Here is a 57,671-nt window from a genome sequence, read left to right as displayed (position 1 = left end):
CGGTGTTAATTTCAATCCCTATCGCGATCAATACGAAAGACTGCTCCCGAGGGATTCTTTTAAATATTATGAGATATACAACGCTTCGGAGGGTTTTTTCGCCATTCAGGACCGCAATAATTCGGATGAATTATTGCTGATGCTCGATTACGGCATCTTCTATGAATTCATCCTCATGGATACTTTTGGTACCGACCACCAGAAAGTTATTCCGCTATGGGAAGTGGAGACAGGAAAGAACTACGCTATTGTTATAACTACCAATGCCGGGCTGTGGCGATATCTCATAGGAGATACCGTGCGTTTTACCAGTACGGCTCCTTACCGTATTAAAGTAACCGGGCGTACCAAACATTTTATTAACGTATTCGGGGAAGAACTGATCATAGAAAATACGGAAGAAGCTTTGAAAAAAGCCTGTAAAGAAGCAAATTGTGAGATTGTGGATTATACCGTAGCTCCTATATTTATGCAGGGAAAAGAAAAAGGAGGGCATGAGTGGCTTATTGAATTCCGGAAGTACCCGGCCAGTATGGAGCAATTTACAGTGTTGCTGGACGAAGGCCTGAAATCCCTGAATTCGGATTACGAAGCAAAACGCTACAATAACATAACACTCAATATACCCAGGATAAATATTGCCCGTCAGGGATTGTTTTACGATTGGTTGAAAACGTATAACAAGCTGGGGGGACAGCATAAAGTACCGAGACTGTCCAACAAAAGAAATTACCTGGAAGAAATGCTGGGAATGAATGGTTCCTTTACCGGCCCGGTGTCGGGAGATAACGGAATGGATATTTAAAAATAAAGGAGCCGTCTGAAGATGTTGCTTTCTGTCATCCGGAGAAGTAACATTTTGGTAACTGCATAAATTGAAATGACGCCCCTTCTGCCATCCCGATGATCCCGATAAGAATATCGGGATATCGAAGTAAACGCATTATACGATGGGCTTACTTATGCGACCAACGTATCTGGTTAAGCGATTAAAGGGAATGGTTAAGCCGCTAAACCAACTACTTCTGCGGTCAACTTAAACGGTTACGCCGTCAAAGCAATCGGTTAAGCGGCTAAAGGGAATGGTTAAGCCGCTAAACCAACTACTTCTGCGGTCAACTCAAATGGTTAAGCCGTCAAAGCAACCGGTTAAGCGGTTAAAGGGAATGGTTGAGCCGCTAAACCAACTACTTCTGCGGTCAACTTAAATGGTTAAGCCGTCAAAGCAATCGGTTAAGCGGTTAAAGGGAATGGTTGAGCCGCTTAACCAACTACTTAAGCGGTCGACTTAAATGATTACGCCGTCAAAGCAATTGGTTAAGCGGTTAAAGGGAATGGTTAAGCTGCTAAACCAACTACTTAAGCGGTCAACTTAAATGGTTACGCCGTCAAAGCAATCGGTTAAGCGGCTAAAGGGAATGGTTGAGCCGCTTAACCAACTACTTCCGGTGTCAAAGGGATTGCTTTAATGACCGTTTTTTTGAGCTTGTAATGAGAAATACCTATGCGAAAACCAGGGGCGCCTCCCGGCAGGTATGCGTATACCATTGAGGGTATGCTGCCAGCCTCCGGGAGATTGCCACTCTTCAACTCCTCAGGGCAGGCTTTACCTCCCTTCGGTCAGTTCCTCGCTCCCGATGGTTATCGGGAGACGCTTCTCTGCGATTTGCAGGGAACTTCCCTAACACGTCATGGGTAGCGGAGCCGAGGGGTATTTCGGAGCGATTGGTTTCCCGACTCGCTCGAAATAACAGTGTAAATCTCAGGCAGCCCTTTTCTATTTTGGACCGAAGCATGTTCGGCATTTTTAAGAAGCAGCTTTTAATTTATTTATTTTGGCCCTGGAAATTTTTTCGTTAGCGTACTGCCGGTTTATTTCCAGTGATTTTTCCTCAGAACTTGGCAAATCGAACATGGCATCCGTGAGTATGGTTTCGCAAAGCGAACGCAGTCCTCTTGCTCCAAGTTTATATTCCATTGCTTTTTCCACAATAAAATCGAGAGCATCATCGGTAATGCTAAGTGCTATATCGTCCATGTCAAAGAGCTTGCTGTATTGTTTTATAATAGCGTTCTTCGGTTCGGTAAGTATAGCTCTCAGTACCTCGGCATCCAGCGGGTCCATGTAGGCGAGTACGGGAAGCCTTCCGATGATCTCGGGGATAAGCCCGAATTCTTTCAGATCTTTCGGGATGACATATTGTAACAGGTTCTCTTCATCGATAACTTCTTCTTCCCTGGATGCCTTATATCCTATGGCTTGCATGTTAAGGCGTTTCGTGATAATTCTTTCTATGCCGTCAAAAGCACCTCCGGCAATAAACAGGATATTCTCCGTATTTACTTCGATGAACTTCTGGTCCGGGTGTTTTCTTCCGCCTTTCGGTGGTACGTTTACCACTGTCCCTTCCAGCAATTTCAGTAAAGCCTGTTGTACGCCTTCGCCGGATACATCGCGGGTGATGGAAGGGTTGTCGCTCTTTCGGGCGATCTTATCGATCTCATCGATAAAGACAATACCTCTTTCGGCTTTTTCCAGGTTGTAATCTGCAGCCTGTAAGAGCCGGGTAAGGATACTTTCCACATCTTCTCCCACATATCCCGCTTCGGTGAGTACCGTTGCATCCACGATAGCCAGGGGCACATTGAGCATTTTGGCAATAGTCCGCGCCATAAGGGTCTTTCCCGTACCGGTCTGCCCTACCATAATGATGTTGCTCTTTTGTATTTCTATATCATCTTTGGAAGTGGGCTGCAACAATCTTTTATAGTGGTTGTAAACCGCAACCGACATTACCTTCTTGGTGAAATCCTGTCCTATGATATATTGATCGAGGAAGGATTTTATTTCCAGTGGTTTTTTCAGTATGAGTTCGGTCGAGAGTTCTTCCGACTGCGATTGTTTGATTTCTTCCAGAACAATGCTATGGGCCTGTTCAATACAGCGGTCACATATATGCGCATCCAAGCCGGCAATAAGCAGGTTGGTTTCCGGTTTTTTCCTTCCGCAAAACGAGCATTCTAATTCTTCTTTCGCCATAACAATTTTTTTAGTGTGCAAGCCCTGCTCGTAAAAGAACAGGGTGGTAATTTATTGTTGGAAAACCGGGATATTAGTCTTCGCTTATTCCGGTTCCCTTATATTTTTGGCATTTTACTTTTTCTTAAGGGACCGGAAAGAGGTGTTCCTCTTTTATTTTCGGGCCAGTATCTCGTCGATCATACCGTATTCCTTGGCCTCATCAGCTTTCATCCAGTAATCCCGGTCACTGTCTGTGTTGACTTTGTCATAAGATTGGCCGGAATGGTTGGCAATGATCTTATAAAGTTCATCTTTAAGTTTCAGGATTTCCCTTGCGGTGATCTCTATATCACTGGCCTGGCCTTGTGCGCCTCCAAGGGGCTGATGTATCATTACCCTGGAGTGTGTAAGACCGCTCCTTTTTCCTTTTTCGCCCGCACAAAGCAGTACGGCTGCCATAGAAGCCGCTATTCCGGTACAGATAGTAGCAACATCTGGTTTTATGAACTGCATGGTGTCATAAATACCTAAACCTGCGTACACACCTCCTCCGGGAGAATTGATATATATTTCTATGTCTTTGGAAGAGTCTACACTGGAAAGGAACAATAACTGTGCCTGTATGATATTTGCTATCTGGTCGTCTATAGCGGTTCCCAAAAATATGATCCTGTCCATCATAAGGCGTGAAAACACATCCATTGCCACGGCGTTCATCTGACGTTCTTCTATGATGTTCGGAGTCATACCCACCGGGGCCATTCTGCTTACGATTTTATCGTAATACATACTGTTTACCCCGTGATGCTGTATAGCGTATTTTTTAAATTCCTTTTTATAATCCATAGTTTTTCATTTTATATAATAAGGCGTTAAATCAACTGAATTTAACGCCTTAAATATAGTTATTTTTTTGTCTCTGCGGACTATTGGTATACCTCTTTAACGAAGTCTTCGTAACTAACTTCCTTAGTTTTGAGGTTAGCCTTTTCTTTGTAAAGGGTGAGCAGTTTTTTGCTCATCAGCTGCTCGGACAGGCGTTTTATTTCATCCTGGTTAGAAAGTATCCTGGCAGCAATGCTGTCCAGTTCTTCTTCGGAAGGATCTGTTTGCCCGAACTGTGCCATCTGTATTTTGATGAATTCCTTGGCAAAGTCTTTTAGCTCATCGAATGTTACCTGCAATTCATTATCACGGATTATTTTGCCTTCGATAAGCTGATACCTCAATCCTTTTTCCGATTTTTCGTATTCTTCACTTGCCTGATCTTCCGTAAGGGGATCTTCACCGGTTTGTTGTATCCATTTTTTCAGGAATTCCGCAGGAAGATCGAATTTAGTACTTTCCACCAGGTATTCGGTTACATCGTTCAGCAATTTCTGATCTGCCTGTTGTTCGAATTGTTTTTCGGCATCTTCTTTGATCCTGGCACGCAGTTCTTCTTCGGAAGTTACCGTTCCTCCGGGGAAAAGCTTGTCAAAGAGTTCCTGGTTGAGCTCTGCGAGCTCTCTTTTGTTTATTTCTTCGATGGTAAAGTTTACGGTAATATCCAGGTCGTGAACTTCATCGTGGCCGACTTTCAGGGAGTGCATCAGGTCGTGATCGTCCTGAAAGAGGCTTTTTGTTTTCAGTTCCAGGACATCCCCTGCTTTAGCTCCGGTAAATTTGCCGAGGTTCCTCTTTCCCTTTATTTTGTCGAGGGAAAAAGTGGCCTTGTTTTCAATTTCCTTTTCTTCGCTGGTAAAGGTTCCGGTAATTTCGTCACCTTCTTCAACCGCATCCTTGGATATGAGTTTTCCATATTGTTTTTGAATTCGTTCTATCTGCTCGTCAAGCATTTTGTCATCTGCAACGATCCGGTAGCTGGTGATAGATTTCTTTCCTTTAAGGGTTACCTCAAAGTCCGGAACAAGTCCCAGTTCGAATTCAAAAGAAAGATCTTCCGCATCCCAGTCAAAACTTTCCTGTGCTTTAGGTAGCGGGTTTCCGAGTACATCCAGTTTTTCTTCGGTCAGATACTTATCAAGGGCATCCTGTAAAAGTTTGTTTACCTCATCTACCAAAACCGCTTTTCCGTATTGTTTCTTCACTAATCCCAGTGGCACATGTCCTTTTCTGAAACCGGGAATGTTCGCTTTCTTGCGGTAATCATTAAGGACTGTAGCTACTTTGTCACTGTAATCGTCCTTGCTAATAGCAACTTTTACTATTGCATTCAATTCATCTATGTGCTCTCTTGTAATATCCATTTATTCGCTTTAATAAATTAACATGGCATATAAAACAGGGTGCAAAATTAGAACATTTTGTAATGTTAACCAACTTTTTGAGCGTCTGAATTTTAGAGTGGGTTTTTCTGATGAGTACGGCCTTTTATGAAGGTGGCTTCTGTGTATCAGAAGAGAAGGAGCAGAGGCGTACGGGATGTGTGATCTGAGATAAGTTTGGAACACAGATGCAAATGTGTAAGGGAAGCGAGTGGTAATTCTGTTATTCCGGACTGTGAAATCAAGGGATATTTTCCGAATCAGTCCAGAATAACATTAGAAGTACTTTGCCTGCAATTCCTTATTTGGTTCCGTCTGTATTTTCTTTTAGGAAGGAATGCAGAATGGATTGTAGGAAGGAAAGCAAAAGACTGAACAGTAACGCCCACCAGATATTGGCTACATGAAATCCGCCTATGAGACTGTCTGTGATCAAAATAACAACCGCATTGATTATAAGGAGAAACAGTCCGAGCGTAATTATGGTGATTGGCAGGGTGAGGATAATGAGTACGGGTTTTACAAGAAGGTTTAAAAGGGCCAGTACCACGGCAACGAGAACAGCTGTGAGATAACTGTCCACACTTACACCGGGGAGTATTTTTGCCAGGATCACCACGGCCAGGGCGGTCAGCAATACTCTTAAGATAGTGTTCATATTTTTCTCTTTTTTTCGGGCGACAGAAAAAATAGTCTTTCCGGACCGTCTCCCTGTCGGTTATTTTTTGTTTAGTATATATCGGATACTAAACAAAAATAGGTAATTTCTCTCGTTTTGTAACTATTGGGTATAAGGCAAATCAGGGCAAACGCATTGAAAAAATATAATTGCAACCTGGAATCCCGGTGGCTTCAATACATCCCGGCGGAGCCGGGACACTCAGCCACCTCGCTTTGTGCCTAAAACTGCTCTTCGGCATCAAACCTGTAACCTGTAATTTATAACATATAGCGCAACTGAACTCCGCCGTAGAAATTTTGCGGAAGGCCGGGATAGTAAAAGCGAGGCTCGGAATTTCCGAATCCTATGGCGTTGATCAGCACGGACTGCGCATAGTTTTTATCGGTAATGTTGTTGATGCCGCCGGAGACTTCCAGGATAAGTTTTTCCAATATCTCTTTTTTATATCCTGCTTTTGCATTGGCCACCCCATAAGAATCCGTGTACAGGGAATTGGCGTCGGTAAGGGGGATCTCCCCGACGTATTGGTAGTTGATATAAAAATACAGCCCGCTTTGATGTACTACCCGTATTCCGGCATTTGTCTTGTTATCCGGTACCCCGGTAAGATTATTACCGGAATAATTATTGTCTCCATCGATAAAACGGATAAAACGATGATCGTTCACGGATGTGTTGATAAATGGAATAATTGCCAGGTTTCGGGTAAGGGGGAGATGGTATTCTGCGGTGATCTCTATACCCTTATGCTCGGTTTTTCCCGCATTTTTCCCGATATATTGATCTTCTCCCACACGCTGCGCCACCAAAAGGTCTTTGATGGTCATGGTATATGCGGCGGCGGACAGGCGAAGACGGTTTTTCAGTAACTTAAGATTTATGCCAGCTTCGTAATGCATTCCTTTTTCCGGTCCCAGTTCGGGATTTATAACGCCTTCCGGGGTTAGAGTTTCTTCGGTGCCGGGGAAGGAAAACCCGCGACTGATATTTGCGTAAAACCTGGCATGTGTATTATATTGGTAATCGAGGTTGAGTGAAGGGGCGAGTATGGGGTCGAAGCGACGGGATGCACTCGTGTTATCATCTCCACTGTTGTAATAATCCAGGAAATTGTAGGAGGTGAAATTGGTATTCAGCCCCAATTGTACTTTTAATCCCCTGGTGAGAGGTAACGTAAGAGAAGAAAAGAGGTGGAGTTGATTCCTGTATTCTTTATTATCACTTAACTGCGCTCCTTCCAGGGTTCCGTTTCCGTCATTTTCCAGGTACAGGTTCTCTATGGTTTCCCAATTGTACATATCCTTATACATTTCGGTGCCGAGATGTATAGTAGCCTTTTCATTACGGAAAGCAAAGTCCTGCCGGAATACGCTTCTTATACCATAGCCGTTGGTAAAGCCGGCCAAAATATTAAAAGGACGCGGTTCGTAGTGATCCGTATAGGTGTAAAAGATACTGGTAGTGTTTTGCAGGTTGGGATTGAAGCGATGTGTATAGCTCAATCCTGCCAGGGTGGTTTTACTGTTTTTGTAACCTTTGGCCTCAAGCCAGTTGGAAGCGGCCTGCTGCGGATTTTCCTCCAGGACGGTCTTGCTTATGGAACTGGGGATGTAGGCGTTGTAATCTATTTGGTTAAAGAGAATGGTGAGTGAATTGTTGTCGTTAAACCGATAAGAGCTATTCAATAACACTGCGTTGCGGCGATAAGCGCTGTTTTCCCGGTATCCGTCGGTTTCCAGGTGCTCGTAATTCAGGTTGACGGACAGTTTTTCTCCGGCATAGACGGCATTGGTGGTGTTTTTCAACAGTTGATATGAGCCGAAGGTAAAACTGTTCCGAACGTATGATTTTGAGGGGGTCACGGATCGGAGCAGAAGTGCCCCGCCAAGGTTAGTACCGTAAGTAACGGCTTTCGGTCCCTGTATAATTTCAACCTGGCTTATGCTTTCGGGGTCGAATACTTCTATGGAAGTTTCTCCTATACCGTTGGTAATGGGAATATCATCCAGATATGTCCTTACTTTATTGCTTCCATACGGTGTTCGGGCGCCTACGCCCCTTATGGTTATACGGTTTACATTCATCCCTCCGGAGAGCATGTAAACGCCCGGTATCTGATTTATGGCCCAGGTTATGTCCACAGGACTGTACTGTTCCAGTTGCTGACGGGTAGTAACAGAGACCGGTACGATAAGGGAACTGTCCCGTTGTATGGCAGAAAGAGAATCCGAACTGACAATGACCTCTTCAAGAAGAGTTGTTTGTTTGTCCTGTGCCATAGAAATAAAGGGGAGGAGCCATACTACAACCGGGAGGAGAGCTGCTTTGATTTTCTTTTTCATTCCGGGGTTTTGCTATAAAAATAGTAAAATAAAACAGGAAAACCGGAAAACAAAAAAGAGACTGCCGAACGGACAATCTCTTTTTTAATTCAAAATAAATCAGTAGAAAACGGTATTTCCTGAAATTAATATCCGGGGTTTTGAGCCAGGTTCGGATTGGATACCAGCGCGGTGGCGGGAATGGGGTAGAGAACCCGGAATTCTTCGGTATTTTCTTTAAATTCCCAAGTGTCGGTAAATACGCCAAAGCGGATCATGTCATTTCTCCTCCAGCCTTCTATATATAGTTCCCGTGCTCTTTCGTCAAGCAATTCAGGAAGATCTACGGAACTGAATGCGGATGCACCTCTTATAGCCCTGAGTTCATTGACCAGTGCTGTGGCGTCTTCCCCTGAAGATCCACCCCTGAGTATAGCTTCGGCTTTCATCAGATGGGCATCGGCATACCGGAAGATGATCATGCCGGTGGCTTCTCCACCGTTGTCAGGATGGTATTTAAGGATTCTTATCCCTGTCCTTTCGTTATTACCTACCAGGCCCGGGAACTCCCTGGTAAAAACCAACGGGTTACCTGCCCGGTCGTTCAGGGGAGTTCCGTCGGCTGCATATTGCTGCCCTACAAGGAAACCGTATCCTATGCCCTGAGAGGGTACATATCCTCTTCGTTCTTCCTGTCCGGAACCTTCTGCGTTGGTATCGGACGGACCTTCAAAAAGATCAAAAAGCCCGGAAAGTGTAGAAAAACCATTCCATCCGCCCGAAGTATAGTCGGATACTACCTGGTGGTAATGCAGTCCGGGCCACATTCTGGTGGCTACCGAAGCATCCGTATACCATATGGTTTCATTATCAGGGTCATTTTTAAAGATATCGAAAAAACCTTCCTGTAATTCAAAACCATCTGCGGCAATGGCATCCACCTCTTCTATTACCCTGGTCATATCTGCCGGATCCGGACTTTCAGTTCCTTTATATAGGTGCTTGTTAAGATATAATTTGGCCAGAAGAAAATGAACAGATGCTTTGGAAGCTTTTATGGTTCCCACGCCGGGAGCGAGGGCAGGAAGGTCGGAAAGTGCTTCGTTGAGGTCGTTTATAATAAAGTCAAAAGCTTCGCTTGCGGTAAATACCCTCGGATTCACATCCACGCCTTCATCTGCTTCACGAAAAGGTACCTGGCCATAGAGATCCATAACATGGAACATGCTGAAAGCCCGGAGGAATTTACCTTCCGCTGCCTGCTGTGCATTTGCTTCGGATTGCGTAGCGAGTAACTGGTTAATTCGGAATATATTGGAATTTAACCGGTTCCACGTGTTTAATACATCGCGGTGAGTGGGGTCCCAGGTATGTTCGTGGAGAAGTCTCCATACCCCGTTATCGCCCCAGTCGGTACCTCTTGTCGGGACGAGAACCTCGTCTGTGGAAACTTCGGACAGGCCGTATAAGGCTTCCTGTGTGTTAAAGGTATTACGGATGTCAACATATGCGGAATTTAATGTTTGTTCGGGGTTCACTCCGCCAAAGCCTTCATCGGTATCCGGAATCACGATGGAGTCTTTTTCATCTACCTCCAGGTCGGTACAGGAAAAAGCGAGGATTATGCAACTTATAGTGAGAATGTTTCTGGTTATACTTTTCATGATTACTTTTTTAGAATGTTACATTTAACCCTAAAGTGAATATTCTCGGCCTCGGGTAAGAGGTATAGTCTATTCCCAGTGAAGGGACACCATCCAGTTCCTTGTTTACATTTACTTCAGGGTCCAGTCCGGAATAATTAGTGATAACAAACAGGTTCTGGGCATTGGCATAAACCCGGAAAGATTTGAATACATTGGAATCTTCGGCAAAACTGAAATTATGCCCAATGGTAATATTCTGTAATCGCAGAAAATCTCCTTTTTCCAGGAACCGGGTAGATACATCGGGAGCATTGAGATTGGACTCTTCACTGCTGAGTACATCACGGGTAACATTTCTCCCGTTTCCGATAGCTCCGGCAGTAAAGAAGGCATTCTGAGTATTATTATAGATGTAGTGACCGAACTGACCGGCAAAGAAAGCGGACAGGTCCCAGTTTTTATAGTTAAAGCTGGTAGATATACCGAGGTTATATTCAGGCAGTGCGCTTTTGCCGACAAACTTTTGAAGGTCTCCGCCTTCATATTCGGCCAAACCGTTTTCGTTATATCCGGTAAATTCCCTGAGGAAATAGGAAAACAGGGGCTGGCCGTCCTGTATACGCTGGGCAAATGCCCCGGTAAGTCCCTGTCCGTTTATGCCTCCCGTATCTACGGTTCCGTCAAAGTTTTTCACCATATTATCGTTATAGGACAGGTTGGTGCCTAAATCCCACGTAAAATCCTCGGTTTCTATGATGCCGTAGTTCAATGTAATCTCGAAACCTTTGTTTATAACATCGGCATCGAGGTTGCGGTAGACAAATTCCTGCGGGGCAGGTTGTGCGGACATAATCTGCATTAACAGATCTGTAGTGTTTTTTCGGTAAAGGTCGATGGACCCGCTCAAACGGTTATCCAGAAAACCAAAATCCACACCTACATTAAACTGCTGGGTCTGCTCCCATTTCAGGTCCGGATTGGCGAAAGCCACATTATCCAGACCTACCCGCTGTACTTCACCACTATTGGCATTGATACCAAGTCCGGCATATCGTTGCCTGGTCTGGTAACGGTTATGTGGTATTTCCTGGTTTCCGGTTACACCGTAACCCAGTCGTAATTTTAGGTTATAAAAAACATCGGGGATAAATTCTTCATCAGACAATATCCAGGCAAAAGCCCCGGAAGGGAAGTACCCGTATTTGTTGTTACCCCCGAAACGGGAAGACCCGTCCGCCCGGAGTGTGGCCGTAAACAGGTAGCGATCTTTGAGCGTATAATTTAACCGGCCGAAGAAAGATTGTAGCTCATCGGTATAGTTGAACCAATCAGAGATCGCAGCCCTTGTAGGAACACCGGATACGGCAATTTCTTCGGTAACATCTTCCGGGAATAAACGGTTCACAAAAGCTTCGGTCGTGCCGTATCCGTATTGCTGATATGATCCGGTAATGGAGTTTCTTATGCTCCTGTCCGTTGCCTTGAGGTCCCCGATCATACCGTCCATATCAGTGCCTGAGAATCCCCATCCCTGGTAATTTCTGCCTTCGTTCTTAAATTCCTGGTAGGAGTATCCCAGCATCGCGGTAATTTTGGAGTTTTGAAATTCCTTGCGATAATTGAACAATACTTCGAGTAACTGACTGCTATTGTCTATTTCTGAAATAAAAGCCCGTCCGTTTTCGAATACCCCTCCCATAAATAACAAAGGAGAAAGTGCACCTTCCCTTTTGGAAGATGAATTGTCAAAACCGGTATTGACCTTTACATTGAATTCATCCGTAAAGTCATATTGCGCGGACAGGTTAATAAGACTCCTGTCCGTATGTGTATTATCCTGATAGTATTTCAGTAATGCCAGGGGATTGAGAGTGGAAGTAGAGAACTGGTATTCGGGATCTGCAGGCCAGGTAGGGTTGGCGGCATAAGTAGCGCCGAGAAGGTCCCCTTCAAAACCTGCATTGTCGGTAATGAGGGGAGCTTCGTCATTTACCCGGGAAAAGGTGATCTGTGCCCCAAGCTTCAACTTGTCATTGAAGAGACGTTGATTCAGGTTGAGCCTTCCGTTAAGACGCTCCATAGAGGAGTTTTTGATAATCCCTTCCTGATCGGAATAACTCAGCGACAGCCTGTAATTACCGGTGTCATAACCATTGGAGTAGGAGAGGTTGTGCGTATGTGAAAACGACGTACGGGATATTTCGTCCTGCCAGTCGGTGTTTGCTCCTTTATCCTGTTCGCTTATAATCCCTCCGTATTTATCTATACCCTGGAGGAACTGTTCCCTGTTCAACAAATCGTATGTGTTGGCGGGGGAAGAGACACTGGTGGTAGTCGAATATTCCAGGGTGCCTTCCTGGCCTTTTCCGCTTTTCGTGGTAATAATAACTACCCCGTTGGCTCCCCTGGAGCCGTAAATGGCTGTTGCGGAGGCGTCTTTAAGTACATCGATACTGGCAATATCGTTGGGATTGATAAAATTCAACGGATTTTTGGAGGACGAGGCCCCGCGTCCTATATCTGCACCTCCGGAGGAAGTATTATCGCCGGAAAGCGGAATACCGTCTACCACAAATAACGGGTTGTTATTGCTTCTTACGGAAGACGTACCCCGGATACGGATATTGATCCCTGCCCCGGGCTCACCACTGGAAGAAGTGATCTGTACCCCCGCACTTTTCCCCTGTATCAGTTCTTCCGGTGCGGAAATGACCCCTTTGTTGAAGTCTTCGGCTTTCACGGAGACCACAGAGCCGGTAGCGTCCCTTCTCGTTGTTTCACCGTAACCTATGATAACCACTTCATCCAGTGCCTGGGCATCTTCGGACATGGTTATATTTATCGTTGATCTCCCGTTTACAGGGATTTCCTGGGTTTTGAATCCTACGTAACTAATAACCAGGATATCGTCTTCTCCCACATTATCCAGGGAATAATTTCCGTCAAAGTCCGATTGAGTTCCGTTGGTAGTACCCTTTACCAGGATATTAGCACCAGGTAAAGGCCCCATGGCATCCGAAACTGTTCCGGATATGGTTATCTGTGCCTGAACGCCACCATATACGAATATGGTAAAGATCAAGGCCAGATTTTTAATAAAGTTAATTTTCATAAATAGTAATTTTGATGTGTTTTGGCAATGTGAAAATCATTATAAAGTTAAATTTATGTGAAATTTTTAATACTGCCACAGGGTTGTGAAACGAAAACGTTGTAGTGTTAATAACTTTAGGTATTTTAACATATGATCAATTAATAATCATTTATTTGATTATATGTGTATAAAATATACTTATAAATTAATATTTAGTAAAAAAATTAGCTTTTGAATGGAGTGTGGTTTTTGTGAAAAATGTGATAACCAGGAAGATATGTATTGTTTTTAGGTCAAAAATAAAAGAAAAGGACTGTTATTTTATTTTACAGGAATATTCAGGATAATTCCGGAGAAATTACTCTCCGGAAATCGACCATACAGCAAAACCCCGCGCAGGGGCTTCTATGGTTACCTGTCCTTCGCTATCGGTAATCAGCCATGCGCTGGTATTGCCGGAATAGTCTACGAGTTTTTTCTCTTTCCAGTCGGATAAGACAGTTCTTTGCCGGTTACCGGTGCCAATGTTCATGTAGAGTATAAGCCCCGGATTATCATCGCCACCATTTCTTTTCATGATATATTCTTCCTCACTGTGATGCAGTATTTCCATATCCCCGGAAGCAATACTATTGTGAATGCGGATAAGGTCTTTTAACCTGGATTTGTAGTTGTTGTTTTCGTAATCCCCGTAAAAAATGGTAGGGTAACCGTCGTGGGTAAGAATATAGGCATATGCCAGCATTTTATTGGCGGCACTGATATTGTTTTCCGGATTTTCGTCTTTTTCCGTATCGTGATTGGCTACAAAAGTAACAGCCTTCTCCGGGTGGGTCTTCCGAAGCATATCCCCATCCAGTATAGTGAGGTCACTATTTCGGTCAAGGGCTTCGTCAAGCTTATAGAAACAGGCAAAGTCGAATGCAGCCGAGCCGGAGGCTTCCACCCATTCCACAAGATTAGGTGCATGGCCGTCCCAATACTCTCCTACGGAAAAGCCGCCGACCTCATCATTCCAGTCCTTTACCACCCACGCGCCGAAACCTTTTACATAATCGAAGCGCCAACCGTCGAATTTCATAGTGCTTTTGTAGTATCGGGCTACGGAGTTTTCTCCTTTCCAAAGCCATTCCTGTACCCTGGGCTGATGATGACAAAGGTCCTGTTCCTCGAAGAAAAGGGCTTCTTCGTCATGTTCATGTACGCTGTTGGGATGAAAATCTTCGCGGTTCCGGTTAAATTTTCCGGAAGCGTTACCATTTATAGAATCAAAAAGCGTGTATGTGCTTTTATCCCGGTACGGATTAAATTCTTCTCCGCCACCGGAATTGTGATTAAGTACGATATCGGCGATTACTTCCAGTCCGTTGTCATGGGCTTTTTGTATGAGGTTTTCCAGTTGTTTCCTGGTGCCGAAACGGGTAGGGATGGTACCGTGCTGATCAAATTCACCAAAATCAAAATAATCCGAAGGGTCATATCCCATGGAATATTCGCCCGATTGTCCTTTGGTGGCTACGGGAAGCCATATCCGGTCTATACCTGTTGCGGCCCAGTCCTCTACTTTTTCAGACAGTATATTCCACCATTCGAACCGTGGTTCTACATCCCAGTAAAATGCCTGTATCATTACCCGTTGGCCGTTGTCGTATTGGCTCAGATCGGATTTTTCGGGAATAGTCTCCGGCGGATCTACAGTATAATTTGTGTTATCGCTGCTGCATGCGAGGAGGGTAAGGGCAAAAAAAACAAAGACAAATATCTTTTTCGGAAAAGTGTGTGGTGTTTTCATCATTTTGGTTTGGTGGGTTATAAAAAAACGGAATGGGATCTGTTTGTATCCGCATTCCGTTTATATCATTAATTTAACAGGGATACGAAGGCTTATTTCGCGGTAATTGTGTATGTATATTCTCCCGGATCGCTTAAATTGAGAACCAGGGTGTAACTTCCGCCTGCATCTATTTTTATGTTGGTTCCTCCATTTTCAAGGATACCGTCGCCTTCATCATCTCCGTAATTCAGGTCCCAGTCATCATTGGCCCGGAATTTCAGTTCTCCGGGTTGCAGGTCCAGTTCAATAGTCCAGGTTTTCTTTGCCACATCATAAGTCATATCCACATCGCTGTCCCATCCGGTTCCGGGAATGGCATCGCCGATGACACCCCAGTTGGTGTCCAGCAGACTGTAAGTAAGTTTCTCCGTATCCACCTGTACCAGGTAATAACCTGCCGGGGCGGATAAATTGGGTCCGTCGTTTAGCAACAAGATGCCCGATCCACCGTCTCCGTATTCTCCGTTGCCCCATTCCGGTGCTGCCGTAAATTTGTATTCCGATGTATTGGCAAAATAGATATACCCTTCGTATTCCTTATCGGAAGAAGGAAGCGACCGGAGTTGAGGTGCTTCGGCCGGGGTCCAGTCCTGCCCGTAATTCCCGGCGGATTGATATCCTCCCGGGACCCACAGAAAAGACGGACCGGTATTACCAGAACCGTAAGGGGTAACACTAATATGTATAACCGGGGAAATCAGCATGTCAAAATCATCGCTTACCGATGCTACGACCCGAACTTCCATTTCTGAAGCTTCTTCCGTTGTTAAACCAAGGGCCAGGCCAGTGTTGTTAAGGTGCTCTACACTAACACTGAGCTGCGTGGCGGTAGTTTCTCCCAGCGTTGCGGGTGACTGAAAGTCATTGCCCGGGATGTCCGCCTGAAGGCTGTAGTTTATTTGTGTAGGCACATTAAAGTTAGCTTTGTTCCAGACAAAGCGATCTGCCTGTTCTGTGGTATTATCCGCTGTAAGTATATAACTGCTTCCTGATGTGGGGGCGGTAATGGCCGGTTCATCGGAAGGGATAATTACCGGGCCGTTGTCATCGTCCGAGCAGGACCAGAATAATCCGGCTGCAAGAACCAGTGTGGCTATAAAATTCGGTGTTTTCATTTTTTATGCTTTTAGGTTAGCGTTTAAGGTGTTGTTATGTCCGGAGATTTTGGGTATGCGAAGGAGATTCGCATACCCTTATCCCGGTATACATTAATATCCCGGATTTTGAACCAGGTTGGAATTTACGCTCAGATCGGTCAGCGGAATGGGGAGCAAGGTGCGGAACGACTCAACGCCGGAACCGTTCAGACTGCCGCCTTTCCACGGCCATACATAATTACTGCCCGTAAACCTTCCGAAACGTATGAGATCCGTCCTGCGGTGTCCTTCCCAATACAGTTCTCTCCCTCTTTCATCGAGGATAAAATCGAGGGTGAGTTGTGAGGAGTTGATGTTTCCGGAAGTATCCCCATAGGCACGTTCTCTCAGGCGGTTTACCAAATTTGTTGCGGTGGCCATATCCCCGCCGGTACGTACTGCGGCTTCCGCATACATGAGGTAGGCATCCGCGAGACGGAACAAAGGATAATCCGTATCCACGAATTCCCCGCTCGTATCGGACCCGATATCGCCCGTAGAAGTGATGTTTTTGTATTTGGCAATGGCATAACCGTTATTAAACGCCGTATAATCGGTATTCTCCTTAATATGTCCTTCGGTGTGGAACAGCGCCCGTTGATCATTGTTGGTATCCAGGTTGCCGAAAAGGTCTGCAAAAGACGAAGTAGTGCGGTTTCCTTCCCATCCTCCGTTAACTCCGTAATCGGAAGGGTCCATCGTGGAATTGCTTATCCCGGCATGGATGATGTAGGTAGTGCCTCCGTAAGACTGGCTGCGCAATCCGTCTGAAGCCAGGGGCAGGATGATCTCCCCGGAATTATCATTGTCCGCAAGGAACAGGTTCTGATATTCCGGTTCCAGCGTATATCCGCCTTCATTAACTATTTTATCCAGATAGGTCAGGGCTTCGCTGTATTTGGGCTCTCCAATATATACTTCCGCGTTCAGGTAGAGTTTGGCCAGAAGCATCCACCCGGCAACCCTGTCGGCCCTTGCATATTCGTTGGATCGCGGTTCTTTCATCAAAGAAATGATCTCAAGGAGTTCGCTTTCCACATAGCCGAACAGCTCTTCGCGGGTGTACCTCGGTGGCTCGAAGTTGCCTACGGGATCGTTTTCTGTTACAAAAGGTACGTTACCGAACATGTCTATGGCATGCCAGTAGGCCAGGGCTCGTAAAAAACGGGCCTCGTTCCTGAAGTCCTGTATCTCCGTATCTTCCAAACCGTCGGTTTCTCTCAGGAAATTGTTGGCCATGGCTATTTCCAGGTAAATACGGTCGTAAAGGATACGTACAAAGTTGTTCCCGGCAGTCCAGTTCAGCCGGTTCAGTGCGTCCAGTCCGCCATCTCCCCAACGGTTCAGGGCCTCATCTGTGGTGAGTTCCTGGAAGTTCCAGTAGTTCCGGATGTAGGAGGAAGCCCCGGCATCGGGAGCTACCACATCGGTCTGTCCGGAAGTTTCCTGGCCCGTGAGTATAAAGGCACTGTATATCTTGGCGAGCATTCCCTTGTAAGCATCCGGGTCTTCGTCCAGGATGTTGTCTTTGGTTTGCTCGACCCGCGGATCTGTGTCCAGGTCGCCGGTACAGGAAGTTATCAGGACTGTCATGAGTCCCAGTATACCTGCGTATATATATTTAAACTTTATTTTTTTCATGTCGAATATCTTAGAATTTACTCACTAAGTGAGATTTAAAATGCTCTGATGCCTGCCTACCGTCAGGCATGCTTGCGCCGAATTTTTTTTCGGGATTTTCCGATTTATGCCTAGCGGAATCGCCCCGAGATTGTTGACTTAAAAGTCCAGGCTCAATCCCAGGAGGAATGTTCTCGGACGGGGATAGATGTTATAATCGTTTCCGTTCTGTACTTCCGGATCGAGTCCGTCATACCCGGTAACGGTAAATACGTTCTGTACGGAACCGTAAATCCTTGCCGACAGACTGTTTCCGAGGAATTTTCCGGCATTATAGCCCAGGGTAATGTTGTCCAGTCTCAGGAAAGACGCGTTTTGAACGTAATAATCGGAAAGCCTTACCTGATCTGTCGCCTGAACAAATCCCGCTTCATTGTAGTTCTCCACAATGTTGGTAAGGAAGGTAGAACTTGTAAACACCCCGTTTCGGATACCTACGTTGGAATCTATGTTGTTGTACACATAATTACCGGCCTGTCCGCGGAACACCATGTTCAGGTCCCATTTTTTGTACCGGAACTGCGAGGTAAAACCGTAGTAAACGTCCGGCAGGGCAGATTTGTGAATATAACGGTCGTTGTCATCCACTACTCCGTCACCGTTGCGGTCAACGAATACGTTTTCCACAGGCTTCCCGTTTTCGTCATATACCTGTTCGTAAACATAAAAACTGTACGGGGTTTCACCCACGGCGTGTACCTGGTTAAAGAGACCGGTACCCCCGGAAATATTCCTGTCCTGTACGGAGATAAAGCCGGTGTCGGCATTGAGCCCGGTTACTTCCGAACTGTTCCAGGTAAAGTTGGCACCCAGGTTCCAGCTGAAGTTATCCGTCTGAATGGGCGTAGCATTAATTTCGAATTCCACACCTTTATTTTCCATAGTCCCTACATTATCTACAAAAACATTGGAAAGGTTACTTCCTGCGGGAGTAGATACTTCACTGAGCAGGTCTTTGGTTTTTCTGTAATACACGTCTACAGCACCTGTAATACGGTTGTCAAGGAAACCGTAATCTAGTCCGGCGTTATAGGTGGTCGTCTCTTCCCAGGTAAGGCTGGTACTGTATGGGTTGGGGCGATAAGTTGTGTAATAGTTATCCCCGAAAGGATATTGTACCTGTGGTGTTCCGGCCAGGTATACGGCCAGGTACGGGAAATACCTTCCCGGAAGGTCCTGTTGCCCGGTAATACCCCATCCCATACGGAGTTTAAGGTTGCTGAGGGTATTGGAATTTTCCAGCCACGGTTCGTCATATATATTCCATGCAAATGCCGCCGAAGGGAAATTACCCCAGCGAACGTCCGGGTCGAACCGTGAAGATCCGTCCCTTCGAAGGGTGGCCGTAAAGAGGTATTTGTTTTTTATGGAAACGTTGGCCCTTCCGAAAAAAGAAGCGATGACAACAGGGTTATAATACCGGGTAACAATAACCTGGTCATTGATATAATCATGGTTGTTTTTGTGCCCGTTATTGGTAAAGGATTGGTAGGAGTGTCCCGCCGTGATATCCAGGTTGGTAACAAACCTGTCTTCAAATGATTTGGAATAGTTCAGGTAGAAATCCATCAGGAGGTTTCTCTTGTTCTGGGATTCGGTTTCCAGGTGGCCGTATCCGGTACCGTTCCGGTAATAATTGGCAGATTCCTCAAAAACCCTGTCATTCCGTTCTCCGGTAGAAACATCATACCCCAGATTTAAATTGGCGCGAAGCTCCGGAAGAAAGTGGAATTTATAATCCAGTTCTATATTTCCCACACTTCGTTTTACATCCCCGGTATTATCCCTTTGATTCAGAAGGGCAAGAGGGTTTCGCGGAGCCAGGGTTTCTACATTACCGTTGGTGAACTCTTCATAATACCCCCCAAACGGCATGCTGCTGTCGTAAACCGGGTTGGTAGGGTTCATCAATATGGCGCTGCCTATAGCACCCGTATCCCCGAAGCGGCTTTCGCTCATAATACCTTTTACGTTGATATCCACTTTCAGGTGATTGTCAAAAAATCGTGGTGTAACCCCGAAGGAACCTGTCCATCGTTCGAGCGAAGAAGTCATTAATATACCATCCTGTTCCGTATATCCCACGGAAGCGCGGAATGGGGTGTCGCCGAATAATTGTCCTTTGACGCTGAAATTCTGGTCAAAGCTGATGGCATCCCTGAAAATGACATCCTGCCAGTTGGTATTGCTCTCTCCCAACAAAGCCTGTTGCGCGTCCGAGCCATATGTTTGCACGAGATTGCGGAAAGCATTTGCGGAAAAAGCATCGACGGTCCGGGTTACGGTACTTACGGAAGTTTTGGCGTTGTAGTTGAACTGCAGTTCGCCACTGCTTCCTTTTTTGGTGGTAATGATGATAACCCCGTTGGACGCCCTGGAACCGTAGATAGCGGCAGCAGAAGCATCTTTGAGTACGGTAAAACTCTCAATATCGTTGGGGTTTACAATGTTCAGCGGGTTGCTTATCCCGGCAACACCTTCTTTGTCTACCGGAACCCCGTCGATCACGATCAGGGGGTCGTTGCTCGCGTTGAGGGAAGCCCCTCCCCGGATGCGGATGTTAGCTCCTGCCCCGGGCTCCCCGCCACTGGTGGTAATCTGTACTCCCGCAGTTTTTCCGGCGATCAGCTGATCGGGAGATACTACCATACCGTTGTTAAAATCATCACTTTTTACGGTAGTGACAGATCCGGTGGCATCTTTCTTTTTAACCTGCCCGTAACCGATAAGTACCACTTCGTCGAGTTGCTGGGTGTCTTCCTCCAGTACTATATCCAGAGTAGTCCCGGAAACAGTCTTTTCCAGGGTCCGGTACCCGATATAAGAAAAGACAAGTATATCGCCCGAAGAGGTGTCAATACTGTAATTACCGTCAAAATCGGTGGTGGTTCCCACAGTTGTACCTTTTACAACTACGTTCACCCCGGGTAACGGACCGGAATTGTCGGTTACGGTGCCACTTACTGCCGTTTGCGCATGTGCTCCGAAAGGAATACATAAGAGAAACAACAGCAAGGTGGAAATATGAAATGTTTTCATGCTGTAGATAGATTTGATTTTAAAGCATACATGAAATACACACTGCGTATTTTTCATGCCGTTTTTTTGTTGATTTAATTAAAAATCAGGCTTATAATTTTACTTCTCGGAGCTAAAACTATGTAAATTTTGTGTTAAGTAAATGAGCGAAAAGTTATTACAACGTTTTCGTGTGAAAAACTTTTGGTAAAACCAGGGTTATTTACAGTTTTTTCGTGTTAAAATTGAAGTATTTTGAATTTGATAAGTATAAAATTAGAGGATATTTAAAAAAATACGCTCCCGGGTAGTATTGGTTGAAATATTATGATCCTTTTTTTGCTACGGATTTTCGTTTTTTTAATGCAGCCCTGACTATTAGAAAAGAAGGGGTATCTTTGTGAAGAAGGATTTGCATGAGACGTTGGAAATGTGCTGAAAAGGGCCAAGGGATATATTACCCTTCTGCATAATCGGATAACAGAACAAAAGGAACATAGGTTGCCTTTACGCGTTGCGGTTATCCGTTTCACCTGAATTAAAAATGAAAAAGAAAGTAACTATAAAGCAAATTGCCCGCGAACTGGATGTATCTGTTTCTACGGTATCCAAAGCCTTGCGGGACAGTAAGGAAATTAGTCTGGACACAAGACAAAAGGTACAGGCATTCGCAAAATTACTGAATTACAGGCCCAACAATATAGCAGTCAGCCTTAAGAACAGGAAGACCAAAAACATAGGGGTGATCATTCCGGAGATCGTGCACCATTTTTTTACCACGGTTATCAGCGGTATTGAAAAGGAAGCGAATAAGGCGGGCTATAATGTTATAGTGTGCCTTTCCGACGAATCTTTTGATAAGGAAGTGATTAATATGGAAACCCTGGCCAATGGAAGTATTGATGGTTTTATACTGTCTCTTTCCAAGGAAACCCAGTCTAAAAAAGATTTTCATCATTTACATGAGGTTATCGACCAGGGCATGCCGTTGGTGATGTTCGACCGGGTATCGGATGAAATTCCCGGGGATAAAGTGGTGATCGATGATGTGGAAGGTGCCATGAATGCCGTGAACTACCTGATGAAGGGCGGTTGCAATAGGATAGCCCTCCTGACTACGGTAGATTATGTAAGTGTAGGAAAGCTACGTACCGAAGGCTATACCCGTGCTTTACAGGATGCGGGAAAAGAGGTGGACGACTCTCTTATAATAAAGATCGAAGACATAGACAATTGTGAAAAACAGATAGCAGGTCTTTTTGATTCCGAAAAATTTGACGCGGTTTTTGCCGTTAACGAACTGTTTGCCGTAACGGCCATGAAGGAAGCACAGCGAAGAGGATTTAAAATCCCGGAAGATATCTCCTTTATGGGGTTCACGGACGGGATTTTGTCGCAATACGCTTTTCCGACCCTTACTACCGTAGACCAGCACGGACTGGAAATGGGAGGGATGGCAGCAAAAATGCTGATACAAAGACTGGAAAACGATGATATGGATGATGAATCGTACATGACCGAGGTAATACCGACATCCATCAAAGAACGGGAGAGTACCCGTAAATAAAGGTATTTTCGTGTCTTTACAGAACATTTTTCAATAGGATCTACTACAACGTTGTAGTAGAAAAAACTTGTAAATTAACGACTTACCAGTAAAAAATATTTTATATTTACACCCGTCAGGACTTATAGTTTTACTTCTCAACCCGATATAAAGTCTTGATAAGTCATAGCGCTTATCGTAGTATATAAACGAAAATTACGATAATGAAAAAGCGTAAACTGAGTTTTCTGGAGATCTGGAACATGAGTTTCGGTTTTCTGGGAATACAAATGGGTTTTGCCCTCCAGAATGCGAATGCCAGCAGAATTTTACAGATTTTCGGTGCGGATGTACACGAGTTGTCCTGGTTTTGGCTGGTAGCCCCGCTTACCGGGCTCATTGTTCAACCCATCATAGGACATTACAGCGACAGGACCTGGACACGGCTAGGGCGCAGACGACCTTTCTTTTTAGCTGGTGCCATCCTGGCTTCCATAGGCTTGGTGCTCATGCCAAAAGCGGACGTATTCGTAGCTTTTATGCCTGCCCTTTGGGTCGGAGCGGGAATGCTGATGATCATGGATGCTTCCTTTAATGTAGCCATGGAACCTTTTCGGGCACTTGTGGCCGATAAACTTCCTTCCGATCAGCGGACTCTCGGGTTCAGTATACAAACCGTGCTTATAGGAATCGGTGCCGTAGTGGGTTCCTGGTTGCCCTATGTGCTGGCCAACTGGATAGGCGTTTCCAACGAAGCGGTACTGGGGAAAGTTCCGTTAAACCTTCTGGTTTCCTTTATTATCGGTGCCCTGATCCTTTTGGTAAGTATCCTGGTTACCGTTATTACCACAAAAGAATACACCCCTGAAGAACTTGAATTGATGGAACCGGAAGACCCGGCGGAACCGGAGGAAACAGCCGGACTGTTAACCATATTTTCCGACTTTGTAAAAATGCCGAAAACCATGCGTCAGCTTAGCTGGGTACAGTTCTTTTCCTGGTTTGGCCTGTTTGGTATGTGGGTGTTTTCTACCCCGGCCATTGCACATCATATTTACGGCCTCCCCCTGGAGGACTCTCAAAGCAGGGCCTATCAGGATGCAGGGGACTGGGTAGGTGTACTGTTTGGTGTCTACAATGCGGTTTCTGCCGTGTTTGCATTTTTTCTTCCGGTAATAGCTAAAAAATTAGGAAGGAAGACTACGCATGTTATATCTCTTATCGTAGGTGGACTGGGGCTTATTTCCGTTTATTTTGCCCCCAATCAGTACTGGCTGATAGCTTCCATGCTGGCTGTAGGGATTGCCTGGGCCAGTATACTGGCCATGCCATATGCTATTCTGGCCGGGTCTATACCTGTTAGAAAAATGGGGGTCTATATGGGGATATTTAACTTCTTTATCGTTATTCCGCAGATCATCAATGCCCTTATTGGTGGACCTATGGTAAAATATCTTTACGGAGGTAATGCTATTTATGCCATTGTAATAAGTGGAATATCTTTTCTGCTGGCTGCCGCTCTGGTCTTCAGGGTAGATGATGTGGACGAAACACAAGACGAAACAATCCGATAATTTAATTAAAGAAATACCAACATGGAAGGATTTATTTTTGACCTGGACGGGGTCATTGTAGACACGGCCAAATATCATTTTCTGGCATGGAAAAAACTTGCGGAAGAACTCAGGGTTGATTTTACGGTTGAAGACAACGAAAGGTTAAAAGGCGTAAGCAGGGCCCGTTCCCTGGAAATCATCCTGGAACTGGGAAATATCCGGGCTACGGAAGCAGAAAAACAAGTATGGATGCGGCAGAAAAACGACGATTATCTGGAGTACGTTTCCCGTATGGATCAGAAAGAAGTACTCCCGGGAGTGCTTTCCACATTACTTTTTTTAAGAGAGAAGGGAGGAAAGATCGCCCTTGGGTCCGCAAGTAAAAATGCCAGGCTTATTCTGGAAAAAACGGATATCATGCACCTGTTTGATGCTGTGGTGGACGGCAATGATGTTTCCAAAGCCAAACCGGACCCGGAAGTATTTGTTCTCGCAGCGCAACAGATAAATGTAAATGCCGTCGATTGTGTTGTTTTTGAAGATTCCGTTGCCGGTATACAAGCCGCTAATATGGCAGGTATGACCAGTATCGGGATTGGAGATGGTGCCACATTACAGGAAGCCGATCTGGTTTTTCCGGATTTTACCCGGATTGATGCCGGACAACTGTTGACAAAAAGCACACGGTAAAGTCGTGCGGCCGTGCACCTTCACCAGGATCATATCAGAGATATACAGATTATAATAAAACTTAACAGAAGAAAATGAACCAAGATTATATAATTCCCGATGAATGGTCGATCGTAGAAGAAGGATTTGACAAAGACAGGGTAAAGTCGTCCGAAAGCCTGTTCAGCATAGGTAACGGGGCTATGGGACAACGTGCTAATTTTGAAGAAAATTATTCAGGCCCCACTTTTCAGGGTAGTTATATTGCCGGAGTATATTATCCGGACAAGACCAAAGTAGGCTGGTGGAAAAACGGCTACCCGGAATATTTTGCCAAAGTGTTGAACGCCCCCAACTGGATAGGGATAGATGTAGAGATAAACGGAGAAAAACTGGATCTGGCCAGGTGCACTGAGGTTCGTAAGTTTCGCCGGGAACTGAACATGAAAGAAGGATGGTATCATCGTTCGTTTGAAGCTGTTTTGAAGAATGGAACAGAGGTGCGGATTAATGCCAGACGGTTCCTTTCTCTGGAAACGGACGAACTGGGAGTCATAAAATATGAAGTGACACCACTGAATAAGGATGCCAGGGTGATTTTTCTCCCCTATGTGGATGCCGGAATTACCAACGAAGATGCCAACTGGGACGAAAAGTTCTGGGAATCGCTGGAGACCAGGCACTCCGCCCGTGAGGCCTTTATAGTAGCTCGTACATTCAAAACACTCTTTAAGGTAGCTACCTTTATGCATAACACGCTTTTCCGTAACGGAGAAGAACTTGAAGCCAAACCCCTGGCCACACAGGCGGGAGACGACAGAATATGTCTTGCTTACGAAGTTGCCGTATCCAAAGGAGAGCAAGCGATACTCCAAAAACTTGGCGGGTATACGGTTTCCATGAACCATGATGGAGATAAGCTGGTAACTGCAGCACAGGAGGTTATCCGTAAAGGTGTGAAAAAAGGATATGAAGCCCTTCTGGAAGAACAGAAAAAAGCCTGGGCCGATATATGGGAAATGGCAGATATTACCATTCAGGGCGATGTAAAGGCTCAGCAGGGGATACGTTTCAATATTTTTCAGCTAAACCAGACGTATCTCGGAAAAGATGCACGCCTGAATATAGGGCCCAAAGGATTTACAGGGGAAAAATACGGGGGAAGTACGTATTGGGATACCGAGGCGTATTGCCTGCCTTTTTACATGTCTACCAAAAACCAGCAGGTAGCGCGTAATCTCCTGGCCTACCGTTATAACCAATTGGACAAGGCCATAGAAAATGCGGAGAAGCTCGGCTTTACGGGAGGTGCGGCCCTCTACCCGATGGTAACTATGAACGGGGAAGAATGCCATAACGAATGGGAGATCACTTTCGAAGAAATTCACCGTAACGGGGCCATAGCTTTTGCCATATATAATTATTACCGTTTCACCGGAGATTATAGCTATATCCCCGAAAAAGGATTGGAAGTGCTTATAGGTATCGCCCGTTTCTGGAAACAGAGAGCGACATATTCCACAGCAAGAAACAAATATGTTATTCTCGGTGTGACCGGGCCTAACGAGTATGAAAATAATGTCCATAACAACTGGTATACCAACTACATTGCCCAATGGTGCCTGGAATATGCCGCGGAACAGGTACGTAAGGTGAAAACGGAATACGCTTCCGATTATACCCGTATCACGGAAAAAACAGGAGTGAAAGATGCCGAAATCCGGCAATGGGAGGAAGTTGCCGGAGCGATGTATTTCCCTTATGCTGAGGAACACGGCGTATACCTGCAACAGGACGGTTTCCTGGATAAAGAGCTTATAAAAGTATCCGATCTCGATCGTTCCCAGAGACCTCTCAATCAAAAATGGTCCTGGGACCGTATCCTGCGTTCTCCTTACATAAAGCAGGCAGACGTTTTACAGGGTTTTTACTTCTTTGAAGATCATTTTACCAGGGAAGAACTGGAAAAACACTTCGATTTTTACGAGCCTTTTACCGTTCACGAATCCTCCCTGTCTCCCTGTGTACATTCCATACAGGCAGCGTTGCTCGGAAGGATGGAACAAGCCTATGAGTTTTACCTGAGGACTTCTCGTCTGGATCTGGATGATTATAACAAAGAAGTGAAAGAAGGGTGTCATATAACTTCCATGGCCGGGACCTGGATGAGTATAGTGGAAGGTTTCGGGGGGATGCGTGTAAAAGACAACATACTGCATTTCAATCCGAAAATACCCGCGCAATGGGAAGCCTACTCCTTTAAGATCAACTTCAGGGGGCAGGTACTGAAAATAAATGTAAAAGCTTCCGGAACCGAATTTACACTGGAAGGAGATACTGCACTCATAGTGATGGTAAACGGAAAACAGGTAACAGTAAAACCCGGTAACCTGGTTGCGGTTTAGGAAACTCACAAATGATCAGAAAGAGAATAACCATGAAAAAGATACTCTATACATTAGTTTTATTGAACACTTTCCTTCTTACCGCCCAGGGCCTGGAAAGAGTGGAACCACCGTTCTGGTGGAGCGGTATGCAAAGCGATGCATTGCAACTGATGCTCTACGGAAAGGATGTTGCCCGTTATACTCCCGAAATGGAGGGGATAACCATTAACAATGTCCGCAAAACGGAAAATCCCAATTACCTGTTTGTAACTATTCATACGGAAGATGTTCCGGAAGGGAAGTATGCTCTCCGGTTAAAGAACGGTAAAAAGGAAGTATCGCGCTACACTTACGAATTCAAGAAGAGGGAAGAAGGATCGGCATTGCGGAGAGGTTTCGACAGTTCCGATGTAATGTATCTCATTATGCCCGACAGGTTTGCCAACGGAGATCCGGATAACGATTCGTCTCCGGAAATGGCAGAAAAGGCCGATCGCAGCAAGCAGGGAGGACGCCACGGAGGAGATATACAAGGAATAATAGATCATATAGATTATATCCGCGAACTCGGGGCTACCACAGTGTGGAGCACCCCCTTGCTGGAAGATAACGATCCGGCATATTCCTATCACACCTATGCCCAGAGCGATGTATATCGCATAGACCCGCGTTACGGAACCAATGAAGATTACAGACGCCTGGCGGATGAACTTCATAAAAGGGATATGAAGCTGGTCATGGATTATGTGACCAATCACTGGGGTGCGGAGCACTGGATGATAAAAGATCTGCCTACCTACGATTGGATTCACCAGTTCCCCGGCTATGCCAATTCCAATTACCGGATGGAAACACAGTACGACCCGAATGCTTCTGAGATAGACAAAAAGTATTGTGTAGACGGCTGGTTTACCTCCACTATGCCCGATCTCAATCAGAGCAATCCGCTGGTGCTCAATTATCTCGTTCAGAATGCCATATGGTGGATAGAATATGCCGGGCTGGACGGTTTCAGGGTAGACACCTATTCATATAACGATAAGGAAGCTATTGCACAGTGGACAAAAGCCGTCATGGATGAATATCCTTATTTTAATATTGTAGGTGAGGTATGGTTGCACGATCAGGCACAGATAGCCTATTGGCAAAAAGATAGTAAAATAGGGGCTTTGCAGGACTTTAATTCGAACCTGCCAAGCGTTATGGACTTTACCCTGCACGATGCTATCGGAACGGTGTTTAATGAGGATGAAGCTTCATGGGACCGGGGAATAATAAAGGTATACGGCAATTTTGTCAATGACTTTTTATACCCCGATATAAATAACCTTCTGGTGTTTGCGGAAAATCACGATACACAACGGTTCAATCATATATATGAGGGAAACCCGGAGAAGTATAAAATGGCGATGGCTATTCTGGCTACGGTACGGGGCATTCCACAACTGTATTACGGAAGCGAAATAGGAATGGCCGGTAACAAAGACAAGGGAGACGGAGATATACGAAGAGATTTTCCCGGCGGATGGAAAGGAGATGAAAATAATGCTTTTATAATCTCTGGACGTACCGCAGAACAACAAGAGTACTTCGATTTTACCTCAAAATTGTTCCGCTGGCGAAAAGATGCCCAGGTAATTCACAATGGGAAGACAAAACATTACCTGCCCGAAGATAATGTCTACGTATATTTTAGGTACAACGACACAGATACCGTAATGGTAGTGGTAAACAACAGTAAGGAAGCCCGGACGCTGAAAACGGAACGGTTTAAGGAAAGTACCGGCAGTTTTACAAAAGGGAAAGAAGTGATCGGTGGAAAAACCATATCTCTGGGGGAAATGACCTTAGAGCCCAAAACCGTGTTGGTGCTGGAACTGGAATAATAACGAATCACGTAAAAACAATATAATTTTATATTCTAATGAAGAAAATATTCATTGCCGCGGTGGCGATCTGTAGCCTCATCGCATGTAAGAACGAACCGAAAAAGCAGGAAAAGAAAGAAGAACCACGGTCACAACAGCCGGTCCCCATCTCGGATGATGTACTGGAAACAGCCGTGATCTACGAAGCCAATATCCGGCAGTATTCCGAAGAAGGAAGCTTTAATGCATTTGCCGAAGATATCCCGAAGCTGAAAGAACTCGGGGTAAAAGTGATCTGGTTGATGCCCGTCTATCCCATATCTTCTACAAAAAGTAAAGGATCTTTGGGCAGTTATTACGCGATTACCGATTATACGAAGGTAAATCCGGAATTCGGTACCCTGGAAGATTTCAGAAACCTGGTGAAAACCGCCCACGATAATGATATGTACATTATTCTCGACTGGGTGGCCAACCACACCGGGTGGGACCATGTTTGGATAAAAGAACATCCGGAGTACTACACCCAGGATAAAGAAGGGAATATCATAGACCCTATCAATCCCGAAACCGGGGAGTCCTGGGACTGGACCGATGTGGCAGACCTGAATTACGACAATAAGGAAATGCGGCAGGAAATGATAAAAGATATGCTGTATTGGGTAGAAAAAGAAGGCATAGATGGCTATCGTTGCGATGTGGCACACCAGGTTCCCGTGGATTTCTGGGAAGATGCAGCGGCCAGGCTTCGCGAAGTAAAACCCGTATTTATGCTTGCTGAAGCAGAACAACCCGAATTACTGGAAAATGCCTTCGATATGCAATATGCCTGGGAAGGACATCATATTATGAACGAAATCGCACAAGGAAAAAAGAATGCGGCAGACTGGGATAAATACATTGCCAAAAACGATACCTTGCTGGAAACGGATGATATTTTTATGAATTTCACTTCTAACCATGATGAGAATTCCTGGAACGGAACCGTTTTCGAACGTATGGGAGATGCCGCAGAGACTTTTGCAGTGATGACTTACACCATTCCCGGAATGCCCTTGATATATAGCGGACAGGAATACGATATGGATAAAAGGCTCCTTTTCTTTGAAAAAGATACGATTTTGAAGAATAAAGGGAAGTTCTATCCTTTATATGAAAAACTCGGGAAGCTTAAAATTGAAAATCAGGCGCTTAACGGAGGTAAGAAGGCAGCTTCCTATAAAAGGCTGTCTACTTCCGAAGATAAAAAAGTCCTGGCTTTCACAAGGGAAAAAGAAGGAGATAAGGTGGTATTTATTGCCAACCTTACTGACAAACCGTTACAGTTTACCGTAGAGACCGAAGGGAGTTATACCGATTATATGAGTGGGGAGAATATGGAAATAAATGCCGGTACTTCCTACGACTTTAAACCCTGGGAGTATATTCTGCTTACAGTAAACTAAATCCGGACAGGATATAAATTTCAAAACCCGCAACTTTAAGAGCTTGCGGGTTTTTTGTTGGCCTATATGGGCAAGCACGCTAAAAATAAGAAGAGCCTGATATTTTTGTGTCCCTCTGTGCTTCTCCGTGAAACTTTGGGTAATGGCTATAACGCGGAGATACAGAGAAATATTAAAATTTCATATAATTAGCATTTTAAGTTCTTAATGCATTTGCCTTAGTTGATTTGCCGCTGTTTTAAGGATGATGGAATTTTTATGTATCTTGAAGCATCAAAAAATAGAATGATTTATGCATCGGTTTGCTTTCTTTTTTCTGTGCGCTCTTTTGGTGTTTTCGGGTTGTGATACCCCGGGAGACAGTGTATGGATTATAGGACATCGGGGTGCTAAAGGGTATGAAACCGAAAATACCCTGGCATCCGTACAAAAAGCCCTTGACCTGGGGGTGGATATGGTGCACATAGACCTGTTTCGTATAAAAAGCGGGGAACTGGTGGTTTTTCATGACAGACGTGTTGATGAACTGACCAATGGTGCCGGGGCTATCGAAGAATATAATATACTGGATATAAAATCGCTTTTGCTCGAGGGAAATCACAGGATACCCACCTTACAGGATGTATTGAAACTTATAGACCGTCGCTGCAGGTTGAATATCGAACTCAGGGCCTCGGGAATTGCAGGTAAAGTGGATCATGTGTTACGCTATTATATGGAAGAAAAAGGATGGCAGGCTGATGATTTTCTGGTTTCCGGATCGGACCGGCATGAACTTGGAGAACTGCGAAAATTAAATCAGGAGATCCCGATTGCCCTTGTCACCGAAAAAGATCCTTCGGAGGTTGTGGAAACGGCAAGACTTTTGGGGGCCACTGCAATTGATGCAGAGTATACCACCCTGACCGAAGAGAATGTAAGTGAAGTTCAGAACACCGGGTTTAAAGTGTTTGCCCGGACCGTAAATTTGCCAAAAGATATTGCTGTGATCCGAAAATTGGGTGTAGATGGTATTATTACCGATTTTCCCGATCGGGTGAGGTAAGAGATAGTTGCAAATAGATTTACATAACATACTATCATTATTTATAATACGTTCATAATCAAAACTAATATGCTGGGGTGAAATTTGGAAGAATATTTGATTAAATTTGCATTGTAAACCAGATAGGAAATTAAAAATTTTATATTATGGCATTAGAGATCACAGACGCTACTTTCGAAGAAGTAGTATTAAAGAGCAATAAACCCGTTATGGTAGACTTCTGGGCCGCATGGTGCGGACCTTGTAGAATGGTTGGACCCATCATCGAGGAAGTTAGCTCTGAGTATGAAGGAAAAGTAGTTGTAGGAAAAGTAGATGTAGACGCTAACCAGGAATTTGCAGCCAAATACGGTGTGCGTAACATCCCTACCGTATTGGTTTTTCAGAACGGTGAAGTGGTAGGAAGACAGGTAGGTGTAGCGCCTAAAGCAACTTACACGGAAGCACTTGATTCTTTGTTGTAAAAAACAAACCGGAATCACAAGAAATAAAAAAGGTTTGGCTTAAGGCTGAACCTTTTTTATTTTTGGATTGTCGGTTATTCCGGATCAGGTTTTACCGGAAGTTTGCCCGCTTAGGTAAAAGTATGTCAGAAAAACACATACTAAATACCTATACTATCAGGACCAAAGGGTAAAGCTTAGACAATTTACCGAAGTTTTATAATTGTTTTCACACTAGAATTTCGGGCTGAAATGTCTGATATCTAAATTCTCATATCTTACATCTAAACAAAAACAAGTGGATATACAAAGCGAATTAAATAACGTACAACTCTTTAAAAATATTGGGCTACTGGCCAATCAGGTAGTGGAGGGGTTTATAAGTGGAATGCACAAAAGTCCCTTTCACGGGTTTTCTTCGGAGTTTGCAGAACACAAGATATACAATCCAGGGGAAAGTACGCGGCATATAGACTGGAAGCTTTTTGCTAAGACGGACAAGCTGTACTCCAAAAACTATGAAGAGGAAACCAATCTTCGATGTCATATTATCATAGACAATTCGTCATCCATGTATTACCCGGAAGTAAAGAACCTTTCGGTATCCCGTCTGAATAAGATCGGCTTCTCCGTATTGGCAGCCGCCTCCCTGATGAATTTATTAAAGCGTCAGCGCGATGCTATGGGCCTGAGCATATATTCGGACGCCTATAACTTTTACGCCCCGGAAAAAGGAAGTAACAGGCATTACCAGATGCTCATGGGGATACTGGGAGATGTCGCGGAACGCGGGGAAAAGGAAAGGACGACAAAAACGTATACCTACCTGCACCAGATAGCCGAGAAAATACATCGCAGAAGCATGATCTTTCTTTTTACCGACATGTTTCAGAATGAAACAGGGGATGAAGAGTTATTTAATGCATTACGCCATCTGAAATACAATAAACACGAAGTAGTACTTTTTCATGTGATGGATAAAGCCAGTGAGTACAATTTTGATTTCGATAACCGTCCGAAACGGTTTGTGGATGTGGAAACCGGCGAACATATCGATCTTTATGCGGATACCATGAAGGAAGAATATAAAAAAGCGTTGAAAATTTATACCGATAAAATAAAATTGAAAGCCGCGCAATACCGCATAAAATATGTGGAAGCTGATATTCAAAAAGATTTGGAAAAAATTTTACAAACCTACCTGGCTGAAAGACAAAAGTTTATTTGATGGCGTAAAATAACTTCTGTTTTTTTTAATGAAAACATTTGCGGAATTGAAAAAGCGGTGTATATTTGCAACCGCAATACAGGAAGGTCCGGTAGTTCAGTTGGTTAGAATACATGCCTGTCACGCATGGGGTCGCGGGTTCGAGTCCCGTCCGGACCGCTGAAAAAGGAAAAAAGCTCATCGAAAGATGGGCTTTTTTTATTTCCGGACTTATGATTGTGCAGGGGCTTTAAAAGAGATTTTGGATCATTCCCAAAAGTTGTGGACTAAGCAAAAATTCTGGATATTCTAAATAGGAAAAACGGATCATTCTCAAAAGTTGGGGACTATGCAAAAATTCTGGATAGTCTAAATAAGAATGCTCTAAACCTCGTGTTTTTTATTCTGGTGGGGTATTGATATTTTTATAATTTTCCCAAAAATAACTTTATTCTGCTAAATCGTTTTAGTACATTTACCAATGTTAGAATGTTAACAGGCCCTAAGCAAACCAAAACCAAAAATTAATGAGAAACTTTGATATTTTGGATCCTGCATTTAAAAAAACACCGGAAGAAAGTTATATTTCATCCAAAAAGGTCGCTTCAACGTTTACACCTGTTCGACAGGTGAGTGCCAGGTTTCATTGAGTCATTGTGATGAAACTGGATTGCAGGCAATTCGACACTACGATAATTTTCGAAGAATTTGCAGCAAACAAGAGTGCTTTTCTGTCGCCGCACCTGAAAAAATTCAACACCGATTTGCTAATCATGGGAGAAAGTATCGCTGGGGTACATCGCTATTTTTTGCCTGTTGTCCGTAAAAAATGGCAACAGTTGGAGCAGGATGTGCCGGTAGCTGTTGTAGAATATACCGAAAGAGGCTAGTCGATCTTTTTGACGAGACCTTCCGGAACCAGATTAAGAATGATTAACCGGATGTACAAAAGGTTTAGTTTCCGGTTTTCAATTTAAAAAACACCAATGATTATAACTATGAGACAATTTTTCTTTTTACTTCCGGTTTTGATGCTTTTGGCCTGTAATGAGGCCGGGCAGAGGACAGAAACAGAAGCATCTTCTAAGGCTGATGTATTCACATATGTAGACCCGAATATAGGGACGGCGCATAGCCGTTGGTTTTTCTATACACCAGCTTCAGTACCCTTTGGAATGGCAAAACTCGGTCCGTCAACCAACGGGAGTTACGGGAATGCTTATGGGTGGGATGCCGTGGGGTATGACTCCCGTCACCACAGTATCGAAGGTTTTGCCAATCTGCATGAATTCCAGATCGGCGGTTTTTTGTTTGCCGCTATTACCGGTGAGTTAAAGACGGTGCCCGGTACCTTGGATGATCCTGATACGGGATATCGTTCCCGGTTCAAAAGGAAAAATGAAGTAGCGCAGCCTGGTTATTACAAGGTTCTTCTGGACGATTATAATATTACGGCCGAACTTACGGCTACCAAACGTGTTGGATTTCAGAGATATCACTTTCCCGAATCCAGCGACTCATATGTGATTATGGATATTGGAAATGAATTGGGAGAAAGCGGGGAGGTCAAGGATGCCTATGTTTCCTATGACAAAGAAACCCAGAGCGTAGAGGGATGGGTGATCACGTATCCGAAATACGTACAGAAATACCAGCCCGAGGGAGAAGTCAAAATGTTTTTTTCTGCAATGATCGATACCCAGCCTTTAACTGTGGGTACTTTTCAGGGAGAGGAACAGTTTCCCGGGGAAACCGACAGACAGGGGAAAGGAGTCGGGATATACCTTGGGTTTGAAACAAAGCAGGATGATAAGGTAGAGGTTAAAACAGGTTTTTCCTATACTTCCCTGGAAAATGCCCGGAACAACCTTATGGAAGAAGCCCGGAACCTGGATTTTGACCAGGCTAAAAAAACGGCTCAGACTACCTGGACGAAAGAATTGAACAAAATACAGCTGACCGATACTTCAACAGTCAATAAAACGAAATTCTACACAGGGCTGTTCCACGCTTTGCTGGGCCGCGGGCTGGCCAGTGATGTCAACGGGCAATTCCCGCAGAATGACGGCAGTGTGGGGCAGATTCCACTGGATGAAAACGGAATCCCCGAATATGCATTTTACAATACCGACTCCGTCTGGGGGGCATTTTGGAATCTCACCCAGTTGTGGACCCTGGTATGGCCGGAATATTATAATGATTTCATACAAACACATTTGGAGGTGTATAAGAATTCCGGATGGCTGGGCGACGGACTGGCCAATTCCAAATTTGTCTCCGGTGTCGGAACTAATTTCGTAGGCCTGATCATGGCTTCTGCCTACCAGTCCGGTATCCGTGATTATGATACGGACCTGGCATTCAAGGCGGCATATGAAAACGAAGTCAGGTATGAGAACCGGAATGAGGGTGCCGGGAAAACCGATCTGAAAAACTTTATTGAAAAGGGGTATGTGAATCAAATCGAGGGCATGGATACCAATCCCGAAGGCTCGGGATTTTCAGCTTCCCACACCCTGGAATACAGCTATAGCAGTTTTGCAGTGGCCCAAATGGCCAAAGCATTGGGAAAAGAAAGAGAATATAAAGAACTGATGAAGTTATCGAAGAACTGGGAGAATATCTATGATGAAGAGTCAGATTTTATCCGTCCCAGACTGGCTTCCGGGGAATTTCTCAAGGATTTTGATCCTTTTGCCCCCTGGAAAGGGTTTCAGGAAGGAAACGCCTGGCAATATACCTTTTATGTACCTCATACCCCCGAGCGACTCGTTGATAAAATGGGAGAGGAAAAATTCGTAAAACGTCTGGATTCTATTTTTACGGTATCCGAAAAGACCAGGTTCGGCGGAGAGGACATCGATGCCTTTGCGGGAATAAAATACCTTTATAACCAGGGAAACCAGCCCAATTTGCACATTGCCTGGTTATTCAATTATACAGACCATCCATGGCTCACCCAGAAGTGGGTAAGAAAGATTTGCGATAATTTCTATGGTACGGAAGAAGTTCACGGATATGGATACGGACAGGATGAAGACCAGGGGCAATTAGGGGCATGGTATGTAATGTCTTCCATGGGGTTATTTGATGTAAAAGGACTGACCGGGCTGAAACCTTCTTTTCAATTTGGAAGCCCTATGTTTGAAGGAATTCAGATTGAGAATGGTTACGGGAATACGATCAATATCACCACGGAAAATAATAAACCCGGAAATTACTATATCCAGTCCGTTACATTGAACGGGAAAGCATATCATCAAAAAGAGATTCCCCTGGAAACTCTGAAATCTGGTGCGAATCTACATTTTGTAATGGGCAATACACCCAATAAAGATTTATTCAGGGAATGATCTGTGTTTGCTATATCGGAAAGCATATGCATATTTTAATCCCATTAAATGGGTCTAATTCCCCGATGCTCTTCATCGAAATGGGCTAAGGTTTGTTCGTTTGAATACCTCGCGGACTTGCCCCGAGGTAGTTGATTTTCAAAAAAAACTGATGAGCGACTTCTGCCGTTTTGGAATTGATTAATGTCTTTCCATCTGTGTATTGGAATTTGACTGATGACCTTAATCAGAAGAATTCCTTGAGGCGTACTCCCTGGAGCAGTTTCTTTTTTATAAACCTGTTTCGAGTCCAGTCCGGATCACTTTTTGAAAAATCATTTGTTTACATACTTTTTTACTCACTAAGTGAGATTTAAATGCTCCGACGCCTGCCTACCGTCAGGCAGGCTTGCGTCGAAAATTTTCGCTTCATGCCTCGCGTCCCGATAATTATAGGGATTGCCCTGAGTTGACCTTAAGAGTTTCTTCTTTAGTTTTCATTTACCCCGGTTTCTTGGGATCATGATCCGCTTTTACTCCGTATTCCCAAACTCCACAACTTTCACGCTTAATCCAGAATATTGTCCAAAACCTGATAAGATCTGATTTTATACTGCTCAATTTTAAAGACAAATAGGGGATTTCACGGAAAGTAGGGTACTAAGGTTCTAAAGGGAGGAAAAATTATAGAAAAGAGCGATGATTTATCTATCCTGGCTGATAAGTACAAGTCCTTTTGCCCCGGTTTGCCTAAAATTGCAATGGGTGATTAGAAGAAAGAGGATGAGGCCGTTTGGTAAAAAAGGAAACCTTGTTTTTCCATGTATTTCTTTTAATTACATGGAATGAAAAATGATCGCCCTCGCAGATTTTTTAAACGTTGTTCTGTTAACCGGAGCGGTGAGATCATGACAAAAACAGTTTATACTATGGTGCAGAGATTGCCAATTGCAGTGATTTGTATTTCTTTATTATTTTTTACAGGTAGCTGTTCCTTTAAAAGAGCAGATGATCTGGGTTGGGAACCGGACCGTCAGCTCGGGTATTGTGAGGAACAGGCCGTAAAAACGTTGGAACGGATACCGGGAGCAGATAAACTTCCGAGAAATATCCCCCCGGGAACAGACGAGTGGCGATTTGTGGAATACGAAGACTGGACCAGCGGTTTCTGGCCCGGGATCCTCTGGTATTTATACGAATACACAGGGGAGGAAAAATGGAAAAGGGAGGCGGACGGTTTCAGTCGTTACCTGGAGCCCCTTTCACGCCGTCCTGCGACAGATCATGATCTGGGATTCCAGGTTTTCAATAGTTTCGGGAATGGCTGTCGTTTGACGAATAACCCTGAATATAAAGAAATTATACTCCGTACGGCCGATACCCTGGCCACGTTATACAATCCGACTGTGGGTACCATTCTTTCGTGGTCAAGAGAAGTGCCCAATATGGAATGGCCCCAGCACAATACCATCATCGACAATATGATCAACCTGGAGTTGCTTTTCTGGGCTTCGAAGAATGGCGGTGGTGCGGAATTATATGATATGGCAGAACAACATGCCCGGACCACGATGCAGAATCATTTCCGGGAAGATTTTTCCGTCTATCATGCTGTGGTTTATGATACGCTGACGGGCGAAAAGATCAAGGCGGTTACCCACCAGGGATATGCCGATGAGAGCATGTGGGCCAGGGGACAGGCGTGGGCCATTTACGGCTATACCATGGTTTACGGGGAAACCGGAAAAACCGAATTCCTGGATTTTGCCCATAAGGTAGCTAAAGTATACCTGGACCGTCTTCCGGATGACCTTATCCCTTACTGGGATTTCGATGCCCCGGGAATACCGGACGAACCCAGGGATGCCTCGGCGGCGGCGATTGTGGCTTCGGCTCTTATCGAACTATCGGGCTATACCGATAAGGAAGAATTGTCCAGGGAATATCTGAATAAAGCTGAAGCCATGTTAAAGGTACTTTCCGGGAGGAAGTATCGTTCCGGGAATGGGAACAGTGCCTTTCTGTTGCATTCCACCGGGCATAAACCGAATGGGAGCGAAGTGGATTATTCTATTATTTATGCGGATTATTACTATATAGAAGCACTTGTCCGGCTGAAAAAACTCAGGGAAGAAAAATCAGAATGGTAAAGTTGTCGTTGAGTAGAATATCCCTGCCGCGGACTTCGATATTTCTGAACCCGATAAGGTCCGAGATCGTATTTGTTTCACTTTCTATGACAACGGTGTAAAGTTTGGGGTTTTCCAGTGACCACAATTCAAAATTTCCGTTAAAACTTACAGGAGCATTTCCCGCGCTGTCCGTTTTAACGGACCGGACGATCTTTAGTTTGGAGATCTTTATCCGCACCGTTTGCGAAGGCCTTTTCCCGTTCAACCGGATCTTCCCGGCAACTTCGTTTTCCGAGTCTTTCCGAAGCCGGATGAGGTAGCCTTCTATAAAAGTACCGGGGGTCTCAATGAGATTTACATCCCTGGTAATCCCGCCATAGTTAAACCAATCGAAGCTCAGGGCGGGAATGTATTCTGCACTGCGTTTGTTGTTTACCTTGACGATGACCCGGTTTTCCTCGTCCCTTACCTGGTCGGTGATTTCAAACTGGAAGGGTGTATAACCTCCCTCGTATTGCCCGATATGTTCACCGTTGAGGTATACTTCGGCAAGGTAATTTACGGCACCGAAATGAATAAAAAGCCGCTTCTCTCTTTTTTTAGATAACGAAATATTTTTTCCTCCCACACCTTGCGCCAGCCGCCTATACCCATGGGGCTATGATGGCCTGCCATTCTCTGTTAAGGCTGGTGTGCTCCCTGCCTTCGACATGGATCATGGCGTTTTGGGCCTGAACACCGAAACAGGGGAATATGACGGACAGGAATAAAATAACGGGTATGGTTTTCATAAGTGATAGCAATTTGGCCGGAAAAATAAATAACAGTCTATAGCCATATACGGCGGCACCCACGGGCTACGGCTAAAATATTTATATATATTGTTATTTTTACACTTGTTTTTTGCTTTGTTCTCAATTTTAACATAATTTTATTTGCAATACAACCAAACCAATCCTTTTTTCGGGAAAACCATATGAAAACGAGTTTGCTTTTCTGCCTGTTGCTTATCTGTATAGGTGCACAGGCCCAGTACGCTAACCTGAAGTTTGAAAATCTTTCTACCACCGAAGGGCTTTCAAGCAGTACCTGTACCGAAATCTTCCAGGACAGGGACGGTTTCCTCTGGTTTGGTACCATTGACGGGTTAAACAAATATGACGGTTATACCTTTACGGTATACCGCCCGGTGCTTAATGACAGAAATTCCATCAGCAGTAACCGGGTAAATGCCATAACAGAAGATGGTCAGGGACGATTGTGGATCGGTACCAGTAACGGGTTGAATGTGCTGGACAAACACACGGAGAAGTTTACCCGGATCAACTTTGGTGCCGACGCTTTCGGCCTGAGCGGGGCGGTGGATGTGATCAACACTCTTTTCTACGACAGTCCGGCGGGTACGATGTGGATAGGTACCAGGAACGGTCTCTATAAATTAATGCTTAACGGGATAAACGGCTCTTCCCTGAAAAACCCTGCGTTTACCCGTTATTCCCATATTCCGGGCGTACCGGGGTCTATTGACCATAACAATATAACGGAGATACTGAAAGACAGAGAGGGAGATATCTGGATCGGTACTTCCGGACCTCATCTTAACAGGTATATTCCGGCATCCGGGAGCAGTTCTGATTCCTTGTCGGGAAAGACAGACAGATTCGAAAACGTACTTATAGATATTTCACCCGGTTACGGGCTGGACCATATGCCAAAGAAAATACTCGAAGACAGGGAAGGGGATTTCTGGATAGGGAACAACCTGCGAGGGCTGGTCGTATGGGACCGGGAAAATAACGTGTTTGAACAAAAAGGGAACATGGCCGGGGGAAACGTCCCCGTGTTTGATATATACCAGGATAATAACGGGATGATATGGATAGCTACGGATGGTTACGGTTTGTTCCTGTTCGACAAAGAAAAAGATACCGTACATCATATTGTACACAATCCCTCCGATCCTCTTTCCCTGCCCAATGACCAGCCTTCCGGTATACTGGAGGACCGGGATGGTACGCTTTGGATTGCTTCTTATAACAAAGGCGTGAGCAAACTGGTGTTGTCTAAATCGGCATTCGGACATTATTTTCATCAGCCGGGAAATACCAATAGTCCCGGTTCTGGAATAGCACAATCCGTTATACAAAGTAAGGACGGGAAAATATGGATAGGTACGGATGGCGGAGGGTTAAGTCTTTTTGATGAATCTACGGGCCGCTTTAGGCATTACAGGCATATCAAAGGAGATATTTCTTCCCTGAGTTCCGACAAGATCGTTTACCTGTCGGAAGCACATGACGGTACGGTCTGGATATGTACCTGGAACGGTGGGCTAAACAGGTTTGATCCGCGAAGCGGGAAAGCTATACGATACAGGCACGATCTATCAGATCCCCATTCCCTGGGACAGAATACGGTTTGGTGTGCTGCGGAAGACAGTCTGTATCGGTTATGGGCAGGGACCCAGACCGCAGGGCTTAACCTGTTCGATCCCGCTTCCGGAAAATTTTATGCCTATCGCCATGTTCCGGGCAATGCCCGTAGTCTTGCCAGTGATTTTGTCTTTCACCTTTATATAGATTCCCGAAAAAGGTTGCTGATCGGGACCTCTTCCGGTCTTTCCGTTCTCCATCCCGACGACTACTTAATAGAGGGTGTTCCCGAAGATCTGAAGTTCAGTAAAATAAAAGAAGACGCTATAAAGGAGCACCGTATAAACCATATTGCCGAAGACCACAAGGGCAATATCTGGCTGGGGACAGACCTGGGCTTGCACAGGCTAAATGCCGATCTGCAGTGGCAGGAGTCTTATGCTACCCGCGACGGTCTGCCCAATAATCTTGTGGTAGGTATTCAGGAAGATGAGGCGGGATATTTATGGGTTACTACCAAAAGCGGGCTTTCCCGTTTTGATCCCGTTTTGCGTGAATTTAAGAATTTCAATATCCACGACGGTTTACAGGGCATGGAATTCCAGAGTAAATCCATAGCCAGGACCAGGAACGGGAGAATCCTGGCGGGGGGGATTAATGGGTTCAATATGTTTCATCCGGCCGACCTGGATACGGGGATGGATTCCATCCGGCCTATGCTGACGGAATTCAGGCTGTTCAACAGGAGGGTAAAGGTCAAAGACACCCTGAGCGGCCGTGTATTGCTTGAAAATCCTGTTTCCGAAACGAAAGAGATCCGGTTGCGGTATAACGAAGGGCATATTGCCCTGGGCTTTGTGGCCCTGCACTATCAGAATCCGGAAAGGGTGCAATATGCCTATAAAATGGAAGGGCTGGACAAGGATTGGATATATGCGGGAACCAATACTATTGCCAATTACTCCAATCTGACAGCAGGAGACTATACTTTTAAAGTAAAGGCATCTGTAGACGACAAGTGGGACAGTGCTCCGGTATCGTACGTGAAACTCAATATAATGCCTCCTCCGTGGAAGACCTGGTGGGCCTATGTGTTGTACGGCATAGCAGGTATCGGCGTGTTCTGGACAGCCATGTGGTATTATACCCGGATGGTCAGGGAAGAAAAAGAACACGAACTGGACCAGATGAAGCTCCGCTTTTTTATCAACGTTTCCCACGAGTTCAGAACACCGCTCACCCTTATACTCAATCCTTTGAATAAGATCTTGTCTTCTTATGACGACCCGGAGGAGGTCAAAACTTCTGCCCTGACTATTCAGCGCAGTGCAAGAAGGCTTCTCAACCTGACCAACCAGTTGCTGGATTTCAGGAAGATGGAGCAGGGGAAGGCCCCCCTGGAAACCGTAGAAGGAGATTTTGTGAAATTCTGCAGGGATGTTTTTTCCCTGTTTTCCGACCTGGCAGAGATGAAAGGTATCGATTTCCATTTTCAAACCGGACAGGACGAACTGACAGCGTGGTTTGATCCTGATAAGGTGGAAAAAATAATGACTAACCTTTTGTCCAACGCTTTGAAGTATACCGATAGCGGGGGTAGTGTAACCCTTTCTATATCTAAGACCACCCGGCATCCTAAAAAAGATGGTATTTTTTCCCTTTCGGGCCGTAGCCGGTCGGCAGGGGAGGGTATAGAGATCAAAGTCAAGGATACCGGCATTGGCTTCAAGAAGAAACATCTGAAGGAGGTCTTTACCCGGTTTTTCCATACCGACCATACCAAGACGGGCACAGGTATTGGGCTTAATTTTACCAGGAGCCTGGTTGAATTACATGGCGGGGAAATAAAAGTGGAAAGCGAATACCGCGAGGGGACTACCTTTACCGTAATCCTCCCGTTGGACAGTCGTGTGCATGCCGGGAAGGAGAAAAAACAATCCCTCGAAAAATTTGTGTTTGATACCGATATTGTCCGGTCCGCCGAATACGAAATATCCGCTTCCCGGGAAAATGGAAATGCTGAACACAAGAATAAGGACACAAAAGAAAAGAAAAAGGTGATCCTTATTGTGGAAGATAACCGGGAACTGCGGCATCATCTGAAAAACGAATTGAAAACAGAGTTTAAAATAAAGGAAGCGGTGAACGGGGCGGAAGGATTTAAGAAAGCAAAAAAACACTATCCCGACCTTATAATCAGTGATGTAATGATGCCCGAAATGGACGGTTTTGAGCTTTGCAGGGCTGTAAAAACGGATACGGAGATATGCCATATCCCTGTTGTCCTGCTCACCGCCCGCAGCCAGGAAGAAGACCGGGTGGAAGGATATAATACCGGGGCAGACGGATATCTCCCCAAACCCTTTCATATGAATGTCTTAAAGGCACGGATAAGTAACCTTCTGGAAAACAGGAAAAAATTAAGGGAAAAGTTCACTGCTGTGGCAGGAGTGGTGCCTTCGGAAGAAGTGACCACCAATTCCCTGGACGAGGCATTCCTGGACAAGGCCACCCGGGTTATCCTGGAGAATGTAAGTGATCCGGATTTCAGCCTGGAATCCCTGCTAGGGGAAATAGGGGTGAGCCGATCGCACTTTTACCGGAAAATAAATGCCCTTACCGGGCAAAATCCCAGTAGTTTTATACGTACAGTACGCTTAAAATACGCTTCGGAGCAGTTACTCAAGGAATGCTATTCCGTAAAAGAAGTGGCCTATATGGCCGGGTTTAATTCTTCGGCATATTTCAGTAAGACATTCCGGGAGCTGTTTGGTCAAAGCCCTAACGAATTTGTAGAGAAGACAAAAGAATCTTTTCAGGCTTCCTGACCCGGGAAATACATAAGAATCGGGCTCCCCTGCGTGAAGCGTTCAACGGCATATCTTTGATCGCACAGTTTGCTTTTCCCTGTCCTTGTGTCCCCCTGTTGAAACGGATATTGGAGTTGTGCATGTGGCAGGATTTCGGAAACTTCCCGGCATTGGTATAAAGGAATAGCCTCTTTGCCGGGAGGATCAATACGGCCAAACATTGCTTTCGGCAGCTACCCCTTTTTCATAAGCCAAATACGATTGTAAAGATTAAAAAAACAGCTTTTGTTTTATCAATTCAAAAATTACCAGTATTTTTGCCTCACATTTGTAGCAAACATCCGAAATAATGTGATGAACGTTTGGGAAACTACGGAAAGGATGTTGGTGTAATAGGATGATTATAAACATACTGTGTATCGGGGTCAAATCCCGTTCAGATATCAGAAAAGAGGAAAGCTTCAAGATTCAGGAGCTTTTTTTGACTTTGAAAATTTAGTTGTGTTGTTTAGGGTAGATCGTTGATTTGCCCAGGTTTAGTAGTTAGACCAATGAAAGGCTTTTCCGCCGTGTGCGGAGGGCTTTTTTTGTTTTAAGGCTACCGGAAAATAAAGCCTTTTTCCAGAGGAGAAGTTTACCCCGGTCCAGGGCGAAGCAAATCTCGTCTCCCGCTCTTTTTCTCTTCTTCATCGTTATATTCATTTATAGATTTCGCCGGTAATCCGTCTAAAAACATCCGTGGCTAACCAACTTACAAACCAATTTTCCGGGACCTGCTGTCCGAATATCCCGATGCACCTCTATCCTTTACTATGGCATCCCCGGAATTTTTACCAGGAATTTACCATTTTTGACGGCTATTTTTTTATTCTCCTGCTTCTCGTTGTAAGCAGTAAAAGAAAATGTCCCTTCGGCATAACCGTTCTCCAGCATTCTGATTGTAATGCTACCACTTCCTTCAGGAACGTTTGTGGGCCAGTAAGGACTGTCCGACCTGTTGCTTTTTACATAGCGGCAGGAGTTGGTGTAATTATCATCCGGAAAAAAAGTATATGTCCCGGAATCGTCATAATCTGTAATATCCAGTTTCAATATATTGCCTCGAAGGTTTTTTGCGGAAATATGTAATGCCCTCCGCAGGACCTCACCCCGATATTCGCTATAGTATACTTTCACATCTCCGGCAGGATAACTTTCAAAAATAGTATCATTCACCTGTGCGGTTATATACTGCTCCGGGTATTTGGGAGAATTTTCATCTTCGTCATCAGTGTTACATGCAAATAAAAGTAAGATAATAGTCAGTGCTGTAATAAAGCTGATATGGAACAACCTGTTCATTGTTTGATTTTTTTAAATAGAACGGAAATATATGTAAAAACTTCTATGTATTGTAGCTTAAACAGAACTAATGTAGGACAGTTTTGGGATTTGCTTTATTATGTATGCATAATATTTGAATGGGAGAGGGTGGAGAGGTATAGCGCAAAAGAAAGAAACCAAGTCAGATATTTAAGACTTTTTTCTTAAAAAAATGTGAAACCCGGTAATTTTAAAATCATATTAAACCATTGTGGGTCCATAAAGTCTTATTATTGCAATGCTGAAAAATGTTTTTGACCTGTCATTTACCAGCAATGCTGTTACAGACTAACTCAACAAAATAACTAACCTAATCTATTGTATGAAAATACGAACGATTGTTTTCGGCCTTTTGGGGGTTGGGCTCGTCGGCCTTATAGCTTATAGGATCAATAAAAATAATCCTGCGAGTAACAATCCTCAAAAATCTTCAGGATCTCCTTTAAAAATAGCCGGAATGGTTTTAAAACCTCAGAAGTTTGAAGACCAGCTTTTTCTTTCCGGTTCCCTGGAAGCTAATGAGCAGATCGATATCCGCAGTGAGGTTTCCGGAATAGTAGAGAATATTTTTTTCCGGGAAGGGACCACCGTTACGCAGGGACAGGAGCTTTTTAAGGTAAATGATATCGAACTGAAAGCACAGCTTTCCAAAGTGCAGACTGCAAAAAAACTGGCAGCCGAAAATGAGAGAAGGGCAAAACTACTTCTGGAAAAACAAGCTATAAGCCAGGAAGAATACGATATAGCCAGTGCCGATTACCAATCGGCAACAGCAGAGGCGGAGCTCATCTCCGCACAGCTTTTCAAAACTTCCGTCAGAGCACCGTTTTCCGGTACTATTGGTCTTCGGAATATATCCAAAGGTACCTATGTTACGCCTACTACTATTATTGCAAAACTTGTAAATACGGAGAAATTAAAACTTACCTTCTCCATTCCGGAAAAATACATTTCCCGGATGAAAGTTAACAGCACATTCACGTTTACTGCTTCAGATGCGGAAAAGCATTTTACCGCAAGGATTTATGCTATAGAACCGGAAGTTGAGGTTACCACACGAACATTAAAAATGAGGGCTATTGTAGATAATAGTGAAGGTGTCCTGTATCCCGGCATGTTTGTAAATGTCAATTTTCCCCTGGAAATAGTTCCGGATGCATTGATGGTTCCAACGGAGGCACTGATTCCTATTCAGAACGGAAAGAAGATCTTTGTTGTTCAGGATGGTAAAGCTAAAGGTATCGAAGTTATAACCGGTTCGCGCACTAACCGTGATGTGCGCGTTATTTCCGGGCTAAAACCGGGAGATACGATCTTAACCTATGGTATCATGGCGCTGGATAACGGTACACCGGTAGAAGTAACACTAGATAATTAACCGATACAGACCACCCGATCCCGATGAATCTATCCACTATAAGTATCAAACGCCCGGTCCTGGCCCTGGTAATGAATATTCTCATTATCCTTTTCGGGATTATTGGTTATATGTACCTGGGAATACGTGAATTTCCGTCTATAGACCCTGCACAGGTTTCCGTACAGACCAATTACGCCGGTGCGAATGCAGATATTATCGAATCCCAGATCACGGAGCCTCTTGAAAAAGCAATTAATTCTATTGACGGTATCCGAAATATAACCTCTTCCAGTACCCAGGGATCCAGCCGGATAAGCATTGAGTTTAACCTGGATAAAAACCTTGAAGAAGCAGCCAATGATGTTCGCGATAAAGTATCGCAGGCAGTGCGGAACCTGCCGGAGGACATAGATGCTCCCCCGGTAGTAACCAAAGCCGATGCCGATGCCGAGCGTATCATTTCCATGACCGTACAGAGCGATACTAAAAATATTCTGGAACTCTCCGATTATGCAGATAATGTAATTGCCCAAAGGGTACAGACTATTCCGGGAGTGAGTAGTGTGCAGATATGGGGGCAGCGCAAATACGCCATGCGTTTGTGGATCAACCCGGTAAAAATGGCTTCTTACGGGGTAACCGTAGGCGATGTCAGAAGTGCCTTGCTGGCTCAGAACGTCGAATTGCCTTCCGGAAAGCTGACAGGAGATAATACGGAACTGACGGTAAGAACCATAGGAAACCTTTCTACGGAAGAAGAATTCGACAATATTATTATCCGTGCGGAAGGGGAAAGAATTGTGCGTTTCAGTGATGTGGGAAAAGCTGCTCTGGAAGGGGAGAACATGGAGACCAAGATGAGTGATTCCGGACAGCCGATGGTTGCCGTAGCCGTAATTCCACAGCCCGGAACCAATTACCTGGAAATAGCGGAGGCCTTTTATGCGGAATACGAAAAACTCCGCAAAGACCTTCCCGAAGGATTTAAACTGAATGTGGTCATAGACGATACGGTTTTTGTAAAAAGGGCCGTGGAAGAAGTCGCGGAAACTTTACTTATTTCCGTTGTCCTGGTGATACTGGTTATTTTTCTCTTCTTCCGTAACTGGTCTATAGCTTTACGCCCCCTTCTGGATATCCCCGTGTCTCTTATCGGAACGTTCTTTATTATGTGGTTGTTAGGGTATTCTGTCAATGTACTGACGCTTCTCGCTATTGTACTGGCAACAGGCCTGGTGGTAGATGACGGCATTGTGGTTACGGAAAATATTTATAAAAAGGTAGAGGAAGGCATGAGCCCCATAGAAGCCGCCATAAAAGGCTCTAATGAGATATTTTTTGCGGTGATCTCGATCTCCGTTACACTGGCGGCGGTATTCCTGCCCGTCATCTTTCTCGAAGGTTTTGTAGGGAGGTTGTTCCGGGAATTCGGCGTGGTTCTGGGAGCTGCCGTACTCATTTCTGCTTTTGTTTCCCTGACACTTACTCCTATGCTCAACGCTTATCTGATGAAACCCGGTAAGCAGAAACAATCGAAATTCTACAATATCACCGAACCTTATTTTGTAATGATGAATAAAGGTTATGCCAGCGCTCTTCAGGAGTTTATGAAGCGAAAATGGCTTAGCTTTCCTGTCCTGTTTGCCTGCCTGGGACTTACATGGTTGTTTTATACCCTTCTGCCCAAAGAGACTGCCCCGTATGAAGACCGGAGTTTTGTAAGTCTCAATGTTACGGCTCCCGAGGGTTCGTCCTATGAGTATATGGATAGGTATATGACAGAGATAACAAAACTTATCAATGATTCCATCCCGGAAAAAAAAGTAAGTTTGGTGCTTACGTCCCCTGGTTTTGGTACCTCTTCCGTAAACAGCGGACGTGCCCATATAGCCCTGGTGCCGCCTGAAGAACGGGACAGATCCCAGCACGAAATTGCGGTGGCATTAGGTGCGTGGGCAAAAAAATATGTAGGGGCAAAAACAAGTGTTTCGCAAAAACCTACTATTTCCGTAAACCGCCGCGGTGGCCCGCCTATTCAATATATTATCCAGGCGCCTAATTTTGAGAAGTTAAAAGAAAAGATTCCGGAATTTATGGAGGAAGTGGAAAAAGACCCTACATTTTCCTTTACCGATGTGAATCTTAAATTCAACAAACCTGAAATTTATGTGAATATCGACAGGCAAAAAGCGGAAAGTATGGGAGTCTCCGTTCTTGATGTGGCGCAAACCCTGCAATTGTCGCTAAGCGGACAACGTTTCGGTTATTTCCTGATGAATGGTAAGCAATACCAGGTAATCGGGCAATTCGACAAAAAAGACAGGAATGCCCCCATAAACCTGACTTCTATTTTTGTGAGAAATAAAAACGGGCAACTCATTCAGTTGGACAATCTGGTCAACATAAGTGAACACAGTAGTCCGCCTCAGTTATATCACCACAATCGCTACCTGTCCGCTACTGTCTCTGCCAACCTGGCCAACGGGAAAGCTATTGGCGATGGTATAGAAGCCATGGAAAGGATCCGGGAAAAGGTACTGGACGAATCTTTTACTACGGATCTCGGAGGTGAATCGCGGGATTTTGTGGAAAGCAGTTCCAATACTTCTTACGCTTTCGGGCTTGCTTTATTGCTTATTTTCCTGATTCTGGCAGCACAGTTCGAAAGCTTTATAGATCCGTTTATCATCATTCTTACCGTTCCCATGGCTGTTGCCGGGGCCTTGTTCTCGTTGTGGCTTTGGGGAGAAACCTGGAATATATTCAGTCAGATAGGTACCATTATGCTTATAGGGCTTGTTACCAAGAACGGTATTCTTATCGTGGAATTTGCAAATCAGCTCCGGGAAGAGGGGATGCCAAAATCACAGGCCATTATCGAAGCATCCGAGTCGCGCTTACGTCCTATATTAATGACCAGCCTAACCATTATATTAGGAGCATTGCCTATTGCTCTTTCCCTGGGAGCTGCCTCTACCAGCAGGATAGGTATGGGAGTGGTTGTTATCGGAGGCTCCCTGTTCTCGCTGATACTGACACTTTTTGTGATCCCGGCGATTTATGCCCTGTGGTCCAGGGATAAAAAACATCGTCCGGAACTTGATGCTGCGTAAAAAATAATGTCATGAGTAAACGAATACTGTCCATATATTTCATTTTCGGAATCCTTATCATGAAAGGAAGGGCCCAGGAGATACTTACTCCGGAAGATGCGATAAGAATCACCCTGGAGAACAATTATGATATCCGCCTTGCCGAAAATTCTTATGAATCCGATCAGTTGGGAGTAAGTGCCGGATTTGCCGGAATGCTTCCGCAGGTCAACCTGGTCCTGAACGATAATAATAGTATCCAGAGCCTGGACCAGACAAGGACAGACGGAACGGAGATGTCTTTGTCCAATGCAAAGAATAATAACCTTAACTATGGTGTGGCTCTGGATTGGACTGTTTTTGACGGTTTGAGAATGTTCGCCCGGCACGAACAGCTTCGGGAATTGGAAAAATTGGGAAGTACAGAGTTGAAAAGAGCCATACTGACCAATGTGAGTAATGTACTGATAACGTATTACGATGTGGTGCAGCAACAACAGCAACTGGCAGTGCTGGACAGCACTTTGGTCATTTCCAGACAGCGGGTGGAGCTTGCGGAAAACCGGTTTATCATCGGTAAAGCTTCAAAACTCGAACTTCTGAATGCCAAAGTCGATCTGAATACGGACCAGACACTCAGATTAAAACAAGAGGAGTCTTATAACAACACCAAAATACAACTCAATGAACTTCTGGCTCGTGACAGTAAAACCAATTTTCAGGTGGTGGATGAAATTGATGTGGACAAAAATTTGTTTTTACCGGAGCTCGAAGTCCTCGCCAAAGAACGCAACCCCGAACTGCTCGCCCAGGTTATTAATAAACAAATCGCAGAACTGGAACTCAGGCAGGTAAAGGCAGCGCGTTACCCTACGATAGTAGCCTCGACCGGGTATAATTTTTCCAGAACGGAATCCAGTCTCGGTTTTGTTACCAATTCATCATCCAACGGCTGGAATTACGGTTTTAGCGTAAGCCTGAATGTCTTTGACGGATTCAACCAGAACCGCAACGAAAAGATAGCCAAAATAGCTATCGACAACAATCAATTGATGATCGAGCAGCAGAAACAGGCGCTGTTATCGCAATTGGGCACTGCTTTTCAGACCTATCAAACCAACCTGGAACTTATCGTTTTGGAGCAAGGAAACGAAAATATAGCCAAAGAAAACCTGGACATTACTATGGAAAAATATAAAATAGGTACCATTCCCACGATGGAGTTCAGGACAGCACAACTCAATTATATCAATGCCAGGCTAAGACATAGTGAAGCAGTACTACAGGCTAAATTATCCGAGATTACCCTGAAAGCCATTTCCGGTAGCTTATCATTCTGATATGCCTTTACAAGTAAAAGCCCGAACCTGTGGGTTTGTCCATAGATTTCTTCAGGATAAGCTTTTTTGTGGGGATATATGGCCGGTAATTGCTTTTTAAATGCGACAATATGTATGCTTTAAAGTCGCATTTTGTATAAAAAATATAAAAAAATACAACTTATTTTTTTCTTCTTTTCAGGGGGCATTTCCCCGGTATTCAGTCTTTTTACCCTGTTGCTCATAAAGTAATTCCTACGCAGGAAAACGTAAAGACAACACTTTCTTAATATCATATTTTGTATAATACGTTCGTATTTAATATCTTGCAGGCTGTATATAGCTCAGTATTTGATTTGGTATTTTTAGTAGTTAACCTTAATTTTTAAATTTTTAGTAGTATGTCATTTAAAGCAACATTATCTGTTGGCGGGAAAAAAGTCAACATTTTAAGTGCTAATTACGATTTGGCACAGGAAGTGGATGCCACAGGGCGTCCTTCATCAATAACCCGCGGCGGGAGGATTAACCTTACCGTGGAATCCACAGGAGATTCTTTCTTCTTCGAATGGATGACAAATAACTTTGAACGCAAAAACGGTGTAATTACCTATATCAAGCGGGACACCGATGCAAAACTCAGGGAAGTGAATTTCACCGAGGGCTACCTGGTGAAGTATAAAGAGAACTTCGACGCTTCCGGAGACAATCCTTTAACAGAAACATTTACCATATCATGCCGTGCTGTTGCCAGCGGTGGCGGAGAGCACATTAACGAATGGGTGTAAACCGCTCATTCCGATTACAGTAATAAGCGAGCCGATCAAATATTACTAAAAAAGAGGATGGTGCCCCGTCCTCTTTATTTACCCTGCCCCCCAAATCTTACATACTTATATTATAAAAATTGTCCGAAAAGTTGTAGTGCTGTTTTCCGGATGAGACCGAGGGTTTCCTATATTCGGAATATACGGATGCACAGGGTTATTAACTTTTCAGATAGTATACCTGCCCGTAATTTGCATGCTACGCGTAGTGTACGAAATTGACTCCCGGAGTTCTTTTTTAAAGGATGCCCGGAGTTGTGAAAATGTATACCAACAGCATTGAAATATGTACATGGAAAATACCGGGTTTCGGGGATATAGGGCAATAGTATAAAAGCGTACTTTTATAGAGAAATTAAACACAATCTGTACAGAAATAATACTTTAATTATGAGTTTTTTATCAAAACTGACCATTGATGGCGAAGAAATGGTTGTACTGCGGTACAGAATGTCTATGGTTCAGGATACGGACCATAGCGACAGACCGGCAGCCGACCCCAGGGGCGGGCGTATTCGTGTGTTAGTGGAACTGACGAAAAGTACTTCGCTCTTTGACTGGATGCGGAACCCGAGCCAGGTAAGGGACGGCGAGTTTGTATTTTACCGAAGGGACGGAATGTCTAAAATGAGGGGGCTGCAATTTAAAAAAGCTTATTGTGTAGCGTATGAGGAGCTTTTTGATGCGGATGATTCTTTACCTATGCGGGCAGAAATTACTATTGTCGCCAAGGAGATTACTATCAATGGTTCCCGGTTCGACAAGAACTGGCCGGTAGCATTATAAATGATAGAATTATGGATATAAGTGTACATGCTGCCGAAGAGGCTTTGGGATGGATCGAAGAATTGTCCCGTGTAGGCTATCGCGGAGTTTTAAATTTTACACTTTATAGCCATGGAGAATGGCCGTGGCGGATCCATATACGATCTTTTATAGCTTCTCCGACTACAGGAGTGTTTTTCAGGGGAGATGGGAGAGGGCCTTCTTTGGATATAGGTGAAAATGTTACCTCCAGAGTAAGGAGTACTTTTATAGTTGACCCCATGGAAGGTATGATTACCGACCCGCAGTCCAGAAGTGACTTCACATTGTTCTATGGAACTCCTCCTGTGCCTGGGCAGCCATACGTTCCTCCACGGGTGGATGAAGGAATTCCAAAATCCAGGATTAGCGATAAGGTTTTTTCCGGAGGGACAGCATCTTTTGACTTTCACCACTATGGCAAAGACCCTCTTACACCAGGCTTTATAACCCCAAGCCTTGATGTACATTCCACTTTATCCGTAACAGAAGACCAGGAGAAAGGTATGTTGATCATCAAAGGCTCTTTTACGGGAGACAGTTTTCCCAGCGCCGAAGCTTTTGTGGTAGACCAGTCGGGAATGACCAAAGTGTTTTTAGGAGCAAAGCAGGAGTCCGGGGGAATACACAGTCTTTTCAGGGATAATAAAAATCCGCTGTTTAATGTAGATATGCAAATCATGTTTGACAGTAATGGTAATTTTACTAGTGTCTGTCAGGGTGATCAGACCTATACTATTGACGAATGGAATAAATATATTCAGGATGAATTTTAAAATTAACATCCCGGTGTTATTGTTTGTAGCACTATCCGTTTTTGCAGGGTGCGGACCGTCCGGTGAGGAAGCTATATTCGTAGTGCCGGAAAATTATACCGGCTATATTTTGGTTATTTACGATCAGGAAAACGGAGCAGAAAAGGAATACAAGGATAAAGCCCGAATATACAGGATACCTTCGAACGGGATATTGTTGTCAAAATTTCCAACTAACCCGGGCTGGTCGGATTTCCCAAAATTTTATTATCGGAATATCGATCAGGAAAATGAAATTCGGTTTACTATGGACAGGGAACTTCCTGCGGATACTGTAATAGCTACAGGCGGATCTAGTGGTTATGCCAGTAGAGATAGTGAAGGGAAAAAGGGAATTAGATTTGTGCAATACTACATAGGCACCAAAGATCAGATAGATGAGGCTTATGAAGAAGCCGAAAATCTTGACATTGTAAAATTAGTGGATACCTCACAAACCAGGGAAGGTTTATAACATAAACACATTGTATTATGGCCATACAGACCAATATCAGGATAGCTATAAACGGAGAACTGTTAACCAGGTTTTCTACGATTGTCATCGCACAGCAACTCCGGGCACATCATGTTTTTTCGATAAAACAATCTTTGCCTAAAGAATTTATATCCCAGGCTATTGATAAAGCCCAGGATTATATGGGACAACCTGTTCATATAGAAATAAAATCCAAGAGCCTTCAGAAAGAAACTTCTCCATTAGTGTTCAAAGGACTCATCACCGATGTCAGTGTGGACCGGAGCAGGGGGGCTGCAGGAGAGATCGTTATCTCCGGGACAAGCCCCACGGTGAAACTGGATGGCGTTCCCAATACCAGGTCGCACATCGGTAAAGAGTTGTCGGCCATTGTACAGGATACGCTCGGGTCACTAAAAGAAAGCATGAACCTGAACCTGCAGATCAGCAGGGATACCGCTCTCGATTATACCGTGCAATATAAGGAAAGTGATTTCGGATTTCTTTGTCGTATGGCCGGGAAAAAAGGAGAATGGTTTTATTACAACGGTGCCGAGTTGGTATTCGGACGGCCTAAATCCGAATCTTTTTCCCTGGTTTATGGCCAGAATATTACCAAATTCAACCGGCATATGAGTATAAAGCCATTGAGTTTTCAATATACCGGGTATGATCCCGACAATGCACAGACCCAAACCATAAGCTCCGGGGAAGTAGGATATGAGACCAGGGGATTGGCACAGGCTATGGTCCGGGCTTCCAAAAAAGTCTTTACGGATAACGGGGCTTCCATGTATTATCATCACCCGATAAGCGCGGGTAATGCCCAAAGCCATTTGCACGACAGGGTAAAAACACAATTGCACGGCCGTGCGGCCGGTTTGGTTGTAGCCAAAGGAGTTTCCACCGAAACCGGTTTGCGTCTCGGGGATATAGTGAGTATAAAAGAACCGATGTTCTCCCTGACCGGTGACATGGCCGATGGGGTAAAAGAAGATTCTTTCGGGAGCTACTACATCACTGCCATAACCCATATATGTGATGAAACCGGTAATTATACCAATGAATTCAATGCAGTACCCGATACGGTAGAAGCTCCTCCGTATACCGATGTACTGAATCCGCCCGTAGCAGAAACCCAGCCTGCCGTAGTGACCGACAATAACGACCCCAAAGGGCTGGGTCGTGTAAAAGTAAAGTTCCACTGGGATTACGAAAGCCCGTGGATACGGATGGTACAGCCTCACGGCGGCGGAAACAAAGGATTTTATTTTATTCCCGAAGCAGGAGAAGAAGTCCTGGTGGCTTACGAAGGTGGAAATGCAGAGAAACCTTATGTAGTAGGCACCATGTATAACGGAAACCAGAAAAGCGGATATGCGACGTCAAATAACGATCTCAAAGTAATACACAGCCGCAGCGGCACCAAAATAAAGATGAACGATGCCGAGGGCAGCATCTTTATCGAAGATCCTTCGGGGAATACCTGGTTTATGGACGGGGATGGGAATATCAGCGTTAATGCCCCTAAGAATTTTAACCTGGTGGCCGGAGAGAATGTAACGATATCTGCTGGTAAAGATGTAAGTGTCAGCGCCGGTGGAAATATGACAAATTCGGCCAATGAAGATATTGCGGTTACTGCCGGTAAGGATATTAGTCAGAGTGCAGCGGGAACCATAACCGAAATGTCGGATGAAAGAACAGAAATAGTGGAGAATGATTTCTTAAGACAGTCCAGTACTTCCAACGAAATCGCCAATGAGATAAGCCTGTTCAGCGAAGGAGAAAACATGACCATGCAAAGCGGCAGTACCATAGAGTTCAATAGCGCAGAAAAATCCAAACTATTCTGATATGGCCATAATCAAGCAGGCACAACAGATTACTGTTGCCGTAAACAACGCTTACAATTTAAAGGTAGGCGGGAAGATGGAAAAAATAGCCAATAAGATCAATGTGGAAGCTATTAGCTCTGATCTGACGCTGACCAGTAATAAAAAAATAGTGTCCAATGGGAACAAGCGTTAGTTTTGGAGATTATAGCCCGGGAGTTCTACCTGTGACCATAGTTGTACGAACGGCTTATTTTGCCCAAAAAAAAACGGAAGATATCCTTGAAGAAACTACGGAGGAATATACCGTGGTATCGGGGGATAATCTCTCCAAAATAGCCGGTAATTATGAAGGTGTTTCCTACCAGGATATCATGGAGGAAAACGGGTTGACATCTACCGTTATCAGTGTCGGGGATACGTTAAGTATAACCAGCCGGACAAAAACCGGTGAAAGAACGAGTTTTGAAAAGATAAAAAACGGCAATGTAGGAGATGAGGTGTATATTGTAGCGGAGCATTTCGGTATCGTAAACAGTATACAGGTAACGCTGAAAGAAAAAGAGGCTTTGCTTACCGATGGAGGGACGCTTCCCGTATTGCAGGATGAAAGTGAGATAACCACTATAGAACTCTGTGAGCCGGAAGAAGAAAACTTAAAAGGAACACATCGTTATGCCAAGGTAAAACTCCGCCCCAAGGAAGATGAAACATTGGAAGAATGGCGCGAAAAACTCGGAGAAAAGGAAGTTATGGGATATACCGACGGGCAACGGAGCATATCCCCGGAAAGCTATGACAGAATGATTACTAAAGAAGGATGGGAACCGGAATACGGAGAAGCAATAAAAAGTCTCCTGTCTATTGAGGTGGAAGCCCAGGCAGAAGGAGAAATTACATATAGAGGAACGGACAAGAGCAATGTGTTTTTGAATGAAGAGGGGGAGTGGTTTGAGTTAGGTGGACTGAAAGAAGGTTGGTCAATTGAAGTTCATTTATACGACGACAGATCTGAAATGGGATATGGGGTTTTAGTTTTGTTAAATGGTAATGGAGAGGAATATTGGAGAACAATAGTTAGAGGTCAAGGATTTTCAAGTAAAATAGGTGGATCAAGGACTCAAAAAATGGGAGATACGCCTACAGGTACATATAAGTTTGAACAGTGGAGAAAAGACGGAAGTTCAACCATATATGGCTCTAATTCTAGATTAGACATGACTTACGAATCAGGAGAAGCAAAAGCGGCAGGTAGAGAAGAAATACAAATTCATGGTGGTAGACAAGCGGATTATAATAATCCTTATTTATGGAATACGGGCGGATGTTTAAGAGTTTTTGATGATGCTATTAAAACACTGAAGGAAAAAATAGAGGAATTGAATTCAGAAGATATTGAAGATTATTATATATATGTAAGGAATGATTTAGAATATGATAGTGATTCCGAAAAATATTTTATACCATCAGATTCTGAAAAATTAAATGGAGAAGAAAGTGATGAAGATGTTTTGGAAAAAGGGATTGTTAACCAAAAATATTACCGAAATGAGAGTAATTATTACACTGATATGCTTGATAATTAGTGTTTCCTCATGTAAAAAAAATGAGGTAACAAATAATTCTGAAAGAAAATTACAAGATAAAAATAGTGAGACTATTACAGAAAAATTTTCCTGTAATGAGGGACAGAACAACATAGATTATGCAGTAAATCATTTTAAAGAAATAAAAAAATGTATCAAGGATAACGATTCTTATTTGTTAGGACTTTTGACTAACATAAAATCAGAATTTAATGACGATCTCATAAATAGTTTAATGTTATTGGATTCTTTATCCCCTTTAGTAGATGGTGCAGATGCGGAAACTTATGTAGATGTTGTATTTACCGTTTTTAAAACAACTCCTACGGAGACTATCCGGTATCTATGTGCTGGAAATTCAGCTAATATGGAAAAGGTATTTATTGATGCAGTTACGTTTTATAAAGACAATGAAGCGATTTCAAAAGAAGATGTTCAAGGAATATTCCAAGACATTAATAGCAATCAGGAAATGGATTCTTGTAAAGAAAAAATAATGAATAAGATTTTAAGGGTTGCGATATATAGAATAAATGACCCTGATGGATATACCAACTTAAGAAAAGGAAAAGGGGTTGATACTCCTGTTATTGAGAAAGTGAAAAATAAAGAAAAAGTTAATGTTCTCAATGATTCAGGAGAATGGTGGGAAGTACAATACGGAACATCGGAGGGGTATATTCATAAAAGCAGGTTGATTAAGAT

At 44.2% G+C, this 57,671-nt stretch carries 39 protein-coding genes and 1 tRNA gene (2 of these 40 only partly in view); 26 read left to right on the top strand and 14 right to left on the bottom strand.

Features of this window, described 5'->3' with window-relative positions:
- A protein-coding gene (locus ACVBDU_RS08065) for a GH3 auxin-responsive promoter family protein (protein WP_447179247.1) crosses the window boundary here: on the top strand, positions 1–805 show its 3' portion. The gene continues 752 nt to the left of window position 1, outside the view; only the last 805 of its 1,557 coding nucleotides appear in the window; its start codon lies beyond the left edge, outside the window; its stop codon occupies positions 803–805.
- 1,002 nt (positions 806–1,807) lie between these two features.
- On the opposite strand, the gene clpX is transcribed toward ACVBDU_RS08065, so the two are convergent.
- The 11 genes from clpX to ACVBDU_RS08010 form a co-directional block, all read right to left on the bottom strand.
- The gene (gene clpX / locus ACVBDU_RS08060; protein WP_447179246.1) at positions 1,808–3,040 is read right to left on the bottom strand and encodes an ATP-dependent Clp protease ATP-binding subunit ClpX; all 1,233 of its coding nucleotides are present in this window, start codon (positions 3,038–3,040) and stop codon (positions 1,808–1,810) included.
- Positions 3,041–3,193: 153 nt separating this feature from the next.
- Positions 3,194–3,868: an ATP-dependent Clp endopeptidase proteolytic subunit ClpP gene (clpP, locus tag ACVBDU_RS08055; protein WP_447179245.1), complete on the bottom strand. Its 675-nt coding sequence runs from the start codon at positions 3,866–3,868 to the stop codon at positions 3,194–3,196.
- A gap of 80 nt (positions 3,869–3,948) precedes the next feature.
- The gene (gene tig, locus ACVBDU_RS08050) at positions 3,949–5,271 is read right to left on the bottom strand and encodes a trigger factor (protein ID WP_447179244.1); all 1,323 of its coding nucleotides are present in this window, start codon (positions 5,269–5,271) and stop codon (positions 3,949–3,951) included.
- 319 nt (positions 5,272–5,590) lie between these two features.
- The gene (locus tag ACVBDU_RS08045) at positions 5,591–5,947 is read right to left on the bottom strand and encodes a phage holin family protein (RefSeq protein WP_447179243.1); all 357 of its coding nucleotides are present in this window, start codon (positions 5,945–5,947) and stop codon (positions 5,591–5,593) included.
- Between the two features lie 281 nt (positions 5,948–6,228).
- Entirely contained in the window at positions 6,229–8,313 is a 2,085-nt protein-coding gene (locus tag ACVBDU_RS08040; RefSeq protein ID WP_447179242.1) for a TonB-dependent receptor family protein, read from the bottom strand.
- Positions 8,314–8,438: 125 nt separating this feature from the next.
- On the bottom strand, positions 8,439–9,956 hold the full coding sequence (locus tag ACVBDU_RS08035; protein ID WP_447179241.1) for a RagB/SusD family nutrient uptake outer membrane protein: 1,518 nt from the start codon (positions 9,954–9,956) through the stop codon (positions 8,439–8,441).
- 10 nt (positions 9,957–9,966) lie between these two features.
- Positions 9,967–13,050 (bottom strand): SusC/RagA family TonB-linked outer membrane protein, encoded by a 3,084-nt coding sequence (locus tag ACVBDU_RS08030; RefSeq protein ID WP_447179240.1) that lies wholly within the window; start codon positions 13,048–13,050, stop codon positions 9,967–9,969.
- A gap of 340 nt (positions 13,051–13,390) precedes the next feature.
- Positions 13,391–14,824 carry an alpha-amylase gene (locus ACVBDU_RS08025; RefSeq protein WP_447179239.1) on the bottom strand — a complete coding sequence of 478 codons (1,434 nt, stop codon included), beginning with the start codon at positions 14,822–14,824 and terminating at the stop codon, positions 13,391–13,393.
- A gap of 92 nt (positions 14,825–14,916) precedes the next feature.
- On the bottom strand, positions 14,917–15,981 hold the full coding sequence (locus ACVBDU_RS08020; protein ID WP_447179238.1) for a SusE domain-containing protein: 1,065 nt from the start codon (positions 15,979–15,981) through the stop codon (positions 14,917–14,919).
- Positions 15,982–16,074: 93 nt separating this feature from the next.
- Complete coding sequence (locus ACVBDU_RS08015) at positions 16,075–17,643, bottom strand: RagB/SusD family nutrient uptake outer membrane protein (RefSeq protein ID WP_447179237.1); 1,569 nt, start codon at positions 17,641–17,643, stop codon at positions 16,075–16,077.
- A 138-nt stretch (positions 17,644–17,781) separates the two neighbouring features.
- Positions 17,782–20,721, bottom strand: a complete 2,940-nt coding sequence (locus ACVBDU_RS08010) for a SusC/RagA family TonB-linked outer membrane protein (RefSeq protein WP_447179236.1) — start codon at positions 20,719–20,721, stop codon at positions 17,782–17,784.
- A gap of 523 nt (positions 20,722–21,244) precedes the next feature.
- On the opposite strand from ACVBDU_RS08010, the gene ACVBDU_RS08005 reads away from it, so the two are divergent.
- From ACVBDU_RS08005 to ACVBDU_RS07945, 13 genes are all read left to right on the top strand, one after another.
- Positions 21,245–22,267 (top strand): LacI family DNA-binding transcriptional regulator, encoded by a 1,023-nt coding sequence (locus ACVBDU_RS08005; RefSeq protein ID WP_447179235.1) that lies wholly within the window; start codon positions 21,245–21,247, stop codon positions 22,265–22,267.
- Positions 22,268–22,470: 203 nt separating this feature from the next.
- On the top strand, positions 22,471–23,820 hold the full coding sequence (locus ACVBDU_RS08000) for an MFS transporter (RefSeq protein WP_447179234.1): 1,350 nt from the start codon (positions 22,471–22,473) through the stop codon (positions 23,818–23,820).
- Positions 23,821–23,841: 21 nt separating this feature from the next.
- Positions 23,842–24,492 carry a beta-phosphoglucomutase gene (gene pgmB, locus ACVBDU_RS07995; protein ID WP_447179233.1) on the top strand — a complete coding sequence of 217 codons (651 nt, stop codon included), beginning with the start codon at positions 23,842–23,844 and terminating at the stop codon, positions 24,490–24,492.
- A gap of 74 nt (positions 24,493–24,566) precedes the next feature.
- Positions 24,567–26,876 carry a maltose phosphorylase MdxK gene (gene mdxK / locus ACVBDU_RS07990; RefSeq protein ID WP_447179232.1) on the top strand — a complete coding sequence of 770 codons (2,310 nt, stop codon included), beginning with the start codon at positions 24,567–24,569 and terminating at the stop codon, positions 26,874–26,876.
- 32 nt (positions 26,877–26,908) lie between these two features.
- Positions 26,909–28,744: a glycoside hydrolase family 13 protein gene (locus ACVBDU_RS07985; protein WP_447179231.1), complete on the top strand. Its 1,836-nt coding sequence runs from the start codon at positions 26,909–26,911 to the stop codon at positions 28,742–28,744.
- A gap of 38 nt (positions 28,745–28,782) precedes the next feature.
- On the top strand, positions 28,783–30,171 hold the full coding sequence (locus tag ACVBDU_RS07980) for an alpha-amylase family glycosyl hydrolase (RefSeq protein ID WP_447179230.1): 1,389 nt from the start codon (positions 28,783–28,785) through the stop codon (positions 30,169–30,171).
- A 292-nt stretch (positions 30,172–30,463) separates the two neighbouring features.
- Positions 30,464–31,216: a glycerophosphodiester phosphodiesterase gene (locus ACVBDU_RS07975; protein ID WP_447179229.1), complete on the top strand. Its 753-nt coding sequence runs from the start codon at positions 30,464–30,466 to the stop codon at positions 31,214–31,216.
- A 146-nt stretch (positions 31,217–31,362) separates the two neighbouring features.
- Positions 31,363–31,680 carry a thioredoxin gene (gene trxA, locus ACVBDU_RS07970; RefSeq protein WP_447173613.1) on the top strand — a complete coding sequence of 106 codons (318 nt, stop codon included), beginning with the start codon at positions 31,363–31,365 and terminating at the stop codon, positions 31,678–31,680.
- Between the two features lie 277 nt (positions 31,681–31,957).
- A complete protein-coding gene (locus ACVBDU_RS07965; protein WP_447179228.1) occupies positions 31,958–32,887 on the top strand; it encodes a DUF58 domain-containing protein in 930 nt (309 codons plus the stop codon).
- 85 nt (positions 32,888–32,972) lie between these two features.
- Positions 32,973–33,046: transfer RNA gene (locus ACVBDU_RS07960), tRNA-Asp, on the top strand.
- Positions 33,047–33,522: 476 nt separating this feature from the next.
- Complete coding sequence (locus tag ACVBDU_RS07955) at positions 33,523–33,756, top strand: hypothetical protein (protein WP_447179227.1); 234 nt, start codon at positions 33,523–33,525, stop codon at positions 33,754–33,756.
- 96 nt (positions 33,757–33,852) lie between these two features.
- Positions 33,853–36,219 carry a GH92 family glycosyl hydrolase gene (locus tag ACVBDU_RS07950; protein ID WP_447179226.1) on the top strand — a complete coding sequence of 789 codons (2,367 nt, stop codon included), beginning with the start codon at positions 33,853–33,855 and terminating at the stop codon, positions 36,217–36,219.
- 887 nt (positions 36,220–37,106) lie between these two features.
- Positions 37,107–38,348 carry a glycoside hydrolase family 88 protein gene (locus ACVBDU_RS07945; RefSeq protein WP_447179225.1) on the top strand — a complete coding sequence of 414 codons (1,242 nt, stop codon included), beginning with the start codon at positions 37,107–37,109 and terminating at the stop codon, positions 38,346–38,348.
- Here the strand turns inward: ACVBDU_RS07945 and ACVBDU_RS07940 are convergent.
- Both ACVBDU_RS07940 and ACVBDU_RS07935 read right to left on the bottom strand, forming a co-directional pair.
- Complete coding sequence (locus ACVBDU_RS07940; protein ID WP_447179224.1) at positions 38,323–38,958, bottom strand: sugar-binding domain-containing protein; 636 nt, start codon at positions 38,956–38,958, stop codon at positions 38,323–38,325. The genes ACVBDU_RS07945 and ACVBDU_RS07940 overlap by 26 nt on opposite strands.
- A gap of 16 nt (positions 38,959–38,974) precedes the next feature.
- Complete coding sequence (locus tag ACVBDU_RS07935) at positions 38,975–39,121, bottom strand: hypothetical protein (protein ID WP_447179223.1); 147 nt, start codon at positions 39,119–39,121, stop codon at positions 38,975–38,977.
- 185 nt (positions 39,122–39,306) lie between these two features.
- Here ACVBDU_RS07935 and ACVBDU_RS07930 point away from each other — a divergent pair, with 185 nt between their 5' ends.
- A complete protein-coding gene (locus tag ACVBDU_RS07930) occupies positions 39,307–43,530 on the top strand; it encodes a hybrid sensor histidine kinase/response regulator transcription factor (RefSeq protein WP_447179222.1) in 4,224 nt (1,407 codons plus the stop codon).
- A 792-nt stretch (positions 43,531–44,322) separates the two neighbouring features.
- Here the strand turns inward: ACVBDU_RS07930 and ACVBDU_RS07925 are convergent.
- Positions 44,323–44,853 carry a DUF6252 domain-containing protein gene (locus ACVBDU_RS07925; protein ID WP_447179221.1) on the bottom strand — a complete coding sequence of 177 codons (531 nt, stop codon included), beginning with the start codon at positions 44,851–44,853 and terminating at the stop codon, positions 44,323–44,325.
- Positions 44,854–45,196: 343 nt separating this feature from the next.
- Here ACVBDU_RS07925 and ACVBDU_RS07920 point away from each other — a divergent pair, with 343 nt between their 5' ends.
- The 11 genes from ACVBDU_RS07920 to ACVBDU_RS07870 form a co-directional block, all read left to right on the top strand.
- Entirely contained in the window at positions 45,197–46,252 is a 1,056-nt protein-coding gene (locus ACVBDU_RS07920; RefSeq protein ID WP_447179220.1) for an efflux RND transporter periplasmic adaptor subunit, read from the top strand.
- A 23-nt stretch (positions 46,253–46,275) separates the two neighbouring features.
- Entirely contained in the window at positions 46,276–49,347 is a 3,072-nt protein-coding gene (locus tag ACVBDU_RS07915; protein WP_447179219.1) for an efflux RND transporter permease subunit, read from the top strand.
- An 11-nt stretch (positions 49,348–49,358) separates the two neighbouring features.
- Positions 49,359–50,666 (top strand): TolC family protein, encoded by a 1,308-nt coding sequence (locus ACVBDU_RS07910; RefSeq protein ID WP_447179218.1) that lies wholly within the window; start codon positions 49,359–49,361, stop codon positions 50,664–50,666.
- Positions 50,667–51,046: 380 nt separating this feature from the next.
- Positions 51,047–51,433 (top strand): type VI secretion system tube protein TssD, encoded by a 387-nt coding sequence (gene tssD, locus ACVBDU_RS07905; RefSeq protein ID WP_123218295.1) that lies wholly within the window; start codon positions 51,047–51,049, stop codon positions 51,431–51,433.
- Between the two features lie 429 nt (positions 51,434–51,862).
- Positions 51,863–52,258: a type VI secretion system tube protein TssD gene (tssD, locus tag ACVBDU_RS07900; protein ID WP_447179217.1), complete on the top strand. Its 396-nt coding sequence runs from the start codon at positions 51,863–51,865 to the stop codon at positions 52,256–52,258.
- An 11-nt stretch (positions 52,259–52,269) separates the two neighbouring features.
- Positions 52,270–53,052, top strand: coding sequence for a hypothetical protein (locus ACVBDU_RS07895; protein WP_447179216.1), 783 nt, complete (start codon positions 52,270–52,272; stop codon positions 53,050–53,052).
- A complete protein-coding gene (locus tag ACVBDU_RS07890) occupies positions 53,042–53,545 on the top strand; it encodes a DUF6843 domain-containing protein (protein ID WP_447179215.1) in 504 nt (167 codons plus the stop codon). Before ACVBDU_RS07895 ends, ACVBDU_RS07890 begins: the two co-directional genes overlap by 11 nt.
- Before the next feature lie 17 nt (positions 53,546–53,562).
- Positions 53,563–55,401, top strand: coding sequence for a type VI secretion system Vgr family protein (locus tag ACVBDU_RS07885; RefSeq protein WP_447179214.1), 1,839 nt, complete (start codon positions 53,563–53,565; stop codon positions 55,399–55,401).
- 1 nt (position 55,402) lies between these two features.
- Positions 55,403–55,576 carry a hypothetical protein gene (locus ACVBDU_RS07880; RefSeq protein WP_447179213.1) on the top strand — a complete coding sequence of 58 codons (174 nt, stop codon included), beginning with the start codon at positions 55,403–55,405 and terminating at the stop codon, positions 55,574–55,576.
- Positions 55,560–56,966, top strand: a complete 1,407-nt coding sequence (locus tag ACVBDU_RS07875; protein WP_447179212.1) for a LysM peptidoglycan-binding domain-containing protein — start codon at positions 55,560–55,562, stop codon at positions 56,964–56,966. The genes ACVBDU_RS07880 and ACVBDU_RS07875 overlap by 17 nt, the downstream gene beginning before the upstream one ends.
- Positions 56,929–57,671, top strand: the 5' portion of a protein-coding gene (locus ACVBDU_RS07870) for an SH3 domain-containing protein (RefSeq protein ID WP_447179211.1). It continues 4 nt past the right edge of the window; 743 of the gene's 747 nt are visible here — the first part of the coding sequence; it begins with the start codon at positions 56,929–56,931; its stop codon lies beyond the right edge, outside the window. Before ACVBDU_RS07875 ends, ACVBDU_RS07870 begins: the two co-directional genes overlap by 38 nt.

This window comes from Sinomicrobium endophyticum, assembly GCF_052983315.1.
The sequence above is the reverse complement of the archived record's forward strand: the minus strand, read 5'-3'. Positions and strand labels throughout refer to the sequence as shown.

Bases quoted from the DNA above. Each gene is read 5' to 3' on its own strand.
- ACVBDU_RS07945 (WP_447179225.1), top strand. From the start codon at position 37,107: ATGACAAAAACAGTTTATACTATGGTGCAGAGATTGCCAATTGCAGTG.
- ACVBDU_RS08005 (WP_447179235.1), top strand. From the start codon at position 21,245: ATGAAAAAGAAAGTAACTATAAAGCAAATTGCCCGCGAACTGGATGTA.
- ACVBDU_RS07895 (WP_447179216.1), top strand. From the start codon at position 52,270: ATGGATATAAGTGTACATGCTGCCGAAGAGGCTTTGGGATGGATCGAA.
- ACVBDU_RS07935 (WP_447179223.1), bottom strand. From the start codon at position 39,121: ATGAAAACCATACCCGTTATTTTATTCCTGTCCGTCATATTCCCCTGT.
- ACVBDU_RS08040 (WP_447179242.1), bottom strand. From the start codon at position 8,313: ATGAAAAAGAAAATCAAAGCAGCTCTCCTCCCGGTTGTAGTATGGCTC.
- ACVBDU_RS08030 (WP_447179240.1), bottom strand. From the start codon at position 13,050: ATGAAAATTAACTTTATTAAAAATCTGGCCTTGATCTTTACCATATTC.
- ACVBDU_RS08025 (WP_447179239.1), bottom strand. From the start codon at position 14,824: ATGAAAACACCACACACTTTTCCGAAAAAGATATTTGTCTTTGTTTTT.
- ACVBDU_RS07910 (WP_447179218.1), top strand. From the start codon at position 49,359: ATGAGTAAACGAATACTGTCCATATATTTCATTTTCGGAATCCTTATC.
- ACVBDU_RS08010 (WP_447179236.1), bottom strand. From the start codon at position 20,721: ATGAAAACATTTCATATTTCCACCTTGCTGTTGTTTCTCTTATGTATT.
- clpX (WP_447179246.1), bottom strand. From the start codon at position 3,040: ATGGCGAAAGAAGAATTAGAATGCTCGTTTTGCGGAAGGAAAAAACCG.
- clpP (WP_447179245.1), bottom strand. From the start codon at position 3,868: ATGGATTATAAAAAGGAATTTAAAAAATACGCTATACAGCATCACGGG.
- mdxK (WP_447179232.1), top strand. From the start codon at position 24,567: ATGAACCAAGATTATATAATTCCCGATGAATGGTCGATCGTAGAAGAA.
- ACVBDU_RS08045 (WP_447179243.1), bottom strand. From the start codon at position 5,947: ATGAACACTATCTTAAGAGTATTGCTGACCGCCCTGGCCGTGGTGATC.
- ACVBDU_RS07915 (WP_447179219.1), top strand. From the start codon at position 46,276: ATGAATCTATCCACTATAAGTATCAAACGCCCGGTCCTGGCCCTGGTA.
- ACVBDU_RS07980 (WP_447179230.1), top strand. From the start codon at position 28,783: ATGAAGAAAATATTCATTGCCGCGGTGGCGATCTGTAGCCTCATCGCA.
- ACVBDU_RS07925 (WP_447179221.1), bottom strand. From the start codon at position 44,853: ATGAACAGGTTGTTCCATATCAGCTTTATTACAGCACTGACTATTATC.
- tssD (WP_123218295.1), top strand. From the start codon at position 51,047: ATGTCATTTAAAGCAACATTATCTGTTGGCGGGAAAAAAGTCAACATT.
- pgmB (WP_447179233.1), top strand. From the start codon at position 23,842: ATGGAAGGATTTATTTTTGACCTGGACGGGGTCATTGTAGACACGGCC.
- ACVBDU_RS08035 (WP_447179241.1), bottom strand. From the start codon at position 9,956: ATGAAAAGTATAACCAGAAACATTCTCACTATAAGTTGCATAATCCTC.
- ACVBDU_RS07920 (WP_447179220.1), top strand. From the start codon at position 45,197: ATGAAAATACGAACGATTGTTTTCGGCCTTTTGGGGGTTGGGCTCGTC.
- ACVBDU_RS07985 (WP_447179231.1), top strand. From the start codon at position 26,909: ATGAAAAAGATACTCTATACATTAGTTTTATTGAACACTTTCCTTCTT.
- ACVBDU_RS08015 (WP_447179237.1), bottom strand. From the start codon at position 17,643: ATGAAAAAAATAAAGTTTAAATATATATACGCAGGTATACTGGGACTC.
- ACVBDU_RS07885 (WP_447179214.1), top strand. From the start codon at position 53,563: ATGGCCATACAGACCAATATCAGGATAGCTATAAACGGAGAACTGTTA.
- ACVBDU_RS07930 (WP_447179222.1), top strand. From the start codon at position 39,307: ATGAAAACGAGTTTGCTTTTCTGCCTGTTGCTTATCTGTATAGGTGCA.
- ACVBDU_RS07880 (WP_447179213.1), top strand. From the start codon at position 55,403: ATGGCCATAATCAAGCAGGCACAACAGATTACTGTTGCCGTAAACAAC.
- ACVBDU_RS07875 (WP_447179212.1), top strand. From the start codon at position 55,560: ATGGGAACAAGCGTTAGTTTTGGAGATTATAGCCCGGGAGTTCTACCT.
- ACVBDU_RS08020 (WP_447179238.1), bottom strand. From the start codon at position 15,981: ATGAAAACACCGAATTTTATAGCCACACTGGTTCTTGCAGCCGGATTA.
- ACVBDU_RS07975 (WP_447179229.1), top strand. From the start codon at position 30,464: ATGCATCGGTTTGCTTTCTTTTTTCTGTGCGCTCTTTTGGTGTTTTCG.
- ACVBDU_RS07890 (WP_447179215.1), top strand. From the start codon at position 53,042: ATGAATTTTAAAATTAACATCCCGGTGTTATTGTTTGTAGCACTATCC.
- tssD (WP_447179217.1), top strand. From the start codon at position 51,863: ATGAGTTTTTTATCAAAACTGACCATTGATGGCGAAGAAATGGTTGTA.
- tig (WP_447179244.1), bottom strand. From the start codon at position 5,271: ATGGATATTACAAGAGAGCACATAGATGAATTGAATGCAATAGTAAAA.
- trxA (WP_447173613.1), top strand. From the start codon at position 31,363: ATGGCATTAGAGATCACAGACGCTACTTTCGAAGAAGTAGTATTAAAG.
- ACVBDU_RS07950 (WP_447179226.1), top strand. From the start codon at position 33,853: ATGATTATAACTATGAGACAATTTTTCTTTTTACTTCCGGTTTTGATG.
- ACVBDU_RS08000 (WP_447179234.1), top strand. From the start codon at position 22,471: ATGAAAAAGCGTAAACTGAGTTTTCTGGAGATCTGGAACATGAGTTTC.